The sequence below is a fragment of the Paraburkholderia rhynchosiae genome (genome assembly GCF_002879865.1).
GTDB lineage: Bacteria > Pseudomonadota > Gammaproteobacteria > Burkholderiales > Burkholderiaceae > Paraburkholderia > Paraburkholderia rhynchosiae.
Genome location: NZ_PNXY01000032.1, coordinates 1 through 57671, shown reverse-complemented (window position 1 = coordinate 57671; position 57671 = coordinate 1). Strand labels below are relative to the sequence as shown.

At 64.4% G+C, this 57671-nt stretch carries 49 protein-coding genes and 1 pseudogene (1 of these 50 running past the window's edge); 27 read left to right on the top strand and 23 right to left on the bottom strand.

Translation table 11 applies throughout. The features are described from left to right. Together C0Z16_RS30370 and C0Z16_RS30365 are read left to right on the top strand one after the other, a co-directional pair. On the top strand, positions 1–44 hold the 3' end of the coding sequence (locus C0Z16_RS30370) for a sugar ABC transporter ATP-binding protein (RefSeq protein ID WP_102635746.1). Its footprint begins 1504 nt before the window's first position; the window shows 44 of its 1548 coding nt (coding positions 1505–1548); its start codon lies beyond the left edge, outside the window; its stop codon occupies positions 42–44. A gap of 15 nt (positions 45–59) precedes the next feature. Then, positions 60–1130, top strand: a complete 1071-nt coding sequence (locus C0Z16_RS30365; protein WP_102635745.1) for an ABC transporter permease — start codon at positions 60–62, stop codon at positions 1128–1130. A gap of 59 nt (positions 1131–1189) precedes the next feature. On the opposite strand, the gene C0Z16_RS30360 is transcribed toward C0Z16_RS30365, so the two are convergent. Continuing rightward, positions 1190–1915, bottom strand: a complete 726-nt coding sequence (locus C0Z16_RS30360; protein WP_102635744.1) for a DeoR/GlpR family DNA-binding transcription regulator — start codon at positions 1913–1915, stop codon at positions 1190–1192. Between the two features lie 209 nt (positions 1916–2124). On the opposite strand from C0Z16_RS30360, the gene C0Z16_RS30355 reads away from it, so the two are divergent. The 5 genes from C0Z16_RS30355 (at position 2125) to C0Z16_RS30335 (ending at position 6884) form a co-directional block, all read left to right on the top strand. Further along, complete coding sequence (locus tag C0Z16_RS30355) at positions 2125–2427, top strand: DUF2934 domain-containing protein (protein ID WP_102635743.1); 303 nt, start codon at positions 2125–2127, stop codon at positions 2425–2427. A 65-nt stretch (positions 2428–2492) separates the two neighbouring features. Then, positions 2493–2759: a hypothetical protein gene (locus C0Z16_RS30350; RefSeq protein WP_102635742.1), complete on the top strand. Its 267-nt coding sequence runs from the start codon at positions 2493–2495 to the stop codon at positions 2757–2759. Positions 2760–2919: 160 nt separating this feature from the next. Beyond that, the gene (locus C0Z16_RS30345) at positions 2920–3975 is read left to right on the top strand and encodes a glycosyltransferase family 4 protein (protein WP_102635741.1); all 1056 of its coding nucleotides are present in this window, start codon (positions 2920–2922) and stop codon (positions 3973–3975) included. Between the two features lie 49 nt (positions 3976–4024). Next, positions 4025–5806, top strand: a complete 1782-nt coding sequence (locus tag C0Z16_RS30340; RefSeq protein WP_102635740.1) for an HAD family hydrolase — start codon at positions 4025–4027, stop codon at positions 5804–5806. A 286-nt stretch (positions 5807–6092) separates the two neighbouring features. Next, positions 6093–6884 carry a phytanoyl-CoA dioxygenase family protein gene (locus C0Z16_RS30335; RefSeq protein ID WP_102635739.1) on the top strand — a complete coding sequence of 264 codons (792 nt, stop codon included), beginning with the start codon at positions 6093–6095 and terminating at the stop codon, positions 6882–6884. 112 nt (positions 6885–6996) lie between these two features. Here the strand turns inward: C0Z16_RS30335 and C0Z16_RS30330 are convergent, their stop codons facing one another. Together C0Z16_RS30330 and C0Z16_RS30325 are read right to left on the bottom strand one after the other, a co-directional pair. Further along, on the bottom strand, positions 6997–7896 hold the full coding sequence (locus C0Z16_RS30330) for a LysR family transcriptional regulator (RefSeq protein WP_102635759.1): 900 nt from the start codon (positions 7894–7896) through the stop codon (positions 6997–6999). Between the two features lie 88 nt (positions 7897–7984). Further along, entirely contained in the window at positions 7985–8938 is a 954-nt protein-coding gene (locus C0Z16_RS30325; protein ID WP_102635738.1) for a 2-hydroxyacid dehydrogenase, read from the bottom strand. Between the two features lie 398 nt (positions 8939–9336). Here C0Z16_RS30325 and C0Z16_RS30320 point away from each other — a divergent pair, with 398 nt between their 5' ends. Next, entirely contained in the window at positions 9337–10734 is a 1398-nt protein-coding gene (locus tag C0Z16_RS30320) for an MFS transporter (RefSeq protein ID WP_102635737.1), read from the top strand. 9 nt (positions 10735–10743) lie between these two features. Here C0Z16_RS30320 and C0Z16_RS30315 read toward each other — a convergent pair whose 3' ends face one another. Beyond that, complete coding sequence (locus C0Z16_RS30315; protein ID WP_102635736.1) at positions 10744–12972, bottom strand: hypothetical protein; 2229 nt, start codon at positions 12970–12972, stop codon at positions 10744–10746. 467 nt (positions 12973–13439) lie between these two features. Between C0Z16_RS30315 and C0Z16_RS30310 the strand changes: the two genes are divergently transcribed. Then, positions 13440–15377 carry an NEL-type E3 ubiquitin ligase domain-containing protein gene (locus C0Z16_RS30310; protein WP_102635735.1) on the top strand — a complete coding sequence of 646 codons (1938 nt, stop codon included), beginning with the start codon at positions 13440–13442 and terminating at the stop codon, positions 15375–15377. 90 nt (positions 15378–15467) lie between these two features. Here the strand turns inward: C0Z16_RS30310 and C0Z16_RS37895 are convergent, their stop codons facing one another. Continuing rightward, positions 15468–15641 carry a hypothetical protein gene (locus C0Z16_RS37895; RefSeq protein ID WP_158244539.1) on the bottom strand — a complete coding sequence of 58 codons (174 nt, stop codon included), beginning with the start codon at positions 15639–15641 and terminating at the stop codon, positions 15468–15470. Positions 15642–16575: 934 nt separating this feature from the next. On the opposite strand from C0Z16_RS37895, the gene C0Z16_RS30295 reads away from it, so the two are divergent. The 5 genes from C0Z16_RS30295 (at position 16576) to C0Z16_RS30275 (ending at position 21597) form a co-directional block, all read left to right on the top strand. Then, complete coding sequence (locus C0Z16_RS30295) at positions 16576–17169, top strand: RNA polymerase sigma factor (protein WP_102635732.1); 594 nt, start codon at positions 16576–16578, stop codon at positions 17167–17169. Then, entirely contained in the window at positions 17166–17837 is a 672-nt protein-coding gene (locus tag C0Z16_RS30290) for a zf-HC2 domain-containing protein (RefSeq protein ID WP_102635731.1), read from the top strand. Before C0Z16_RS30295 ends, C0Z16_RS30290 begins: the two co-directional genes overlap by 4 nt. 185 nt (positions 17838–18022) lie before the next feature. After that, positions 18023–18787 carry a TorF family putative porin gene (locus tag C0Z16_RS30285; RefSeq protein WP_158244538.1) on the top strand — a complete coding sequence of 255 codons (765 nt, stop codon included), beginning with the start codon at positions 18023–18025 and terminating at the stop codon, positions 18785–18787. Between the two features lie 66 nt (positions 18788–18853). Beyond that, positions 18854–20287 carry a S8 family peptidase gene (locus C0Z16_RS30280; protein WP_102635729.1) on the top strand — a complete coding sequence of 478 codons (1434 nt, stop codon included), beginning with the start codon at positions 18854–18856 and terminating at the stop codon, positions 20285–20287. Between the two features lie 209 nt (positions 20288–20496). Beyond that, positions 20497–21597, top strand: coding sequence for a hypothetical protein (locus tag C0Z16_RS30275; RefSeq protein WP_102635728.1), 1101 nt, complete (start codon positions 20497–20499; stop codon positions 21595–21597). Between the two features lie 123 nt (positions 21598–21720). On the opposite strand, the gene C0Z16_RS30270 is transcribed toward C0Z16_RS30275, so the two are convergent. Together C0Z16_RS30270 and C0Z16_RS30265 are read right to left on the bottom strand one after the other, a co-directional pair. After that, on the bottom strand, positions 21721–23079 hold the full coding sequence (locus tag C0Z16_RS30270) for an RNA polymerase sigma factor (protein ID WP_102635727.1): 1359 nt from the start codon (positions 23077–23079) through the stop codon (positions 21721–21723). Positions 23080–23412: 333 nt separating this feature from the next. Continuing rightward, complete coding sequence (locus tag C0Z16_RS30265) at positions 23413–23838, bottom strand: lytic transglycosylase domain-containing protein (protein WP_407070710.1); 426 nt, start codon at positions 23836–23838, stop codon at positions 23413–23415. Positions 23839–24519: 681 nt separating this feature from the next. On the opposite strand from C0Z16_RS30265, the gene C0Z16_RS30260 reads away from it, so the two are divergent. Continuing rightward, entirely contained in the window at positions 24520–25389 is an 870-nt protein-coding gene (locus tag C0Z16_RS30260; protein ID WP_158244537.1) for a response regulator transcription factor, read from the top strand. Between the two features lie 169 nt (positions 25390–25558). Here C0Z16_RS30260 and C0Z16_RS30255 read toward each other — a convergent pair whose 3' ends face one another. The 12 genes from C0Z16_RS30255 to sctU form a co-directional block, all read right to left on the bottom strand. Continuing rightward, a complete protein-coding gene (locus tag C0Z16_RS30255; RefSeq protein ID WP_102635724.1) occupies positions 25559–25795 on the bottom strand; it encodes a hypothetical protein in 237 nt (78 codons plus the stop codon). A gap of 20 nt (positions 25796–25815) precedes the next feature. After that, a complete protein-coding gene (locus tag C0Z16_RS30250) occupies positions 25816–26271 on the bottom strand; it encodes a CesT family type III secretion system chaperone (protein WP_102635723.1) in 456 nt (151 codons plus the stop codon). A gap of 138 nt (positions 26272–26409) precedes the next feature. Continuing rightward, positions 26410–26568 carry a hypothetical protein gene (locus C0Z16_RS38280; protein WP_167403573.1) on the bottom strand — a complete coding sequence of 53 codons (159 nt, stop codon included), beginning with the start codon at positions 26566–26568 and terminating at the stop codon, positions 26410–26412. A 149-nt stretch (positions 26569–26717) separates the two neighbouring features. Beyond that, on the bottom strand, positions 26718–26951 hold the full coding sequence (locus C0Z16_RS30245) for a hypothetical protein (protein WP_102635722.1): 234 nt from the start codon (positions 26949–26951) through the stop codon (positions 26718–26720). Between the two features lie 11 nt (positions 26952–26962). After that, a complete protein-coding gene (gene hrpD5 / locus C0Z16_RS30240; RefSeq protein WP_146014375.1) occupies positions 26963–27976 on the bottom strand; it encodes an HrpD5 family protein in 1014 nt (337 codons plus the stop codon). Between the two features lie 45 nt (positions 27977–28021). Next, positions 28022–29020, bottom strand: a complete 999-nt coding sequence (locus C0Z16_RS30235) for a hypothetical protein (RefSeq protein ID WP_102635720.1) — start codon at positions 29018–29020, stop codon at positions 28022–28024. Continuing rightward, entirely contained in the window at positions 29017–29277 is a 261-nt protein-coding gene (sctS, locus tag C0Z16_RS30230; protein WP_102635719.1) for a type III secretion system export apparatus subunit SctS, read from the bottom strand. The genes C0Z16_RS30235 and sctS overlap by 4 nt, the downstream gene beginning before the upstream one ends. 4 nt (positions 29278–29281) lie before the next feature. Next, positions 29282–29929: a type III secretion system export apparatus subunit SctR gene (sctR, locus tag C0Z16_RS30225; RefSeq protein ID WP_102635718.1), complete on the bottom strand. Its 648-nt coding sequence runs from the start codon at positions 29927–29929 to the stop codon at positions 29282–29284. Continuing rightward, entirely contained in the window at positions 29913–31019 is a 1107-nt protein-coding gene (gene sctQ, locus C0Z16_RS30220) for a type III secretion system cytoplasmic ring protein SctQ (protein ID WP_102635717.1), read from the bottom strand. The genes sctR and sctQ overlap by 17 nt, the downstream gene beginning before the upstream one ends. Positions 31020–31032: 13 nt before the next feature. Then, positions 31033–31881, bottom strand: coding sequence for a type III secretion system protein SctP (gene sctP, locus C0Z16_RS30215; protein ID WP_102635716.1), 849 nt, complete (start codon positions 31879–31881; stop codon positions 31033–31035). Positions 31882–31906: 25 nt separating this feature from the next. Next, entirely contained in the window at positions 31907–33832 is a 1926-nt protein-coding gene (locus tag C0Z16_RS30210) for an FHIPEP family type III secretion protein (protein ID WP_102635715.1), read from the bottom strand. A 16-nt stretch (positions 33833–33848) separates the two neighbouring features. Further along, on the bottom strand, positions 33849–34916 hold the full coding sequence (gene sctU / locus C0Z16_RS30205) for a type III secretion system export apparatus subunit SctU (RefSeq protein ID WP_102635758.1): 1068 nt from the start codon (positions 34914–34916) through the stop codon (positions 33849–33851). Between the two features lie 298 nt (positions 34917–35214). Between sctU and C0Z16_RS30195 the strand changes: the two are divergent. The 10 genes and pseudogenes from C0Z16_RS30195 (at position 35215) to sctC (ending at position 44940) form a co-directional block, all read left to right on the top strand. Continuing rightward, a pseudogene (locus C0Z16_RS30195) lies at positions 35215–35679 on the top strand (HrpB1 family type III secretion system apparatus protein). A 16-nt stretch (positions 35680–35695) separates the two neighbouring features. After that, positions 35696–36133, top strand: coding sequence for a hypothetical protein (locus C0Z16_RS30190; protein WP_102635712.1), 438 nt, complete (start codon positions 35696–35698; stop codon positions 36131–36133). A gap of 27 nt (positions 36134–36160) precedes the next feature. Continuing rightward, positions 36161–36931 (top strand): type III secretion system inner membrane ring lipoprotein SctJ, encoded by a 771-nt coding sequence (sctJ, locus tag C0Z16_RS30185; RefSeq protein ID WP_102635711.1) that lies wholly within the window; start codon positions 36161–36163, stop codon positions 36929–36931. Next, on the top strand, positions 36928–37692 hold the full coding sequence (locus C0Z16_RS30180; RefSeq protein ID WP_102635710.1) for a type III secretion protein HrpB4: 765 nt from the start codon (positions 36928–36930) through the stop codon (positions 37690–37692). Before sctJ ends, C0Z16_RS30180 begins: the two co-directional genes overlap by 4 nt. Beyond that, positions 37677–38540 carry a type III secretion system stator protein SctL gene (gene sctL, locus C0Z16_RS30175; protein WP_102635709.1) on the top strand — a complete coding sequence of 288 codons (864 nt, stop codon included), beginning with the start codon at positions 37677–37679 and terminating at the stop codon, positions 38538–38540. Before C0Z16_RS30180 ends, sctL begins: the two co-directional genes overlap by 16 nt. A 17-nt stretch (positions 38541–38557) precedes the next feature. Then, positions 38558–39859 carry a type III secretion system ATPase SctN gene (gene sctN, locus C0Z16_RS30170; RefSeq protein ID WP_244201410.1) on the top strand — a complete coding sequence of 434 codons (1302 nt, stop codon included), beginning with the start codon at positions 38558–38560 and terminating at the stop codon, positions 39857–39859. Beyond that, on the top strand, positions 39856–40347 hold the full coding sequence (locus C0Z16_RS30165) for a hypothetical protein (RefSeq protein WP_102635707.1): 492 nt from the start codon (positions 39856–39858) through the stop codon (positions 40345–40347). The genes sctN and C0Z16_RS30165 overlap by 4 nt, the downstream gene beginning before the upstream one ends. A 17-nt stretch (positions 40348–40364) precedes the next feature. After that, positions 40365–41195, top strand: a complete 831-nt coding sequence (gene sctT, locus C0Z16_RS30160; RefSeq protein ID WP_102635706.1) for a type III secretion system export apparatus subunit SctT — start codon at positions 40365–40367, stop codon at positions 41193–41195. Between the two features lie 160 nt (positions 41196–41355). Continuing rightward, positions 41356–42804 carry a helix-turn-helix transcriptional regulator gene (locus tag C0Z16_RS30155; protein WP_102635705.1) on the top strand — a complete coding sequence of 483 codons (1449 nt, stop codon included), beginning with the start codon at positions 41356–41358 and terminating at the stop codon, positions 42802–42804. 9 nt (positions 42805–42813) lie between these two features. Further along, the gene (gene sctC / locus C0Z16_RS30150) at positions 42814–44940 is read left to right on the top strand and encodes a type III secretion system outer membrane ring subunit SctC (RefSeq protein ID WP_244201409.1); all 2127 of its coding nucleotides are present in this window, start codon (positions 42814–42816) and stop codon (positions 44938–44940) included. Positions 44941–45122: 182 nt separating this feature from the next. Here sctC and C0Z16_RS39025 read toward each other — a convergent pair whose 3' ends face one another. The 3 genes from C0Z16_RS39025 to C0Z16_RS30135 all read right to left on the bottom strand — a co-directional run bounded on the left by C0Z16_RS39025 (position 45123) and on the right by C0Z16_RS30135 (position 50903). Next, positions 45123–46229 carry a hypothetical protein gene (locus C0Z16_RS39025; protein ID WP_244201408.1) on the bottom strand — a complete coding sequence of 369 codons (1107 nt, stop codon included), beginning with the start codon at positions 46227–46229 and terminating at the stop codon, positions 45123–45125. Between the two features lie 88 nt (positions 46230–46317). Beyond that, on the bottom strand, positions 46318–47172 hold the full coding sequence (locus tag C0Z16_RS30140) for a hypothetical protein (RefSeq protein WP_146014374.1): 855 nt from the start codon (positions 47170–47172) through the stop codon (positions 46318–46320). Positions 47173–47615: 443 nt separating this feature from the next. Beyond that, positions 47616–50903 carry a hypothetical protein gene (locus C0Z16_RS30135; protein WP_146014373.1) on the bottom strand — a complete coding sequence of 1096 codons (3288 nt, stop codon included), beginning with the start codon at positions 50901–50903 and terminating at the stop codon, positions 47616–47618. Positions 50904–51184: 281 nt separating this feature from the next. Here C0Z16_RS30135 and C0Z16_RS30130 point away from each other — a divergent pair, with 281 nt between their 5' ends. Together C0Z16_RS30130 and C0Z16_RS30125 are read left to right on the top strand one after the other, a co-directional pair. Further along, positions 51185–54823, top strand: a complete 3639-nt coding sequence (locus C0Z16_RS30130; RefSeq protein WP_146014372.1) for a hypothetical protein — start codon at positions 51185–51187, stop codon at positions 54821–54823. A gap of 223 nt (positions 54824–55046) precedes the next feature. Then, on the top strand, positions 55047–56762 hold the full coding sequence (locus C0Z16_RS30125) for an amidohydrolase family protein (protein WP_102635701.1): 1716 nt from the start codon (positions 55047–55049) through the stop codon (positions 56760–56762). Positions 56763–56900: 138 nt separating this feature from the next. Here the strand turns inward: C0Z16_RS30125 and C0Z16_RS37890 are convergent. Further along, positions 56901–57671 (bottom strand): hypothetical protein (locus C0Z16_RS37890; RefSeq protein WP_208638651.1); only part of this gene is annotated, 771 nt, incomplete at its 5' end.

Here is a 57671-nt window from a genome sequence, read left to right as displayed (position 1 = left end):
GCGAGGCCGATCTGTATCACGCGCTGCTTTCCGAAGCGGCATAGAGGACATCCACCGCCATGAACTCGCGCATCCAACCGCGCATCGACTCGCCCATGAAGCAGACCATGACCACTCCCACTGTCGTCGAAGTCGCGCCGAGCGTCGAACCGCCAGGGTTGCGCACGAGGCTTGCGCGCAATCCCGAGTGGTTCACCGTTGCGTTGATCGCGGTGACGTGCCTGATCGTGGGGGCGATCAATCCACGCTTCTTCCAGTTGGCGACGCTGTTCGATCTGCTGCATTCGGCGACCACGATGTCGCTGTTCGCGCTCGGTACGCTTGTCGTGTTGGCGTCGGGCGGCATCGACGTGTCGTTCACCGCGATTGCCGCACTGACCATGTACGGCATCACGAAGGCGGTGTTCGCATGGTGGCCGGATGCGCCTTTCGCGCTGATCCTGATCACCGGCGCGCTCGGCGGCGTGGTACTCGGCGTGGTGAACGGGCTGCTCGTGCATCGGCTGAAAGCGCCTTCGCTGATCGTCACGATCGGCACGCAATATCTGTATCGCGGGCTGTTGCTGACTTTCATCGGCACGACGTTCTTCATGAACATTCCGCACAGCATGGATCACTTCGGCCGCATCCCGCTGTTTTTCTATCACACGGCGGATGGGCTGCGCGCGGTGCTGCCGGTCTCGGTTCTCGCGCTCGTCGCCGCGGCGCTTGTCACATGGTGGCTGCTGAACCGCACGATGATGGGCCGCGGCGTCTACGCGATGGGCGGCTCGCTCGCCATCGCAGAGCGGCTTGGCTACAACCTGCGCGCGATCCATCTGTTCGTGTTCGGCTATACGGGGATGCTGGCCGGCATCGCGGGCATTCTGCACGTGTCGAATAATCGCCTCGCGAATCCGTTCGATCTGGTCGGCTCGGAGCTCGACGTCATCGCCGCGGTGATCCTGGGCGGCGCACGCATTACGGGCGGCACGGGCACTGTGGTGGGAACGCTGCTGGGCGTCGTGCTGGTCACGCTGATCAAGAGCGTGCTGATTCTGGTCGGTGTGCCGAGCACGTGGCAGAAGGTGATTATCGGCGCGTTCATTCTGCTTGCCGGCACGCTCTTCGCACTGCAACGCAAACGCTGAACGCGCGCGGCGTCTATTGCATTCGCATGGGTATAAACCGCCGTGCCAGAGGTGCGCGGTTATTTGCGCCTGCGGTGCTCCTGGCCCAACTCGGTGATGATCGAATCGAAGTCGTCGACCTTTGAAAAGCGCACGGCCTTGACGACGCCGAACTTGCTCATGTCCACCACCAGGTGCCGTTCGACGGCGCTCGCCATCGCGGCCTGCTTCAAGGCGACTTCATGAAAATTCCAGCACGTGACGCCGCGCGCGGGGTCCACGCCGCCCGCTGAAATGAACGCCTTGTTGATGCCCATGCGGCGCAGCATCTCCAGGCTTTCCTCGCCAGCGAACGAGTCCGACGAAGGCACATAGACGCCGCCGAGCAGGATCATCCGCACATTCGGTTTACGCCGCAAAATCTCGGCGACGTTCAACGAATAGCACACCACCGTGACATGCCGCTCCGGCGGAATCAGCCGCGCGAGCGTGGTAAGCGTCGTGCCGCAATCGATAAAGAGCGTCTCGTTGTCGCCGATAAGCCCCGCCGCGATGGCCGACGCCTCGGCCTTCGCTTGTGCGAAGTGGTCCCTTTCCTGTTCGAGTGAATAGCCGGCGTTGTTCGGCACATCCGTCGCACTGACGATATAGCCGCCGAGGTACGTGAAGCGCTCGGCGTTGGCCGCGATGTCGCGGCGCACTGTCATTTCCGACACGCCCAATAACGCAGCGGCGTCGCGCAGGCGCATGACGTTTTGCCTCGTCAATGCATCGGCCAGGGTGCGGAGGCGATCGGGTTTCGGCATGAAGATCCTGTCGCGTGTGGGGACGTGTGTGGGCGTGAATGACGTTATATTTGAATCAATAATGCTGAAAGAATTATAACAACGGGTTCCCCCTGAGGCCATTTAAAGCGGCAACATGTCGAATGGGAACAGCGTTTGCTCAACACACGGGCGCGACCGCCGCGTTGCGTGCGTGCTTTTCGACTGACGATAGATGTTTGGAGATGGCAATGGACGGGCTACCGGGCGAACCCACCGTGGAAGATCGAATCCGCAAGCGCGCGTATGAACTGTGGGAAAGCGACGGCTCGCCCGAAGGACGTGCCGACGATTACTGGACGCGCGCGCAGGCGCAGATCGAAGCCGAAGGCGAGGCCGGCGACGCCGAGCCGCCAGCGCCTGTCGATCAGTCGAGCAAGGGACGACGCGCGGCCGACGCGCCCGACGAAGACAGCGTTCGAACCTCGGACGCCGGTCACACAGCGGGCGCTTCAGCCACGACAGGCGGCAACGGCGGCGCGAAGCGCAGCTAGCGCAGCGTAACGACGACAAGGCCACGACGGGCTACGACGAGGCCACGACAACGCGGGAGAACATCATGGACTTCGAGTATGGAGGGTGCATCGTTCATGTGACAGCAGGCGTCGACGACGGCGCCATCGTCGCGCATGCAAGGATAGAAGTGACGCCCGGCAGCGTGAGTTCCAGCGACGATATGCACGACCTGGAGTTTCATCGCGATTTCGTCGACGAACATGAGGCCATTGAATTCGCGCGCGAGCGAGCGACGGCCTGGATCGACGAGCACGTCGAGCGGGCGGAGCCCGAGGCGCCTGCCGACGGCTATGCCGGCCCGATTACGTAGCCGGACGCGGGGCGTGTCTCAGCGGCTCGGCGGAACGCGCAATTTTCATCGCCGACCTGTACATTTTTCCATCGACGGAAAGCCCCGTGGCTAACATGCGAAAGCGGCGGGCATGCACCATGCGTCGCGCTACGCATCAGTGTGTCGAATGGAGCAGCGCATGCGTATCGCGCAAGTTTCCCCGCTGTACGAACGGGTGCCACCTGTGGCTTATGGCGGCGTCGAACGAGTGGTGGCATGGCTGGTCGACGGTCTTGTCGCGCGAGGTCACGATGTGACGCTGTTCGCAAGCGGCGATTCCCGCACGCGCGCGCGGCTCGTCTCTGGCAGCGACTGCGCGATTCGCCTGATCGAAGATACAGCCGACCCGCAGGCGTTTCATTTCGCGATGCTCGAAGAAGTCGTGCGACGCGCGGACGAATTCGACATCGTGCATTTTCATACTGACTACACGAGCTTTCCCTTCGCGCGGCGGCTGCGATGCGCGTCGCTGACCACGTTGCATTGGCGTCTCGACGTGCCGGGCCTGAGCACGCTCTATCAGCAGTTCGCCGACATGCCCGTGGTGTCCATTTCGAATGCACAACGCACGCCGCTTCCGTGGCTCGACTGGCGCGCAACGATTCATCACGGCTTGCCAGCGGATTTGCTCCGCTTCCATGAACAGCCGGGCGATTACGTGGCGTTTCTCGGCCGTATCGCGCCCACCAAACGCCCAGACCGCGCGATCGACATTGCGCGGCGCGCGGGCCTGCCCATCCGCGTTGCCGCAAAAATCGACAACGGGGACCGCGATTATTTCGAGCGGCAAATCGCGGGACTGTTCGAGCTGCCGCATGTCGAGTACTGCGGCGAAGTCGACGATGCGTGCAAGAACGATTTCCTCGGAGAAGCACGCGCATTGCTGTTCCCCATCGACTGGCCCGAGCCGTTCGGCCTGGTGATGATCGAAGCGCTCGCGTGCGGCACGCCCGTGATCGCATTCGACAACGGCGCGGCGAGCGAAATTGTCGAACACGGCGTGACGGGTTTTCTCGTCGATTCCGTCGACGAAGCGGTGGCCGCGTTGGCGAAGATCGGCACGATCAGCCGCGCCGCGTGCCGCGCGGCCTTCGAGCGCCGTTTCACCGTCGAGCGGATGGTCGATCATTACGTGCGCATTTACGAAGCCACGTTGCGCGACGCCCGTCACGTGCAACCTGCACAGGCCGGCTGATACGAAACGGAACCGAGCGGAACCAAATCGAAACCCGGAGCGCTTTGCCATGCGATTTTTTGCCCTTGCAACCGACTACGACAACACCCTCGCATCTGACGGACGCGTTGCCGATGCGACGTGGGACGCGCTCGAACGCTTGCGGGCTTCGGGGCGGCAAGCGATCCTCGTGAGCGGACGGGAGATGGACGATCTGCTCGCCATCTGCCCGCGGCTCGATCTGTTTTCGCGGGTCGTCGCGGAAAATGGCGGCGTGCTCTATACGCCGTCGACGGGCACGCGGCAGCTTCTCGCTCCGCCGCCGCCGCCCGCTTTCGCCAATGAATTGCGCAGCCGCGGCCTGCATCACTTCAGCGTCAGCGAAACACTGGTCGCGATGATGAAGCCCGCCGAGCAGATCGCACTTGCTGCGATTCGCGATCTCGGCCTCGGCTTGCAGATCATCTTCAACGGCGACGCGGTGATGGTGGTGTCGCCGGGGGTGTCGAAAGCGAGCGGCCTGCAGCAAGCACTGTCCGAGCTTGCATTGTCGGCCTTCAACGTAGTGGGAATAGGCGACGCGGAGAACGATCATGCGCTTCTCGACGCATGCGGTTTTTCGGTCGCCGTCGCCAATGCGCTGCCGGCTTTGAAGGAACACGCCGATATGGTCACGAGCCGTGCCGCGGGAGCCGGTGTCGCCGAGCTTGTCGATGCGCTGCTGCACGACGACCTGCGCGAACGGGCGTGCGTGGCGCCGCGCAGCCGCGTGCTGATCGGTCATTCTCGTGACGGCAAGGAGCCAGCGGACCTTTACTGCGCGGCGCACGGCACGGTCGCGCTGCTGGTCGGCGAATCGGGATGCGGCAAGTCCACCGCGTGTGCGGGTCTGCTGGAGCGGTTGGCCGGCATGCATCAGCAGTTATGCATCATCGATCCGGAAGGTGACTATCAGAACGACGAGGATACGATCGTGATCGGCGATGCGCATACCGCGCCGTTGATCGATGAGGTCGTGCAGTTGCTGCTGCGTCCTCCGCGCCCGGCAGTGGCGGTGAATCTGCTGCGCGTGCCGTTGCCCGAGCGGCCCGCATTCTGCGCGTCGTTGCTGCTCGAAGTGCAGCAACTGCGCGTGCGCACCGGGCGGCCGCACTGGTTCGTATTCGATGAGGCGCACCATCTGTTTCCGGCCGGCTGGGCGGGTGCGAGTCAGACCATTCCCGAGACGCTCGAGACCGCGCTTGCGATCACGGTTTCTCCGCAGCAGCTGGACGGCGCGTTCCTGCGCCAGGTGAATCTGATACTTGCGATGGGCAGCAACGCCGGCAATGCCGTGCAGGAACTCGCGAAGGCCACCGGTCGCGAGCCGCCGCACATCGAAGAAATGCAATTGCAAACCGGAGAAGCGTTGTTATGGCGCCTTGTGCAAACAGCGCCCGAAGGTGTGATCCGACTCGAGCCGGGCAGCAAGCACCGGCTCAGACATCGGCGCAAGTATGCGGAAGGGCTGCTGATTCCCGAGCGCAGTTTCTATTTTCGCGGACCTGCAGGCGCGCTGAATCTGCGTGCACATAACCTCGTGCTGTTCGTCGAGATAGCGGAAGGCGTCGACGCCGGCACGTGGCAGTATCACCGCGAGCGGGGCGACTATTCGCGCTGGTTCGAAAGCGAGATTGGCGACCCGGATCTCGCGGCGGAAGCACGGCAAATCGAGCAGGACGCTTCGCTCGATGCCGCAGCGAGTCTCGCGAGGATCAAAGCCGCGGTGCAGGAGCGCTACACGCAGCCCGAGAATCCGTCGCTGCCGGCAGTGCTGACCGCAAAGACGGTCGATGTGACGCCGCGCGACTGACTGCCCGGCGGCGGGAGTTCTCCAGCACTTCTCGCGCAGTGCTTTTGCGTTGCCGTCCCCTCAATACCGCAAGTGTGTCGGACGGTGCGCGCATGTCGGACGCCTTCGACGACGCATCGAAATATCAGGCCATGGGTTCCAGCATGTACAACGCTGCTGTATCGCGTCTTTCCTGGCGACGCACGCAGTTCCCACATACTTGCCGCTTGCGTGCGGGCCATCTCGAGACAAGGGCGTCAAGGAAGCGGTACATTTAAAGTCCGCAGAAAAAATCAAGGAGACAAGTGTGGGACGCTATTCAGATGACCAGCTTGACGAGTTCGCCGCGGCGTTCGAGCGCGATGGAATGGTGGTATTGAGGAACCACTTTCCGGCGGACAAGCTTCGAGCGTGGAGCGAAGCTTTTGCGCCGCTGCTTGACGAGCGGCTTGCGTCGAATGCGACGGCCGTGCGCGGCGAAAACCGTCACTACATTACGCTGCCGTTCACGGGCATTTTCTCCGACGAGGCGATCTTCTGCGACCCGGACGTGCTCGCGATAGTGGAGCGCGTGGCCGGCGACGATCCGGTGATGTGCCAACTCGCCACCGACACGCCGCTGAACGGTTCCACCTATCAGGACATTCACCGCGACACGCCCGCACTGTTCGCGGGTGAGCCTGAAACACCGTCGTTCCAGCTCGCGGTGAACTTCCCGCTATGCGACGTCACGATGGAGAACGGGCCGTTCGAGACGACGTTCGGCACGCATCGCATGCGCTCGGAGGACGCCATGCAGGCGTGGCGCGAAGGGCGCGTGCAATTGCAGGCGATTCCGATGACACTCGGCGACGTGATGATCCGCGATGTGCGCGCGCTGCATCGCGGCACGCCGAACAAGACCGATGTGCCGCGTCCGATGGTGGTGATCGGGTATAGCAGGAGCTGGTATTTTCGGCCTGAGGTGCATGTGGATGTACCGGCTGGTGTTTATGATCGATTGAGTTCGCGGGCGAAGCGGTTGTTGCGGTATATGCCGCGGGTTGATGAAGTTGATACCGCGCCGGGTGGGGAGGATTATCGGAAGTTTGCTTATTGAGGGTGTGGTTTTGCTGCTGCTGTTGCTGTTGGTGGTGCCGCCCCGCATAGGGGCAACGCCAATAGACCACCGCGGCTCAAGCAAAGGCCAACAACAACGGCAAACCCAACCCTCAACCCCGCCCCTTGTTAAGAAAATACTCCCCCGCCATCAACCGAAAAGCGCCGACAGCCGGATTATCCTGATCTGCCCGCCACGCCATGCTCATTTCAGCCGGAACCGACCCACCCGCGATAAATCGAAACTCCACATCGTCGTAATGAAACCGCTGCGCGGACGCCGGCAAAATCGCCAACCCCAACCCCGCACGAACGAGCGACAGAATAGTCGGCGTCTGATCGATGTACTGCGCGATGTTCAGATTCACACCTTGCGCGGCAAGCATACCCATGATGCGATCATGAAAGTACTTCCCCTGCACGGGCGAATGCATGATGAACGGCTGATCATCGAGCTGCTTCAACTCAATCTGCTCAAATAGACACAACGTATGCCGCTTTGGCAGCGCCACAATCAACGGCTCTTCATCGACGAGAAGAAACTCCAGCTTCTGCCTCGACGGTAATGGCCGCAGAAAGCCAAGGTCGATTGCATTCGCCGCGAAGGCCTCGATCTGCGCGGCCGAGACCAGTTCGAGCAATACGACGTCGATGTCGGGCAACACGTCGGCGGCGGCTACCAGCAATTCGGGAATCAACTCGTAGCCGGCCGCGCCGGTGAAGCCGATGCGCACGCGTCCCGTCTTGCCCTTGCTCGCGCGCCGCACAGTGCTCTCGGCCTGCTCGGCAAGATTGAGCAGACGTGTAGCGTCCGCGAGAAAGACTCCGCCTTCCGCCGTCAACTTGACGGTGCGGCCAATGCGCTCGAAGAGCTTCACGCCCAGGTTGTCTTCGAGCAACTGGATCTGTCTGCTTAAAGGCGGCTGTGTCATGTTCAGCAGCGCGGCAGCGCGTCTGAAATTCAATTCTGTCGCCGCGGCGACGAAGCAACGCACTTGTCCGAGATCGAGCATTCTTGTATCGACATGGATGGGGAAGTCGACGGTCATTATAGGTGCGGACGTTGCCGCTCGATCTGGACACCCGGCGCCTCGCGAGGCATCAGGTAGTCAGGCTGCCTTCCGGACGTTGTCCGGCGAGCGCCTTCGCGAGGCTCCCGAGCACCATTTCACCCATCGCCGTGCGCGACTCAACCGTGGCGCTCGCACGATGCGCCTGCAAAACGACGCGGTCCATGTCGCAGAGTGCGGGCGGCACATTCGGTTCGTCGACGAACACATCGAGGCCCGCGCCCGCGATCACGCCTGCTGTCAACGCTTCCACGAGATCGCTTTCCACCACCAGCTTGCCGCGCGCCACATTGATCAGGTAGCCGTTCCTGCCCAACGCGTCGAGCACGGCCGCGTTCACGATGCCTTGCGCCTTATCGGCAGCAGCGGCCAGCACGAGAATGTCGCAACCGCGCGCAAGCGACAGCAGATCCGCGACAAATGGATGCGCAACATCGTCCATACGGCGCAAATCGATGTAAGTGATAGGGCAGTCGAATGCGCTGGCGCGCTGTGCAATCGCCCGGCCAACCTTTCCCATGCCGACGATGCCCACGCGCTTCCCACTCAAACGGTGGGACAGCGGCAATGCGCCCGGATGAGGGTTCTTTTGCCAGTTGCCCGATTTGACGAAGTCGTTGCCCGGACAGATTTCGCGGCACACGGCCAGCATCAATCCGATCGCGAGATCGGCGACATCTTCTGTCAATGCGCCGAACGTCGCCGTGACCGGAATGCCGCGCGACCGCGCGAATTGCAGATCGACCGCATCCGTGCCGACGCCGTTTACCGCAATCACTTCCAATGCGGGCAGCCGTTGAATCAGGTCGTTGGAAATGCCTGTGTGTCCGCCGGTAATCACGCCTCGGATCGACGCGCCGTGTTCGCGGATATAGGCGTCCTTATCGTTCTGCTCGAACAGGCGATGCACGGTATAGAGCGAGGCCAGCTTATCGTTGATGGCGGGAATCAGAATCGGGTTGAGTTGCAGAATGCTCGGTTTCAATTCGGGCGCTCCTTGTTGTCGTTGGCGAACTATCGTTAGCGAACTGTCGTTGATGATTGACGGCGCACCGTGCCCGGCACAGGCGCATCCAGTCGCAATGTCGGCGGATGATGGGCCCTTTCCCCCGCTGCGTCCAATCCCAAAACGCTATCAATTGATTCACGGATCGAACGCACCGCGGCACGCTGCGTATCGATTCAATCCAGGCATCAAGTAATAGCGAGAAAAGATTGGACGGCACATGGCGCCCCCGCCAGAATCAAACGCGTCGGAACAGGCATTCCTTCGCCACTTCTCATCAGAGAAGGGAACAATAAGATTCAACTACATCGGAGACAGAACGTGAGAACGTGCCGCGTGACACCTATATCCGTTCGGAACGTCCGGAGGGATTCACTATGAACAATGCTGAAGGTGTTGTCGCGGCGGCGAAAGCGGAGCCGATTGCAGAGAAGCGCACAGGCCACCGTTGGATCGTCATGGGGCTGATATTCTGCGTCTGGGCGATTGCCTGCGCGGACCGGGCCAATTTCGGCATTGCATTGCCATACCTGAAGAAGGAATACGGCATTACGAACACGCAGGCCGGACTGATCGTGAGCCTGTTCTCGTTCGCGTACGGCTTTGTGCAGATACCCGTCGGCCTGCTCTACAAGCGGCTCAGCGAAAAGACCACGGGCTTTCTCTTTTCGATCTTCATGATTCTCACGTCGATCTTCACGGGCCTGATGGGAACGACATCTTCCGTGTTTCTGTTGCAGGCCTATCGTGTCGGTCTCGGCTTATCAGAAGGACCGTTGGGGATCGGCTGCACGAACGTGATCAATCGCTGGTTTCCCGCGAAAGAGAAGGGCACTGCGACAGGATTGTGGATCGCCGCGTCGAAGCTTGGCCCCTTGATTGTGCCGTCGGTGTGTATCGTCGTGATCCAGTTGTGGGGATGGCGCGAGATCTTTTATGTGTTCGCGGTCCCCGGCATTCTGTTCGCGATCGTATGGATGTTTCTGGTGACTAACTCGCCGGGCGAGAACCGCTTCTGTTCCGCCGCTGAACAGCGCTATATCGCCGACGATACACCGGAGCAGGGCCACAGAGCGCAAACGTCGCGCCGCAACGAAGTGGCCCACATTCCGTATCTGGATGCGATCAATCGCACCAGACGTGTTCCGCAACTCGAGACAATTCGCCAGGTGTTCGGTTCGTGGAATATTCTGGGCATCGCGATCGGCTATGGCTGCATGATCGGTATCAGCAATATCTTCATGTCGTGGATGCCGACCTATCTGGTCACGGTGAAGGGTTTTGCGTCGGTAAAAATGGGCTTTCTCGCGTCGGCGCCATTCATCGGCGCGGTGGCGGGCAACATGCTCGGCGGCGTCATTTCGGATCGCCTGCTGGGCGGCCGCCGCAAGCCGATGATGATGCTGGGTGCGCTCGGCACCATGCTGATGATGCTGCTGCTCGTCGATGCGCCGGATAGCGTCGCGTATCTCGGCGTCGCGCTGATGCTCGCGGGCCTCATGCTCGGTATCGGCTTCGCGGGATATTCCGCGTACCCAATGGGCCTCGCGACGAAGTCGACCTATCCGACGGCGTTTGGCATCGTGAATTGCGTCGGGCAGATCGGCGGCGCATGCGCGCCGCTCGTCGTCGGTATTCTGCTCGATAAATACAGCTGGACCAGCGTGTTTCTCTATATGGTCGGCACCGCGCTGCTGTGTTTGCTACTGCTATTCAGCGTGGTCGAGCCGATTGCCGTGCGGCAGGGCGGCGAACCCGAAGCGAAGGCGAAATAGGCGCGCGCTTCAATACGGCGATATCCACGGATGCAAGTGGCTGATACGCGCACCCTGGCCATGTGTCCATTCGAGCGCGTACTGGCTCGTGCCCGTGCGCGAGTCCTCGACGCCGCGTGCACTGTTGCGCACGCCGTGGCCGATGGTGCGTCCATGATGGCAGAGTGCGTCGATGCGCCCGCCCGGATAGCCTTGCGCAACGCGCTCGAACGCGTCGCGATCTTGCGCCAGCAGCGCCGATCGAGGTTGCTCCACCTCATGACGCGCCACTTCGGCAATCACGCGCAACACAGCGGCACGCGAAACGAAGGTGCCTGTGCGCATCACCTTGCTCATCCGCGCTTGCATCTGCTCGGATGTCTGCCCGACATGCACCTTGACTACGCGGTCAAGCGCGGCAGGCGAGATCACTTGCAGGAGCGCCGGATCGCGCATGACTTTCTCCCATAGTTGACCGAGACGGTTTTCGAGCTGTTCACTCTGGTTGCCGCGCGCCGCACGCTCCCGCATCTGGGCTTTGCTGCCTTCGCGCAGATGCTTGAGCGTCTCGCGATGCGCCGACAGTTGTTGCCCGATGTCCTCGACTTCATCGGATACCGTCATATGACGCGCGCCGAGCTTCGCGTAGTGCTCGAACTCTTTCTTGTGCTCGTTCGCGTATTGAAGTATTTCTCCTTGCAGACGTCCAATTCGGATTTCCAGCTGGTCAATGTCGACACCGCTTTGACCGGGTCCGGCCGTCTCTGGCTCGCCGGTCTTCGCACCCGGCACGCCTTCGCGCGTGAGCCGGTTGCGCTCGGCGCTCAGTTCGGCGATCTTGCCCTTGTAATAAGCATCGAGTTTCGGCGCCACGCGCTGGCCCATCGCTTCGACATCGTCGATGTCCATGATCGTGGTGAACTGTTTTTCCATCGCCTCGAGCATGGCCTGAAACGCAGCGCGATGCTCGGTGAGCTGCGCGATCACCGTGTCGAGCTGAGCGACGGCGCGCGCGATTTCCGGACCCATGATCCGCACGTCGCCGAACATCACGCCGCGCGACTGCCGCTGCACGGCCGCTTGCAGATTCGCTCGCGCGTTCGTGAACACCTTGAGCACCGAACGTGTCGTGATTTGCGCAGGCGTCACGTTGAGCCAACGGCGCACCGAATTCATCTGGTCCATTGTTCGGCCCACGCGTCTGCCAACCGTCGACACGCGCAGGCTGCGGCCGAAATCCTCCACCAGCAAGCGCTCGACGACCGGGTACAGCGGTTTCAGCCGAGGATGCAGGACTAGCGCCATGAACGCTTGCAGTGCCTGCTGCGGATCGGCTTGCGGTTGCGTGCCGATTTGCGCGATGCGATCGAAGGCGGTGGTTATGGCCTCCTGCAGGTGGCGCTCGGTGTCCGCCGGGCGGCGTGAACTCCGACCCTGCGGTGGCTGCAGGCTCTGCAGCCACTCGGTGATCTTCACGATGAACTCTGGACTCACGTAGTCGATCGATTCGAAAGTGCCGACCGTTGCCGATGCGCGCAGCGTATCGCGGCTCGCGACGGCTTGCGCTTCGCGCGCCGCCTTGTTGCGGCTGCTCTTCAACATATCGACCTGGTGTCCCAATGCGGCGATACGTCGCGAGTGCGCGGCGCGCAATTCGGCGCGGCTCGTGCTGACCGGCGACGGACGAGACGTGGCGGGGGTGTCGGCGGTACGGGCTTCATGCAATTGTTCGAGGCGGTTCGACTTTTCTTCGAGCGACGCATTCAGTTTTTCGACGACCGCACGCGCCTGTTCGCACTGCTTGCCGAGCGTGGCGACGGCGCGCTGTGCGATATCGTTGCGTGCTTCGAGCCGCGCAATGGCCTGTTGGACTTCGGCTTGCGACATTGCCGGAGCATCGGGTGCATCGGGCTGGGCGGGCGTCTTTAGCGCGAGCAACTGAGTCTCGATCTCGCGGATTTCATCGGCGGATGCGAGTATTGCATCGATATCGCGTTGCCTCGCAGCGAGTACGGTGGCACGGGTCGCGGGCTCCGCGCGTTGTTGCGCGACCGGTGTCGCTTCGACCAATGACGATGACGACGCGCCTTCAGTCGCTGAAGGCCGCGTCGGCAATTGGCTGATTAGCGGATTCACGCCGGCGCGCAACCGGCGTCTGTGTTGCGCGGGCTGCTGAGCGCGGGTTTGTGCTCCCGTCTGTGCGGCATCCTGCTCGGGAACGTCGTGAGGCCGTTGTGTGGGCCGAATCGGCTGAAACATGAGCGTCCTTTGGTCGGGCGACGGCTCACCGAATGCGGGTAACACGCGACCCATGAGCCTGTGACGAGCCCATTGTGTTCACCGGCGATCCGCGAGCAAGGAGATGCGCCGAATAGATAGCGACGATGGCGAAACAGCATCGCTGTGCAGCCTCACGCTCACACTCGCTGCAAGAAGGGCTGCAAGAAGGGCTGCAAGGAGGGCTGCAAGGAGGGCTGCAAGAAGGGCCAGCCCTTCGAACGTCGCTGAACCGGTTCGCTGACGGAGCACGGATTTCGTTGGCTTTCGATTACGTGTCGTGCAGACATCGCGATACTTGACGCGTATTCAGAGGGGAATCTCCCAGGTGATCCGCCTGGGAGTCCAGGCCGTGTGCAGCATGGACTCGCGTTGTGCCTTTGTGCCTCGCTGCGTTGGTCACCCGATTGCATCGCTGACCGGCACGCCAAACCGATCTCAGGACAGCCATGAAACGTGTCGATAGCCCATCCGCGCCACTCACGCACGCCGCAGCCGACGCTGCGGAGCACAGCCAATCGGGATCGACGTCGTCCGGTACGCCGCTACGCAGGCGCTCACCGCTGCGCAGTCGGGCTGGGGCGCTGTTTGCGGCGCTGAGACCGCCGTCCACGCGTGCGCAGCAACAACCGCAGCAACAACCGCAGCCGCGCGGCACCTTGCCACCTTCGCCGCATCGAACGACTGGCGTAAGCACCGATGCCCGCATAGCCGCCGCGCAAACGACCGCACCACGGCTGCCGGCCGCAGCGAGTAGTTCGACGGCTCCCACGTTGCCGGCACCTGTCGACCTCGCTGCCGAGTACGGCTTATCGCGCCCGCCAATACCCGAGATCATATTCACGGCGAGTGGCGGTGGCCGCCCGGACTATCCCGCGCCGGTTCCAGGGCGCCCATTGACGACCGATGAACGGGATGTAATGTCGAGGTGGGCGAGCCGGATCGACAGGACCTTGCCGCGCAGCGCGAAAGCCGCATTTCACCGCGACGTGGCGGCGCTCGGCCACGAAATGTCCACCGATGGCTCGCTGCGTAAGACCTGCATCGATCACATGCGCGAGGGTCTGTCCGAATGCTCGGACCGCGCGCTCCTGATGTGGCAGCAGGTGCAGACGGCTCGCCAGGCGCACCATGCGAGCCGGGGCGCATACGATGCCAGCCAATTGTTCGCGCTCGGCCGCGGCATGTACCGGCTCGGCGAGGTGGACAAGTACGCGCTAAAGGCCGCTAGCGGTCGAGGCTATGGGCATGACGAAGGCGTCGAGGTCGTGTTGCGCGCCCGTGAGGCGTTACGCGAAGCGCTCCAATTGCCGATCCCGCACACGGACGGCGCATCGACGCACGATGCCGGCGAAGTCATCGAAGGGCTGTCGGACTACAAGTTGGAAGAGACGCGTGTGCGAATTGTCAGTGGCGAGCTACACGAAGGCGGCAAGGCGCTAGCCGGGTTCCTCGCCAGTTGGACTCCGCTCGTCACGCATCTCACTGCGACCACACCCGAACTGGCCGACCTGCATCAGTCGATCAATCTCTATCGCGATGGATTGATCGATAACATCGACGCACACGCTCAGGACCCGGCGTCGCCGGCGGCCGCCGGCAAGGCACCGCTCACGAGCGCGCAATACGAGGCGAGGCTTACGCGGGGTGGGGCGGAAGTCGTCGCGTTACGCGATGCCGCGAACCTGTCCGCTGTGCGTGGCGCGTATCTCCCGGTCGCGCCGGGACCGGTCGAGACGCAATGGTTGAAGGTCACCGCGATTCGCTCGCAGAAAGCGGCGTTGCCTTTTGTTGAAGGATTGCGCGACGCGATCACGCGAGGCACCTTGAAAGCCGGCTGGGTGCACCCGACCGGTCGCTGGAATCATCTGCATGTCGCGGCCGTTGCGGGCAACGCTGATTTGACTCGCGCACTGATCGAGTACGGTGTGCCGCCGGCTCAGCCGGATACCTCCGGGCTTTCACCGTTGCATCTGGCGGCCGCGAGTGCGAGCGCCGGTTCGGTTGCCGCCTTGATCGCCGCGCAAGCCGATGCGAATACCGCTGACAACACAGGCTATCGTCCGTTGCATTGGGCCGCGCGCTCGGGCGACCGGCGCACGCTGGAAGCATTGCTGCCTTCGGTGACTGAAATCGACGCCGTGCACCCGGACACCGGCACGACCGCGCTGCATCTTGCCGCGACGCTCGGTAAGCTCGACGCGGTTCGCGCGCTGCTCGCGCGCGGCGCGAATCCGTTGCTGAAAACAGCCGACGGATCGACCGTGCGCGATACGCTAAAGGAATCGCGAGCCGCGCGTCGCACGCCGGAATACAAGCTCACGTACGAAGCTCTGAAGGCCGCTGAACGTGTGGCGCTCGCCGTTGGGTCGAGCCGCGCGCAGTAGCTGTCGACAGGCGGCTCGCCGCGCATAACTGCCGCGCGTCGCGCGCCGCCATCACGTCACGCACGGCCCGTCACAGCGGCTTGCGTGCAATCACAGTCGGGACATACGCGCACGGTCGTCGAAGAATTCGATGTCCACGAAACCGGCGTCGCGCAGTCGGCTATCGGTTTGCGCATGAGTGCGGAACGCGCTCCATTGCGCCTCGACGATGCGCACGAACAGCAGATGCTGAAACGCAAGCAGTTCACGCTCGGTCTGCGCCATGTCCCATGGCGATTGCGGCGACAGCGTGGGCGGCGGCGTCAGAAAACTCGTGACCAGTTTTCCGCCCGGCTTCTTTATCGCAGTTCTCCTTGTCTCGCCTCGCTCTGCAACGCTCGCGCACGACCGACGCCGGCGCTTCGGCAACGGACACATAGCTTCGCTGGCGTGGGCCGCGCGTCTCGCATTTTCGGGTACGGTATGCGCCCACCGATCGAAGCTGAACAGGTCACCATGTCGAAAGTATTGGCGGGGAGCGGTGTTCAGGCGCTTACCGACCTCGCATTGTCAGGCACCGGCGATGCCAACATCACCCGAATGCCGGCGCAGTCCAGAGCGAAGTCGGGCCTCGGCTTCGCGGCATTGAAGTCGGCGGCCGCGCACAGCAGACAACTCCCGATGGATCGCCCGAAGCTGATGCGCACGCTGCAAACGCGCGAGCGGCTGCATCGGCTGCGTCACGAACTCGGCAGGATCAGTCCGCCGCCGTCGACTATCGAAGAAGCGCGCGCTGAAATCATCAACGCGATGGCGCGAGCGAATCTCAGCGCGTGGCGCGTGCCGGAACTCACCGACGACTCGGCGCTTCACCATGCGGGCGGCTCGGTGCAAGTCGGTCTCATCGCGCATGTGATCGTGTTCAATGTCAGCGGCGCCTTTCAGATTGTCGACATGCATTCGCCCAGTGCGCCGTACTTCGAAACTGGCGGGCGCGACGGTGCGGTTTCGTGCCGCCATGCGGCACGCCTGCGCAAGCTGACAGCAAGGCAGAGTCGTCACGCGAACAAACGAGCGGGCGCGCGAACCCTCGGCATCCGCGAAGCGGCTAACCGGTTACGATCTCTGTGTAATTATTTTCGCTTCGCTCGCAACTTTTCGCGCCGGCGACGACACTCACGGTCATCTACACAATCTGGCGGATGGCGAGCCCAGCGACATGTCACCGGAACCGATCGTTTCAAGCAACGTCTGTCTTGCCGCGCGCAGCGTCGACGCGGAAGATGCCGCGCTGCTGCAGCGCATCTCGGCGCCAGACAAGTCCGCGCTGGCCGCGCTCTATCGCGAGTATCACCGGCGGCTGGTCCGCTTTCTCGGCCGCTTTACGCGGCGCGACGATGTGATCGAAGAGGTCATCAACGACACCTTCATGATCGTCTGGCAGAAGGCCGGCGAATTTCGCGGCCAGTCGCGCGTGTCGACGTGGCTCATGGGCATTGCATACCGCGTCACGTTGAAAGCGCTGCGTCAGGGCGGCTTGCCTGCGGAACCGCAGCACGACTATGACGGGCTATCCACCGAGCCGTTCGCCGAACACGAAACGACCGACTGGGTGACGAAGGGGCTGACGAGACTCGCCCCGGAGCAGCGCATCGTGATGGAGCTGGCCTACGTAATGGGTCATTCGCTCGAAGAGATTGCGGAGATAACAGAAAGCCCTGTCAGTACTGTGAAGGCCAGGATGTTTCATGCGCGGGTCAAGCTGCGCAATCTGCTGCCGGCGCTTGCCGGCGTCGATGGGAGCGCTCGATGAGCAATCCAGCCGAGAGTGAACTCGCTCATCTGCACGTATGGGAACTGTTGCCGTGGATCGTCAACGGCCGGGCGTCGGACGCCGAACGCAAGCTCGTCGACGCCCACGTGCGCGATTGCGAACGATGCCGGGCGGAACTCGCGTCGCAGCGCAAGCTGTGCGCGGCGATGGGCTCGCGCGAGCAGGCGGGCCCCGATGTGGAGCGCGGTCTCGATCATCTGTGGGAGCGTTTCGACGAAGACGCGCAGCCGGTCCTTCACACGGGCACGTCGTCTTCGGCGGGGGCGCCGATGCGCAGCCGCATGACGGCGATCGCATGCGGTCTCGCGGCCATCGTGCTGCTGGAAACAGGCGCGCTCGCGACGCTCGGCTTCACTCGCGGCGCCGATAGCGCGCCGGCCAGCTATCGCACGCTGTCCCAGGCCGATGCGGGCACCACGCGCGCAACGATCCGGCTCGTCGCCGATCCCGCGATGCCGGTCGGACGGCTGCAGGCGCTGCTCGTGCCGCTGCGTCTGCAGATCGTCGGCGGGCCGAGCGAAAACGGCGTCTATTCGCTCGCGCCGGTCGCAACTCCCGGCGATGTCGCAAAGCAGCTCGCTGTGTTGCGCGCCGCCCCCGGCGTGCGCTTCGCGGAGCCGGTCGGCGAGGGCGCCGGCGGCCCCTGACGGCGGTTCCTGACCATTCCTTTCCGCTGTTTCTTGCGTTCGGTTTTATCGGGTAAGATCGGCCCAGCCTTGCTGTGCGGAGTCCGCCCAGGGCTTGCCGGATGGCTTGTATAACGCCATTGCTTTTCCATCCCACCCGGATTTCTGAACGACAAGATGGCGTCGAGGTTCCGTTCGATCGCGCTTTGCGCCGGCGTGACACGCCCGCCAGCCCGTCCAGTTCGAACGCATGCATCGTTCGGGCTGCTTGGCGCGTTGGTTGGCGCGTTGCTTCCCGCGCTGCTTCTGTCGGCGCCGCAACTCGCGCTGCGGCGAGCGAAGACTGGCAGTTCGAGGCCGGCATCGCCACCGACAAGGTCACGCGCGGCATGGACATCAGCTACCGTCAGCCGTCGGTCAACGTTGCGGCGAACTGGTATCCCGGCAATGGCTTCTTTGCAGGCGCGTCCGCGGCCTCCATCCGGTTCGACCAAACGCGGACCACGGGCGCGGAGTTCGTGGCCAACGTGGGCTACGGCTGGCGCCTTGCCAACGACTGGAGCGCGCAGGCCATGCTCGCGCACTACCAGTTCACGCGCGTGCCGTCCGCGGCGCGCTTCAATTACGACGAACTCGTGTTGACGGCCGGCTGGCGCGACTCGGTGTTCGCATCGATCGCGCTGTCGCCGAATACGGGCTTTGGCCCGTCGCCGAGCTCGCGCGCCGTCTCCTACGATCTGGTCGGCCGCCTGCCGCTCGTCCACGGCTGGACGGCCACGGCGGGCATCGGCTATTACGATCTGCATTCGGTGATCGGCATCGGCTATGTGTACGGCAATGTCGGGCTGACCTGGCAGTTCCGTTCGTGGCAATTCGATGTCGCCTACATCGCGACGAACAGCGAGGCGAAGACGACCCTGGGTCCAGGCGCATCTAACCGGTGGATTGCCGATGCGATCTGGCATTTCTGAGTCGCACGGCAACTTTTCGGGCACTGACACGCACCTACGGCTGTCCACATTTTGAGTCAGATCGCCATGAAGCCCACGCAGCGCCGCCATTTCAACGAGTTCGCCAGTGCCGCCTGGCGGGCGCATCGTGACGATCGCGGCAATCCGCGTGCGGCGGGCACTGGTCGGCTTGTGTGTGGGATGGTGCGCGAGATGGCGCGTTGGATAGGGCACGGGCTCTTCATAGGCGCGGCGCTGGCGATGGCCGGCTGCGCGCTCGTTCCCGCGACGCCCGATCCCGTTGTCGCCACCCAGCAGATGAAAGCGCGCCCCGAGCGCATGATCGTGCTGGCGGTCAGGAATCCGCCGGAAACGCTGATGTTGCGCGCCGGCACGACGGCGGGCGGCTACGGCGCGGCCGGCGGCTATTCGCCGGGCGGCAGCGCCCGCGCGCAGGTCGCCGCGCTTGCCGCGCAATATGGCCTGCGAGAGGTGTCGGCGTGGCCGATCCCGTCGCTGCAAGTGCATTGCGCGATGCTCGAAATCGCCGACGGCGCGCAGCGCGACGAGGTGCTTGCGCGGCTCGTCGCCGATCCGCGCGTGCGCCTCGTACAGCCGCTGCAAACTTTCGATCTGCTCGCGGACGCGCCGCATAGCAGCGGCTACGCCGACCTGCAGCAAGGCTTTCGCGAGATCGGCGCGGACGCCGCGCAAAAGGTCGGGCGAGGCGATTCGGTACGCGTCGCGGTGATCGATACGGGCGTCGATACGACCCATCCGGATCTGCACGGCCGGGTCGTCGCGACCCGCAATTTCGTCGATGAAGACTGGAAGCAGTTCAATCGCGATCTGCACGGCACGGCGGTCGCGGGCGTGATCGCGGCGGACCGCGCGGGTCCGGCTGACGGCAAGCAGGGCGGCATCGAAGGCGTCGCGCCCCATGCGAAGCTGATTGCGGTCAAGGCTTGCTGGCAGCGTGACAATCACAGCGGACCTTCGGTCTGCAATTCATTCACGCTGGCTGAGGCGATCCAGGCGGCGCTCGAAGCGCATGCGCAGATCATCAACCTGAGCCTTGGCGGGCCCGCCGATCCGTTGTTGAAGGAACTGATCGAGCTGTCGGTGAGAAAAGGCGTGATCGTGGTCGGGGCGGTCTTGCCGGACGGCGACCTGAAGGCGTTTCCGGTCGGCGTGCCGGGCGTGATCGCGGTCGATTCGGCTCGCGCGGCGGGCAGCGCGCCAGCCGATGCCGGCTCGAACGTGCTGTATGCGCCAGGCCACGACATTCTCACGCTGACACCGGGTGGGCACTACGACTTCGTCTCGGGTTCATCGTTCGCCGCCGCGAATGTGACCGGCACCATCGCCTTGCTGCTCGGATTGCAGCCGGGGCTCGACGCGCATTCGATCGAGGCGCTGCTCGACCAGACCAGCGGTCCGAGCCGGCAGCACGGACGCGTGATCAATGCTTGCCGCGCGATGACCGCGCTTCACCGCCCGTGCGTTGACGCGGCGTTCTGACCGGCGATGCTGCCGCATGGTTTTTCGTTGTGAGACCAGGCGGTTCGGCGGGGCGGCCCGCCTGAGCGTCAGTCCGCACGCATACTGTGGACAGTCAAGCCAGTGGCCTTCTGTCAAATTCCGTTCGTTCCGATCCGTTCCGATCCGTTTGACGGCGGCGACAGGCGACGGCTCATCTTGCTCGCCGAACGTTCCAGTGGAGCCACTTCATGCGTACACAGCGCACAGCCAGCACTTTCGCCACCGATCATGCCGATCCTCACGCGCCTCGACAGGCCGGCGGCAACGCGAGCCGGTCACGGGCGAAGTCGCGCTTCTCCGGGGCGGCCAACGCTGTCCTGTCGCAGTTGAGGTCGATCGGCGGCGGCTCGCGTCCGGGGACGGGTTCGAAAGTGCGGCCGCCGGTCGCGAATGGCGCGCCTGCGCCAGCGACGCTCATCGCGAAGGAAGATCCTGTCAGCGACCTCGTCAAGTGGATCAATCATCAGCGCCGAGCAGTCGATGCGCCGCCCGCGGTCGCGAATGGCGGCGTGGCGAAGCTGACTCGCGAGCAGGCCCTCGCGATGAATAAGGCCGTGCCGAAACGCGCCCCGCCTGCGCCGCCAGGCGCAAACAGCGCCGCTGCAACCACGCGGAGCAGCACGACCGAACCCGCTGCGGCTGCGGACGACCCGGCAATCGAATCCGACGACGATCTGTTCGAACTGCCTCTGCCGGCCGCACCGCGCGCACCGCATAAGAGCTTGCAGCAGTTGCTCGACGAAACGCGCGACTTTCACAGCGCCCCTGAATGGCCCATTCAAACGCGGCCTCACAGCACCGCGGCCACTCCCGCGCATGACGACGATCTGATCGAAGTGGATCCGCACAGCGGCCGCGTCAATGCCGGCGCCAACGCAGCGGCGCCATCTGTCACAGCGGCGACAGGGAGGCTGAAGAGCGCATTGCGCAAACCCGACGCGGCCCGTGGGGAGATCAGGCGGCATGTGAGTTGGCATCCGGATGTCCGCGACACGAAGTTGGCATCGGCCGAGGCAACGGGAGGCTCACCGCAACGCACGACGACTGAGCCGAAGGCGCCTGAAAAAGCCAAACACATTCACGCTAATCCAGGCAGTGGACGCATGAGCGGCGCGCCGACGCTCGCACGGTCGCCGGCACGCCGTGAGCAGCCGGGCGACGGCGCACCGTCCGCGTCTTCCGTCACCGCCCCGCCAACGGCGACGCCGCCAGCTGCCCGCGCGCGTCGCAGCGGTATCACGGGTATGCTCGGCCGTATGGTCAGGTTGCCCCAAAAATTGTGGCGATGAGCGACGAGGGCGCGCGGCAACATGGCGGACAAGGGCGACGTTGACGCGCTCCAGCCCATGCCCGCGAGCAACCGCCAACACACGTCATACGTCGATGCATGCCTGCATACGTCACGCGCAGCTTTACACGCACTTAACCTGTCCGAGCATGTCGAGCGTCTCGCGCAGTTTGCAGCGCGCCCGATGCATCCGCGCCTTGACTGTCGTCACCGGGCAGCCGGTAATGTCCGCGATCTCTCCGACCGAATGTCCTAGCACATACGCGAGCGCCATCACGAGACGCTGTTCGACGGGCAACAGATCGAGCGCCTTCGCCAGCAGGTCGGATAGTTCATGGTCATGCCAGTACTCAGCCCTTGTATCGGCGTGGTCGACGTCGAGCGGCTCGAATTCCGAACGGCGCTGGTCGCGCAACGCGCGCAGCGCCGAACGATACGCAATGCCGATGATCCACGTCGAGACGCTGGCCTCGCCCCGGAAGTCGCCGGCCCGTTTCCAGACGACCAGAAAAGTGTCGTTGATGATTTCGTCGATCACCTCGCTCTTCCACGTGAGCCGGGTCAGGAAGCGTGCGAGGCGCCGATGATAAACGCGGTACAGGTGGGCGAGGGCGGAGGCGTCGCCAGCCGCCACGCGTTCGAGGAATGGCCGGTCGTGATCGACGCCGGCGAAGCCCTCGCGCGCGACGACATTGGCGGACACGTGCGACGTCACTGCGTCGATTTCCTGACGTGCAGTCTCGTGGCCACGCAGGTCGTCGATGTCGTGCATCGCGCCGACAATGCCGGTAATGCGTCCGTCCTCGCCATAAACGACGCCCTTATAGAAGCGAACCATGCGTACGATGCCCGCTCCGTTGCGCACGCCGGCCACATAAGTTTGCACTCCGCCGTGGGCCGCGAGGCCGAGGTCGGCCTTGTGATAGGTGAGCGCGAGGTCCGAGGGCGCCACATCGTAGACCGACTTGCCGAGAATGCCGGCCCGCTCGATGCCGAGAAAACGTTCGAAGACCTGGTTGCAGCCGGTGTACAGGCCATTCGTGTCCTTGAAGAACACCGGCGACACCATGCCGTCCGTGTGATTCTGCAGCAGCGAGAAATCGGCGACGCCGTCGCGCGCGAACGAAAGCAGCTTCGTGTGGTCGCGCGCGCGCCCGATGATGGCTTCGGGGTTCTCCAGATGTTCGTCGTTGATCGCGTCGTTCGCGCCGCGCGCGATCAGCGAGACGACACGTTCGGGCGACAACTCGCGCAGCACCGGGATCAGATAGTGTTCGTCGCCGTTCTCTATCCGCAGTTTTTCTATTTCAGCGCTCGCGTCGGTATCCGCGCAGTCGATGAATACGACCGCCGGCGACGGGTCTTCGATCAGATGCGGCAGCCGTAGCGCTTGCGCGCCGTGGCGCCTGATCGCCGCGGGCGTCGGACGCTCCGCTGAACTCGACCAGAAAATGCGCGTCTCGTCGACAAGATTTGCCACCATTCGCTTTCCTCACTGTCTTCCTCAATGACGGGCACACCGAACCAAAAGAACGGTGGCACGTCAAGGCCATGCGGGCAAGCGAGGCACGAAACAGATTGCCATGCGGCTGAAGAAAGCTGCGTGGCCCGTGCCTCAAAACGGGTTTGCCCGGCTATGAGCATACCTGCTTGGAGACACGAAAATTATTGAATCGCGTGGACGAGACAACCGTGGGCCGCATCTTGCCCCATGTATCGGGAGCGATGTGACTCAGCGATGAATGATTCGCTTAACTGACGGCTCAACCGCTGATAATCGAGGCTTCGTCGCGTAAATCGAGGATTCATCCGGGATTCATTTTTTTGCCATGCGGGCGGGATCCGGCGAAGGCTGCGGCAGGTCGCGCCATTGCCTGACAATGGCCGCGATATGCCGCGAGTAAAGATCGCGTTCAGCCGGCGTCTCCGAATGATAGGCGCCCACCGCGGCCCATGTATTGCCGTACTTCTCCATCTTTCCCCGCAGATGCCATGCGGCGATGTACACGTTCTTGCACGGCTCCATCAGCGCATCGCGATCGATGTGATAGCGCGCCAGTTCGCGCAGATGAATCGAGTTGATCTGCATGACGCCATAGTCGAGAGAGCCGTTTGCATTGAGGTGCGTCGCATTCGGCCGGTTGTGCGATTCCTGCCACGCGATGGCCCGCAGCACCATGGGATTGACGTGCTGATACGCGGCGGCATCGTCGAAGCAATCGCCCCGCGCGGATTGCGCCATCAGCGCGACGGCCACGCCGACGGCAATGGCGAGCGGCGAACAATGAATGACATGATGCATGAAGACTCCTTCCGAGTGCTGCTTGACGGCGCGATTGTGAGCGCTGCACGGAGGGACAACGGCGTGAGGCCCCGAAAGAATGAAGGCGCGAACGAAGCCTTTCGCGCGACAACATCTGGCTTAGCGGATGGACTCGTGCACGCGCTCAATTTTTATCTGCGCTTTACCGGGCATTGGTCCGATATCCGTAAGCCGATAGTTAGAAAGCCCACACGAATCTTTCATATACGCGCGCCTCGCGATGTATCGTAAGCACGGTGCGACATCGCATCGTTCATTGCTGTTCGCCAGGCGATGGAGCGCAATAGACAAAAATTGAAAGAAGATGCGGTGCCTCGCGCAAGCGCGTTTGGGCGCCGCACAACAAAATAAATACGCTTCACGCATCCGTCGCGTCCTCCCGATGCACTAACGGACAGAGAGATCTCACTCGATAACGTCAACGACGATCGCGCAACGAAGCGGGCCTTTCAGTGCAACGTTGACGCGCTCACGAGAACACGACGAACAACAAAACGCGAGTGAGAGAACAACAAGCTGTCTCGGGGATAGCCGCCGGCATCGCAGGAGGGGTGCCGGCTAGTAACTAGAAGAAGTGTCACTTACTGGATGCGAACCGCCGTGGATAATGACCTGCTCTTTGCCATCGCCACTGACGACCGGATGCTTCGACGCAATCTTGCTGAGTCCCTTGCCGGAGACGGCATCGTTGTCGAGTCGTTCTCGTGTGAACTCGACTTGTTGCGCGCGATGCGTGTTAACCGTTATGACCTGGTGCTGATCGACTCAAAGACGGAGCCGACAGCGACAAGCGCATTGCTGTCATGGCGCAGTTGCAATGCCGACGTCTGCACGCCGCTGATCGTGCTGACGAACCAGTCCAGCTGGACGAGCCTGTTACGCTGGATCGACACGGGCGCAACCGATGTCGTCAATCGCTACGACATGGAGCAGATCCGCTTCCGGGCGCATCTTGCGTTGCAACGAAGGGTCTGCAACACGATGACCCACGAGATCCAGATCGGCCGTTATCGGCTGCAAAAGGACACGAGCCGCGCGACGATCGATGGTGTCGACATTCCGTTGACGGCGCGTGAGTTCGCGATCGCGTGGTTGTTCTTCTCGAACCCGGGGAAGTTCTTCAGCCGCGCACAGATTGCGGCGAGCATCTGGGGCGCCACCGAGCAGATTGCCGCGCGCACGCTCGAGCAGCACATCTACAAGCTGCGCAAGAAGCTTGACCTGTCGCGTACCGCGGAACTGAGTCTGAAGACCGTGTATGCGCTCGGCTACAAGCTCCATGTCGCTCAGGCGGCGCAATCGGAGCTCGACGCGAGCGTCGAGCCGGGCTTCGCCGCGCTGGAAGGTTGTCTCGACAGGCGCGGTGTACGGGAAGCGGATTATCTGCGTGGCGCCGAGCGGATGCTGCTTGCTCCGGCGCTCTCGCGCGGGCGGCTGCGCGGGGACGAACTCGTGGCCGACGGTGTGTAGCAAAACGTGCAAGGAAGCATGCGAGCCCGGGCATAGTCACGCACATAAGCTCGCAAATAGCGCACCCAATTCGTGCTGCGGCGCCTGTCCGGACCCTAGTTGCCCGGTGGGCCGCATGTGTCGCCAACCTGTCGGACACATGCGGCCCTGGGGACGCTTTTCGCGGCGCTCAAGCGCTGTCCGGATCTTCCTCCCGTTCTTCCGCACGGCGTTCCTGCTGATCCTGGAAGATCTGCATCATGACCTGCGTACTGAACGCCTGGACGGCCGCATCCAGATCCGCTGAGCTGCCTCCCTGGCCGTCGTTCTTGTCTTTATCCTTGCTCTTGTCCTTGCTCTTCGTGTCGGTCTTGTGAGTGGACGGATGGTTCGTCGTGCTGCCGTGATTGCTGACGGATGATGTCATCTGATTCTCCAAATAAGGGTTCAGGCGCGAATCCACACATAGTCGCCGCGCGCGAGGTTCTCGAACAGATCGTCGCGTGCAACGAAGATGTTGTCGCGCCAGTAGCGGCCGTGCTCGACATAGTGCTCGATCAACTCCAGCATCCATTGGCCCGTGATCTCGTCGCTCAGTGCCACGCGCGCGATCAGCACGATGCCTCCGGTGTCCGTCTCGAGGCCGAGTTGCGCCTGGTCCTGCGCGTAGACGGCGAGGTTCGCTTCCAGCAGGAGCCGGAACACGCGCAACGTGCGCCCCGCGGTGACGATGCCGAACTGGAACGTGACATACAGCGCATCGTGGTCTTCCTCGAAGTGATCGATCGCCGCGTCGAAGCCGTCGATCTCCAGCACGCCGCGTTCGAGTACGGCGTCCGGTGCGGGCATGTCGCGCAGCTCGCAGATTTCACGGATCAGTTCATCACGTCGTTCGATACTCATTGTTATGGCCGGATCGTTTCACGAGCGCCTGTCCGCCACACGGTGGTCCACGCAGGCTTAAAAAAAAGAAACCGGTTGGAAACCGCGAAGGGCTTCCAACCGGCGCACCATGCGCGGCCGGATGGCGCGCCGGAGCGCTTAGCCGACGATGTCCTTCGCGGCCTTCATGCCCATCGTCGCAATCTTCGCGAGCGTGTTGGCCTTGTTGATTTCGTTTTCTTCAGCCATTGCCTGATAGATATCGGCAACCGAGCTGGTGGTTGCTGCTGCGCCAGAGACGGGAGCGGTGACTGCCATTTTGAATCTCCTCAAGAAGTAGAACAATGGAACTGCGTTGAAGTGTTCCGCATCATGCGGAACGCTGGAAAATGTGCGGCCCTTGCGGGTTGCGCACGGTTCGCCTGCATCGCCGTGCACCTGCTGCGTGCGCCGCGATGCAGGCGCTACTACACCATTGCGCTGCGACACAACTGGGCCGCGGCGCGAAATCCGTCGACAACGACACGTCCTGCCTGAGCTTGCGTGCTTGCCGTATCCATGGAGTGCGACGCCACGGTGTTGGCCACCGTGTCGAGCGCATCCGCCAGTTCGCGCACTTCGCCCTGACGATGGCGCTGCGTCACCGCTTGCGGCAGATCGGCAAGTACGTCGATCAGGTTGTCGGTCATCGCTTCGTACATGTTCGCTCTCCTTAATGAAGGGTGGTGTTGCCGGGCATTTCAGCGACGAAGTTCTTGGTGCCGTCGCTCGATTCCACGTATTTCACGCCGTCGGTCGACAACGCCGAGTCCACGTCGCCTGCCACGCCGAGATCGTCGGTGCGGGCCACGTCGACGTCGATGCCCGCGATGAGCGGTCCGATGTCGCCGCGAAAACGTTCGACCACTTCGTGCACCGTGCCGGGCCGGCGCGCGGAGCCGCTGACTTCCAGGCGCCGCGCGCCGACGTAACGCACGTGCACGTTCGGCTCGTGCAGCGATTCCGCGAGTGCACCCGCAATCTCGTCGCCGGGCTTCACGTTCCAGTTCAGGCGCTTGCCGGCGAGCGCCTGAAGCGCTGCTCGAGCGGCGCGCGCGTCCGCCGTATTCGATGCGATGCCCGTCACGACGAAGCCGTCAGCCAGCTGCGCCACCGCGAGATCCGGCTGGTGCAATTGCGCGAGCGCCTGCTGCACATCGGCGAGCGTGGCCAGGGCAGGTGGCCGGTCTGCCGCCTGCGAAGTCTTGCCGGCGGGCAGCACCACCGCCGCCGCACCCATCGAGCCGACCAGCAGCGCCGCGAGACCCGCGTGGACCCACGGCGCACGACGGCGGCGCATCATCGTGACAGGCGAGGGCGCATTGGCGGGCGAAACGCCGTCGCTCTCTTCGCCGTCGTACTTACGGCCTTCGTGATGCGGCGCCAGCATCCGCTCCATCAGCTGCAGGTCGGACGGCCAGGGCGTGTCGAGCGGACCGGCGCACAGCACCACGTCGCCGAAACGTTGTGGCACGAAGTCTTCCATGACGATGGCGGCGGACAGATCGCCGGGCATGCCGATCATCAAGTTATCCTCAGCATCGATTGCTATCTGCATGGTGCCTTCGCTCCAGTCGTTGATCAGGATGTCCGCATCGGCTTGTGCTCCGATCGACATCTTTGTTGTACTCAACTCTATCTGAGCGCCGGCATGGAAACCGGTGAGTACGCGAATTTCTTTGGACATGAACGAAACCTCTTATCTGTGAGATTGACGGGATGGCGCCCGCCGTCACCATCCGCGTCCGCGGCGGATCAGCGCAGCAAGCGCGGACACGCCCATCGCGCGGCCGGCGCGCGTGCGGCCTCGTCCGAGGTTGAGCAGCGCGAGGGGCAACAGCAGATTCATCGATTCCTCCGCGGGCGACAGCGGGCGCCGCGACACGCCGCGCGCATCGCCCGCCTGGGTGTCGTGTGGGTTTCGCGTGGCCGCCGCCACGAGGCGCTCGCGCACCTGGGCGAGCGTCGCGCGCGACGTGCGCGAGTCGTCCGGCATCCGCAGAAACTCGCGGATGATCGCGAGCACCTGATAGGTCGGGCTGCCCTGCATGGCTTCGTCGATCGCACGGTCCGGCGAGTTCGGAAGCGCTGCGCTCCTGCGCGTCGACACGACTCTCAGAATCGGCGTGGTCGCGCTCGTTGCGGCGTTTTCCGTCGGTCCAGCCGTTCGCCGCGCTCGCGCCGCATGCATGCCGACAAGCGCCGCTTCGGCGCGCGCGCCCGGCGCAAGCGTTGCATCGTCGCCGCCGTCGTTGCCGCCGCCGTCGCCGTTGCCGTTCGTTGCTGCGCGCCAGTACCTGGACAGTGCGGATTCATCGCGTGGGTCGCGCGTCGCGAGCCGCATTGGCAGCTCGCGCACGGGCAGGTTCCGCTGATCGTCGCGCGCCGCATGTTTGCCGTTCGTTTGGGCGCCGGCGGAATGATCGTCCTGCCCGAAACCCTGCTGGCCGCCGCGCGAATCGCGCGCATCGACCTTGAACACGCCCGTCTGATCGCGCCGCAGATGCTGGTCGAGCATCATCAGCAATTCTTCGCTCTCGGCGGCCGGGTCGTTCGCATCCGGACTCTCGGCGCTGCGGCGTTTTCTGAGCGACGACCGCTTCTGACGCGTGAGCGCATGGTGGCGATGATGCTGCGGCGCCGCCTGTGCAGTCTGTTGCTGCTGCGCGGCGTCGGCCTCGGACGTGAGATCGGGCGGCGTATAGCCGCTGCCAATGCGTTGAATGCTCATGGGAACATCACCTGCATGAGCGTGCGCGCGAAGTTCTGGATCGCGGCTGCGCCCCAGGGCGCCGCGATCACGATGACGATCGTCACGACGACGAGCTTCACGCTCTGCGAGATGCTGGAGTCCTGCAGCGACGTCACCGCCTGCACGAACGCAATCAGCAGACCGGTCACCGCGGCCACCGCCACTGGCGGCAACGACACCATCAGACACAGCGTGAGCGCCTGCGTGGTGAGATGGGTTATCGCGTCGTATTCCATGGCGTCACCGGTAAGTGGAGATGAGTCCGTGGATGAGCGTCGACCATCCGTCCATTGAAACGAACAGCAGCAGCTTGAACGGAATCGCGACGTTGGTCGGATTGACCTGCGATAGCCCGAGCGCCATCAGCACGTTGGCAATCACGAGATCGATCACGATGAAGGCGAGGTACAGCAGGAAGCCCATCTTGAACGCGGCAGTCAGCTCGCTCAGCGTGAAGGCGGGCGCGAGCACGATGAGGTCGTCGGGCTTGAGTTCGGCGGCACGCTCCGGCGGCCAGATTTCGCGCGCCGAGCGCAGGAAAAAGGCCTTTTCGCGCTCCGACGCATGGCGTTTCAGGAACACGCGAAACGGCTCGCGTGCGGCGTCGAGAAGCGGCATCACCTGCATGCCGGAGCCCGCTTCGCTGGATAGCTGCGCGCGGTGCATCGACTCCATGCCGACGGGCGCCATGATGAAGCACGACACCATGATCGCCACGCCGTTGAGCACGGAGGTGGGTGGCACCTGTTGCAGGCCGAGTGCGTTGCGCAACAGCCCGAGCACCACCACGATCTTCGTATAGGACGTGACGACCATCGCGGCGAACGGCAGGACGGCGAGCGCGAGCGCGGCGACGAGCAGGGACGCGATTTCAGGTGTGCCGTTCATCGGAGTTCGCAATGTGCTGGATCTGCAAGCCGAGGTTGTCCCCGACCGCGACGAGTTCGCCGAGCGCGAGCGTCTGGCCATGTGCGACGAGGCGAATCTCGGCATCGGCAAGCGCGAGCGGCAAGGTCAGGATGTAACCCGGCTGCAACGCGGCGATTTGCGCGAGCGTGAGATTGACGCTCACCACTTCGATATGAACCGGCAATTCGACGTCGCTCAGATCGACGGGGCGGCCGGAGGCGTTGGCGTCGGCGGAAAGCTCGGAAGGGCTCGCGAGGGAAAGGTCGGGGTCGTGGCTCATCGTCTCTGGAATCGTTTCAAGAATGATGTTGCGTCCGTCGATGCGCGCCTGCGCGTACGCGGCGCGGCCAGCCGCCGCGCCCCATAGCAGGCTCGCGTGATCGAGCGGTGCGCCATGCGCATAGCCGCTTGCGCGCGGCCAGCCGAGCAGCACGTCGCCCACGCGCAGCGAAGCCAGCAGCGCGGCGCTGCAACGGCGGCTGCGCAGCCGGATGCGGGTGGGCAGGGCGAGGTCGGCAAGCGCGTCTGGCAGGGCGGCGCCGCGCGTGTGTCCGGAGGCGGGCGTCAGTCGGCGCTCGAGTGCGACAGCGAGCGCGTCGGACGCTTCGAGCAACGTGGCCACGTGAGCGAAACCCGCATGCTCGTATTCGACCTGCAGTGCGCCGACGTTGCGCGCGTTGCCGTGGAGTTTTGCGTCGAACGAAATGTCGTGCACGGAGGGCTGCGCGACACCGTGCGCGGACAGCATGCCGAGCGGACCGGCGAGCCACAGGTTGGCTAGCGCGACGCGGCGCTGTGCATCCGGTTCCACAGCAATTGCTTGCAGCGCGGCGTAACGGCTCACGTCGACGTTCACGCAGAACTCGCCCTGTGCGCTGCCAATGCGCAGATGCGCGGCATGAGCGGCACCGGCCGCGCCGCGCGTCTGCACGCCTAGGGCAGGCGCCGCCGTGAAGCGGACGGCAGTCCGGCTGCGCGCATCGAACAGCGCGCGCGACACGCCGGCGAGCGCCGGCGTATAGTGGCGCAGCCGGTCTGCGATGCGATTGCAGCCTTGGGGCAATGACATGATTCGGGCTCCTTCAGAGAACCGTGACGTCCACCGCGATCTGACCGCCGAGACGCGCTTCGAGGCGGGTTTTCAACTCGTTGCTGTTGTCACAGATTAGCTGTCGGCCGCGCGGGTCGCGGCTATCGAAACGAAGCGTTAGAGCCGAGCCCGAAAGGCTCAGATGCAGCTCCGTGCGCGGCAGGATGGACGGATCCAGTTCGACAGCGATCTCCCACTGGCCCGTGCGCTTGACCGCTGGACTCGTGCAAAAGCCGGCCACATGTTCGGCAAGATGCTGGGTGAGAAGATCGCCTTCGGCAGCTTGCGCGCAGCGGCGGATCATCCGGATGCCTAACTGATCGTCCGGGCTGGCGTCATGTGGGTCGTCCTGATCGCCCATGGCGTTCGGCGTTTTTTGCCGGGTGGATGAGCCCCCGGTCTCGCGTGCCATGCCGTGCGAATCCGCCGCAGATGTGCGGCGATTCTTGCGCAGCGCTGCAAGCGCGCCGGAGAGCGGATGTAACGGGGGCAGCGGCGGCAGCATCGGCAATGGCGTGCTGACGACAGCGGGTGCATCCGGACATGCGGTGTCGGCGCAAGCGTCGTCATGAAGACGTTTGTCGCGCGCTTGTGTGTCCTGGTCGCGCGCGTGGTCGTCCGGTGAATCATCTTGCGACGTCTGCTCGCCTGCGTCGTTACCGGCTCGCTGACGCGCGGCGTCGTAGAGTGCGCCGAAACGTTGCGCGTCGGGATGGGCATCGTCCGAAGTCGCAAACGTACCGGACGTACCCGACATAGCGGATGTATGCGCCGCGGCGCCGGTGCGCGGCACGACGGGCGGCGTGATGCGTATTTCGCGCGTGGATCGGATGCGTGTCATCGGGTGCTGTTCCGTCAGGGCATTATCAGAACGCGACGCGGCCGACCGGCTGCAAATCGACCTCTTCGCCCAGCTCCTGGAATGAATACACCTGAAGCCACTTCATCCGTTGCTCGATCATGCGCCGGAAATAGCGGCGGATATCCATCGACGTGACCACCGCGAGACGCTCCGGCGGCTGCATGCCCGCGAGTTCCTCGACCGCTTCGAGCAACTGTTCGACCTGTTGCGGTTCCAGCGTGAGGAAGTTGCCGGCCGGCGTCTGCTTGATCGACTGGCGGATCGTCTGTTCCACTTCGACGTCGAGCACGATTGCGGGCAACTGTCCGGTGCCGCCCGTCGCCCGGTGTGCGATGTAGCGGCCGAGATCACCGCGCACATATTCGGTGAGCAGCAGCAGATCTTTTTCCTTGGCGCCCCAGTTCACAAGGCTCTCAAAGATCGCGCGCAAATTGCGGATGGGCACGTGTTCCTCCAGCAGCCGCTTGAGCACTTCGGCGATGCGCAGCACGGGCACGACTTTCTGCACTTCCGCGACGAGCCCCGGGTACTCGGTGCCCACGCGCTCGAGTATCCATTGCGTTTCCTGCAAGCCGAGAAAGAGATGCGCATGCTGGCGCACCGCGTCGCCGACCGCATCGGCGAGCGCCTGTTCGCGGCCGGTCTTGGTGGTCGACAGTTCGACGGGCGGTTGCGGCACATCGTGCAGCAGGACCTGGTACGATGCGTTCGGCACGGCCGCGTCGGTCCATACGGCGGTGCGCGGAAACGGCAACCCGAGATCGTTGACGAGCACTCTGCGCGCCGAATCGAATGCGCGATTCAATGCGGCGGCGTCGAGTTGCGTGGCGATCTGCGGCGCGAGACGCACCGAAAGCGGGGCGGCGAAGGCGGGCGGATGCGCGGCGATGGTCGGCGGCTGTCCTTTGTAGCCGTCGGTGCGCAGCGACGACAATTCCGGGCCTGCATTCGGCTCCTTGCTCTTAAACTGCTTGCGCAGCACGTGGCCACCCGCGAACAGCGCGGCGGCCAGCAGCACGAACAGCGTCGACGGAAAGCCGGGCACCAGCGCGAAGCCGCCCAGCAGCACGGCGGCGCTATAGAGCGCGCGCGAACTGGTCGAAAGCTGGCGCACGATCTCCGTGCCGAGCGAACTCGGCTTGGCGTGTTCGTCCGCGACGCGCGTGATGAGAATGCCCGCCGCGACCGAAATCAGCAGCGACGGAATCTGCGAGACCATCGCGTCGCCGATCGACAGCACGGAAAAGCGGTTCGCCGCTTCCCCCGCCGTCATGCCGTGATAGCTCACGCCGATCACGATGCCCGCGAGAATGTTCACGAGCGTGATCACGAGTCCCGCGATCGCGTCGCCCTTGACGAACTTCATCGCGCCGTCCATGCCGCCATGCAACTGGCTTTCGATTGCGAGCATGCCGCGGCGGCGCTGCGCGTCTTCGGCCGTCATGTTGCCGGCGCGCACGTCGGCGTCGATACTCATCTGCTTGCCCGGCATCGCGTCGAGCGTGAAGCGCGCGCCGACTTCCGCAACACGTTCCGAGCCTTTCGCGATCACGATGAACTGCACGGTCGCGATGATCAGGAACACCACGAGCCCGACCACGAGGTTGCCGCCCACCACGAGTTCGCCGAAGCTCTCGATGATGTGACCCGCATCCGCATGCAGCAGGATCGACTTGGTCGACGCGATATTCAGCGACAGGCGGAACAGCGTGGTGAACAGGAGCAGCGACGGAAACGAATAGAGCGACGCCGCATTCGGTATGTACATCGTGACCGTCAGCAGCACTACGCTGATCGTGATGTTCAGGCCCAGCAGCGCGTCGATCAGGAAGGGCGGCAGCGGCAGGATCATCAGCGAGATGACGGCAACGATCAGCGATGCGATCGCGACCTCGCCGCCGAACTCGTTGAGGCGGGCTGTCTTGAACATGAGCTTCTCCGTGATATCAGATGATGGCGTCGGCGTCGCTGCGCCGTCCGCCGATGTTTTCGACCCACGCGAGCACCGCGGCCACCGCATCGAACAGCGGTTCGGGAATCGAGTCGTCCAGCGTGACGCGATAGAGCGCCCGTGCGAGCGGGGGATTGCCGATGATTGGAATGCCGCGCCGCGCCGCCTCTTCGCGAATCACACGCGCATCAGCGTCGACGCCCTTGGCGATCACGCGCGGCAGACCGCATTCGGAGGGCACATAGCGCAGCGCGACCGCGTAGTGAGTCGGGTTCACCACGACCACGTTCGCATTCTTCACCGGCTGCTGCCGGTCGGACGACGCGAACTCGCGCGCGATCTTGCGGCGCTCGTTCTTGATGTGCGGGTCGCCTTCGGAGTTCTTGTGCTCGCGCTTGACTTCGTCCTTGCTCATGCGGTGATCGCGGATGAAGAGCCACCGCTGCACGCCGTAGTCGACGGCGCCGATCACCAGATACAGCGCGCCCGCGATGCCGAACACCTTGCACAGCGTGGCCCATCCGATACCGTCGATGCTGCCGATCGGCTCGTACACGATGCCGATCATCAGCGGCATCAGCAGCACGATCATCTTCCACAGCACCGCGGAAATCACGACGGCCTTGATTACGGTCTTCGCGAGATCGATCAGCGAGCGCACCGAGAAAATGCGCTTGAGGCCCGACGCGGGATTGATCGCATCGAACTTCGGTTCGAGCGGCTTCGTGGAGATCTGCAAGCCCACTTGCGCGGCGAGGGCGGCAAGGCCCGTGATCGCCGCGCCGAGCGCGATGGGCAGTATCAGCATCAACGCGACCGTACCGGCTTCAACGAGCAGGTCGTGCAACTGCACGCCGGGCGATTCCATCCGTGCGACGTCGAGACTGCGGTGCATCAGCAACCGTAACTGTTCGGCCATGCGCGGCCCGGCAACGGTGAAGCCGATCGACGCAACCAGCAGGATCGCGGCGAACGGCAGGTCCGTGCTTTTCACGGTCTCGCCGTCGCGGCGCGCATCGCGCAGCTTCTTGTCGGTTGGCTGTTCGGTCTTCTCGTCGGCCATCGTGAAGTCTTCTTCAAGGGATTGCGGCCGATTGTCTGCGGCATCCGTCGCGGCGATTCGCGGGTGCAGCGAATCGGTGGGTCCCGCACCGAACCCGGCCGCGAGCGCGAGGCGGCTCTCAGGCGAACGGGGCGCGGCCGAACCCTGCCTTTCGTTCGGCGCGCTCGCGCTTCGCCGCAACGCACTGCCGCGGCGGACCGTGCGCGTTACGGTTCACCCCAGCGTCGGCCACCGCGCAGCCGTTTGCCACGTCGGCAGACACGCAGGCACAGGCGTTTGATCTCAAGAGGAGTGCTCCATGTCCCTGACGAAATGCAGCAACCGGCTCGTATCCGCGTTGATCGAGGCGCTGATGTTCGGCGCGAAGCACGGTCATATCGAACAGTCGGAGCGGCTGCTGGCCGCTCTGCACGTATTGCGTCCCGACTTCGTCGAACTGCACGCGTAGGACGCATGGCTGATGATCCGCCGGCGCGACTTCGCGGATGCCGTGCGCCTTCTGCGCACGCTCGAACAGCGCACGCTGCGCGGCTCGTTCGGCCCTTACGTGGCCGCGTTGCTCGCGGTATCGCTGTGCGGCCTCGACGATCCGGCTTGGCGCGTCTACGCGAACGACGTGGCGAACCGCAATGAGGACCCGGATTCGGTCGAACTCGTGATGACGCTGATGGGCAAGCAGAAAGCCGCGCCCGCGGCGGCCGAGGCCCAGATCGATCAGGGCGCGTTGCAGCAGTTGATGCAGCGCCGCCATCTGCGCGCATAGCCTGGGAGGACACGCGATGAACCCCATGATTCCACCGTTGCCGCCGCTCGAGCCCACCTCCGCGATCACGCGCGAGGAGAGCATGACCCGGCCTTTGCCCGGCGGCGAAGTGGGCGGCGCAGCGGGCACGATGCCCGAACCAGGCTCTGAACTCGTCGATCTGTTTCGCAGCAAGCTCGATGCGGCGCGTCTTGCGCCGCCGAGCGCTTCCCACTCGCATGGTCCTTCGGCGTTGACGGAAGTCGTCACCCAGGAAGACCACGCGGTTGCGACCTTGCGCGGCGATGTGGACCGCTTTGCCGGCGATGCCCCGCTGATGTCGCCGCAAGAGGCCGCCGCGCAGTCCATCAAGGTGCAGATGCAGGTGTCGGAGATGGTCGGCAAGCTGTATGTCGGCGAGGCGGTCGCGCAGGGCACCAAGGGCTCCGTGCAGACGTTGATGAAGAACCAGTAGCCGAGTACGAACGACAGGACGGACAAGATGGCTTCCTACCTCAAGCTGGCGCGCACGGCCGTGCTGCTGTGTTTCGTCGCGGTGTTGATGACCGGTTGCAGCAAGCAGCTTTTCGCGCAGCTGTCGGAGAGCGACGCGAACGACATGCTGGCCGTGCTGCTCGATGCGCGCGTCGACGCGAACAAGCTGAGCGACGACGGCGGCAAGACGTGGAGCGTCGCGGTGGAAAGCGACCAGTTCGCCCGCGCAATGGACGTGCTGCGCGCGCACGGCCTGCCGCATCAGCGCTTCCAGAATCTGGGCGACATGTTCAAGAAGGACGGACTGATTTCGACCCCGACCGAGGAGCGTGTGCGCTTCATCTACGGCGTATCGCAGCAACTGTCCGAGGTGCTGTCGCGAATCGACGGAGTGGCGTATGCAAACGTACAGATCGTGCTGCCGAACAACGATCCGCTTGCAGCGACGGTCAAGCCGTCGTCGGCCGCGGTGTTCATCAAGTACTTGCCGGGCACGGACGTATCGACGCTCACACCGAACCTGAAGAACCTCGTCGTGCATGCAGTCGAGGGTCTGACCTACGACAACGTCAGCGTGACGATGGTGCCGGGCACGGCGGCGCCCGAGCCGCCGGCGCCCGTTGCGCCGCGCGTGCCGCCGGAGTGGTTATGGGCGGGCGGAATCGTTGCGGCGGGTTTGCTCGCTGCTTTGCTCGCGTGGCTCGCGCGCCGTTTCGGTTCGGGCTTGAAGAGCGTGGGCATGCGTTTTCGCAGACAGGCTGACGGAGCCGCTACATGAACGAGGCTCGCGTCGAAGCATTCGGGACTGAAGGGCACGCGGAAGTCGTGGCGGAAGTGCAGTCAGAAGCGGAGCACGAAGCGGGGCAACAAGCGCAAGCGGAAGAAGAAGCGCAAGCGGAAGAAAGCGCGCTCGCCGATGTCGAGATACCTGCCGCGTCGCGCCTGCTTCAGTGGCTTACCGCATACGAAGCGCGCATCGCGGAGGCTGCAGCGCGCTCCGGCGAAGAGCAGTGCAGGCTGTGGGGCGTGCCGTTCACGAGCGATGCAAGCCGCGCATGGTACGTCGCGCGCGAGGTCTGGCTCGGTCCGGCCGTGCCCGTCAGTGCGTTCGCGCCGCGTGCGAACCGCCTTGCGCTGCTCGACGGCGCGTGGTTGCGCCGGGTGCTCGCGGCGCGGGCGATCTATCCGTCGCGTGGGATGTTGCGCCGGATCGTTTCGGGCGCCACGCGGCGCGCGTTGAGCGATGCATTGGGTGAACACGCGTTGGCCGTGCTTGCGCAACTCGGCGTGAATGCACCTTCGGTTAGCGCCGCGCTTTCCACTGATCTTGCTGTCGATGCATTGGCGCGCGCCGGACATTTGCTGTTCGAACGCGACGACGCGTGGACGCTCGCGCCTGCCCGGACCTTGATCGCCATTGCGCTGGACCGCGATGCCGATGCGAAAGGTGCATCCGCGTCGCCCGATCCCGACGAATCGGCGGACTTTCTGCTCATCTGCGGCACGCTGTTTCCGGAGTTGACATGGTTATTTGGCTAAGAGCGCCGCAAGGCGGCATCGGCATCAATCGTGATGTGCTGCGCGCGCCGGAACTCGCGCAACTGATCGAACTCGATCGCGCGTCCGATCACTTCGAGCGTCGCGCGGATGAAATGCTCGCGGCCGCGCAGCGCGACGCCGACGCGATACGGCAGGCGGCCACCGAAGAGGGTGAGCGCGTGCTGCAAGCGGCGCAAACGAAATACGACAATGCCGCGCGGCTCGGTTACGAGGCGGGGCGGCGCCGCGCATTGCGCGAGGCACATGAGTCGATGCTGCGCGGCGCGGCCACCGAGCGGGATCTGCTGACGGCGTTGCGCGAGCGCATCGCGGACATCGTGATGCGCACGGTCACGCGAGTGCTCGGCGAAGCGGATCGCGAAGCGCTGTTCGCGCAGATTGCGGCGGGCATTTCGCGCAGCCTCGAAGGCGTGTCGTTCCTGACGGTGCGTGTCGCCGCCTGTGATGTCGAGGACGCGACGCGCGCGTTTCGACGCACCTGCGACGAGCACCGCTGGCCGGTCAACCCGGAAGTGGTGAGCGATGCCGCGGCGGAACCCGGCAGCTGCGTGTGCGAGTGGGATCATGGGCTGATCGAAGCGGGCCTGCCTGCGCAACTGCGCGCGATTGCCTGCGCAATAAGGTGCGTTGCGCAGACGGACGGCGAGGGCGGTGCTTCTGCTGCGAATGCTGCGGAAATCGCGACACACGCGACGCCCGACCCCGGCAGCGATACACAAGCCGATTTCCTCGCCGACGCACGCGCCGACTTTTCATACGACGCACAAGCCGACCAACAAGCCGACCCACGAGGCGACCCATCCGACTCCACCGGAGCCCCTCGATGAACGAGGTCACCGCTTTCATGGACGCATTGGGCGACGAGCTCCTGATCGCGGACGGCACCGCGCGGCACGGCAAAGTCGTCGAGGCTGTCGGGACCTTGCTGAAGGTGGGCGGGCTCGACGCGACGCTCGGCGAACAGTGCGAACTGCGCGACGCGCGCGGCGTACTGCTACAACGCGCGGAAGTGGTCGGCTTCACGCGTCAGTTCGCGTTGCTTGCGCCGTTCGGCAGCGTGGCCGGACTGTCGCGCACCACGCGCGTGACGGGGCTCGGGCGTCCGCTCTCGGTGCCGGTCGGCGAGGCGCTGCTAGGGCGCGTGCTCGACGGACTCGGCGAGCCGATGGACGGCGCCGGTCCCATCCAGTGCGACGCGCCGCGCCCCGTGATGTCCGCCGCCCCCGACCCGCTGACGAGGCGCATGGTCGACACGCCGCTGAACACCGGCGTGCGCGTGATCGACGGCCTCATGACCGTGGGCGAAGGTCAGCGCGTCGGCATCTTCGCGCCTGCGGGCGTCGGCAAGAGCACCTTGCTTGGCATGCTCGCGCGCGGCGCCGAGTGCGACGTCAACGTGATCGTGCTGATCGGCGAGCGCGGCCGCGAGGTGCGCGAGTTTATCGAGCTGATACTTGGCGAGGACGGCATGGCGCGCAGCGTGGTGGTGTGCGCGACCTCCGACCGTTCGTCGATCGAGCGCGCGAAAGCGGCTTATGTGGGCACTGCGATTGCCGAGTACTTCCGCGATTGCGGCCTGCGCGTGCTGCTGATGATGGACTCGTTGACGCGTTTTGCGCGCGCACAGCGGGAGATCGGCTTGTCGGCCGGCGAGCCCCCGACACGACGTGGTTTTCCGCCGTCGATCTTCGCGGAGTTGCCGCGCCTGCTCGAGCGTGCCGGCATGGGCCAGCAAGGCTCGATCACGGCGTTTTATACGGTGCTTGCCGAAGACGAAGAGGGCAATGATCCGATTAGCGAGGAAGTGCGCGGCATTCTCGACGGGCATCTGGTGCTCTCGCGTGCCATCGCGGCGCGCAACCGCTATCCCGCGATCGACGTGCTGCACAGCCTGAGCCGAGTGATGACGCTGGTCGCGAGGCCCGAGCATTGCGACGGCGCCGCGCGCATGCGCAAGCTCATCGCGAAGTACGACGATGTCGAACTGCTGCTGCAAATGGGCGAATATCAGCAGGGCGCGGACCCGCTTGCCGACGATGCCGTCGCGCAGCATGAGACGATCGATTCGTTCCTCGGCCAGCGTACCGACGAATTGACGGACGGCAACGCGAGCCACGCGTTTGTCGCCGGCTTCGCGGACTCATGAGCGCGCCCGCGATCCGCAAGTGGCGCATCATCGTTGCGGCGAAGGCACGGCGATGCGAGCGCATCGAGGCGGATCTCGCGCGTGAGCGGCAAGCGCTCGCCGAGCGTCAGACCGCGCTCGACGAAGCCGTGCAGGCGCGCACCGAAGCGCAGACGAGGCAGGCGGAGCACGAAGCCGGCATCGTGTCCCTGCTCGACGGAGCAGGGCGGCTCGCCACGTCCCTCTATCTGCTTCACGACGCCTGGCGCGGCCCGCTCAAGGAAGCGCTCGACGAGGCGCGCGCGGCGGAACGCAAGCAGCGCACGGCCCTCGAGCGCCAGCAGGCGAAGGTGGCTGAATTGCAGGCCGCGCTGTCGCGCGCCAAAGGCTCGCTCGATGAATGCCGCCGCAAGCTCGACACGTTGCTGCGCGCCGCGGCCGTGGCCGCCGAACTCGCCGCCGACGAAGAAGCCGCCGAAAACCTGCTGGCCCGCCGCCACGCGCGGTAGCCGATGAGAGGTAGCCCATGACGCATGACCTTCACACGTGGGCCGAGGCATTGCTCGGCTGGTTCGAGGCGTATCACAACCTCATCGTCATGATGCTGCTCACGGGCATTCGCATCATGGTGACCTTCCTGCTGTTGCCCGCCACCAGCGACACCGTGTTACCGGGCACCGCGCGCAACGGCGTCGTGTACGTGCTGACGATGTTCGTCGCCGCGGGACAGGCCCCGCAGGCATTCGAGTCGCTCAATAGCGCAATGCTGCTGGTGCTCGCATGCAAGGAAGCGTTTCTCGGCCTCGCGTTCGGCTATAGCGCGGCGCCGGTGTTCTGGATCGCGCAGTCGCTCGGCACGCTGATCGACGACCTCGCAGGCTTTAACAACGTGCAGATGACCAATCCGCTGCGCGGCGATCAGAGCACGCCGGTATCGACGTTGCTGTTGCAACTCGTCGTGACGCTGTTCTATGTCGGCGGGGGCATGTTGTTCGTGCTCGGCGCGCTCTTTCAGTCGTTCAAATGGTGGCCGCCGTATGTACTCTATCCGTCGCTCGCCGATACCGCGCTGACGTTTCTTATTCAACGTACCGATTCCGTATGGACCGCGCTCGCGAAACTCGGCACGCCCGTCATGCTCGTGCTCGTATTGGTCGATCTCGGCCTTGGTATTGTCGCGCGCGCGGCGGACCGGCTCGAACCCACTTCGCTTAGTCAGCCGCTGCGTGGCGTGATCGGCGTGCTGATGTTGATCGCGCTCGTGGCGGTGTTCGCTTCCCAGGTCGTCACCGACGTGCAGCTCGGCGATCTCTCTGCTGCATTGACGAAAGGAATGCTCGCGAATCCCACACACTGAGGCAGTGAATATTGTTGTGAAGTGTCATGCCGATTGTTGAGTTTTCGTGAGCATGATCTCTCTACCATGGTTTCCGTGCCCGGCGATCCGCCGGGACCACAGGTCTTGCAGGGCGGATCGCAGGTTCGCCACATCGGACACATCCTGAGGTGGAACCATCATGTTCTCAACAATCTATTTTGCTTTGCTGTCGGGCCTCGCACAAAAGAACCGCCTACCCACGTATGCGACGGCCATGCTCGACGGCGCCTCGGAACGCGCTTACTGTCTTGTCGACGACGTGCTCGAACGGCCGGCGCACAAACTGGTTGAAGCAGACGACGCGCGGCTGGTTGCGGTGGCCGACGCCTCGCTGCTGCTCGGCTATGAGCAGGACGCCGAAGAAATGTATCGCCGCGCGCAGAAGATGAACGTGGGCGACGACAACCGCCTGCGCGTCCTGTCGTGCCGCAATGCAGGCTGGCAACTGATGATGCGCGACCGCTACGGAGCGACCGCAAAATGCTTTGCGCGCATCGTGCACGACGACGCGGCGTCGCCGGCCGACGTCCTCGAAGCGCTGATCGCGTCGGCGCTCGTGCATCATCAGGTGGGACGTCAGCGCGATGCGGACGACTCGCTGCTGCAAGCCGCGGAACTCGCCGACATGCATGAGGAACCGGGCTGGCGTCTCGTGATCGCGCTGCTCGCACACGAGTTCGACGTGCAGTTACGCATTCGTACGGCAACTACCTTGAGCGACCACGCATTCTGGAGTTCCGCGCATCTGGCGCGCGCGCAAAGCGCTGGAGACCGCGCCGATATCACACGCAAGCTCACTGAAACCACGATGCTGATGTCGCCGATGCCCGCACTCCTTGCGCAGCGGCACGAATATCTGGAACGCCTTGCAATGCTCGCTCGCGGCGAACGCATTGCGGTCGCGCCGCTCGTCGAACTCGTCAGCCATCCGAAGCATTTTCGCGGCGCGGGCCAGGCGTTTCTCGCCAAGATCGACATTGTGCTCGCCAGTATTGCCGGCGGACTCGACGATGTAGCCGACACCGTGCTCGCGAAGATCAGCCGCGCCGAAGCCGATACCGGTACGCGCCGCTGCAACTTCGACTACCTGTACAGCGTATCGAAGCTCGCGGTGTGGCGGGGCAATCCGACCGAAGCGCTCAAGCTCTACGCGAATTATGCGTCGGAAGCGCTGCGTTGCCTGCGCTGCGAGACGCAAGGACTCGGCGCGACCCAATCGGCCGCGAGCCGCGCGCTGCCGGCGGACGATATCTCGGCGCGCCTCACGGTGAAGTACCGCCGCGCGTATCGCTACATTGTCGAGAATCTCGATCGCGCCGATCTGAACACGCGCGAGATCGCCTCGCAGATCGACGTCACCGAGCGCGCGCTGCAACTCGCGTTCAAGCGTTCTATCGGCATGTCGCCGCACGCGCTCATCCGCAAGCTGCGGCTCGAAAGTATCCGCAACGATCTGTTGAACGACGAGCGCATGCAGGGTTCGATCTTCGATACCGCGAGCCGCTGGGGCCTGAAGAGCCGCTCCGCACTGGCCAAGGGCTATCGCCGGGAATTCAACGAGTCGCCGTCCGAGACGATTCAACGCTGAGGGACCGCCATGAAAGCAATCGTTTGCGGCCGCCGCGGCGCGGCTTTCCGGGTGCGCACGCTGTGTGCGGCCCTCGTGGCAGCCGGCGCGCTCGCGGCGTCGCCCGTCCATGCCGAAGCCGTCACGTGGCAGGGCACGCGCTTTGAATACGTCGCGGATCATAAGGATCTGAAGGACGTGTTGCGTGATTTCGGCGCAAGCCAGCATGTGATGACGTGGATTTCGCCGCATGTCGAAGGCACGGTGACGGGGCGTTTCGACGCCGCGCCGCAACGCTTTCTCGATCAGATGGCGGGATCGTTCGGGGTGCTATGGTATTTCGACGGGTCGGTGCTGCGCATCTATGGGTCGAACGAAGCCCGCAGTGCGACGCTCGGCCTGACTCACGCGAGCACCGACGACTTGCGTCGCGCGCTCGGCCGCCTGCAGATCGAGGACCCGCGCTTTCCCGTGCGCTATGACAGCGTCTCGCGCACGGCAGTGGTCTCTGGTCCGCCGCGCTTTGTCGAACTCGTCACCGACGTCGCGCATCTGATCGATCACGATTCGATCCCTGGCGCGAAGGTGGTCGTGCAACGCTTTCCGTTGCACTATGCATGGGCGACGGACCGCAGCATTACGGTCAACGGCCGCAACGTCACTGTGCGCGGTGTCGCCGCGCTGTTGCGCACGCTGTACGGCCAGGGCGTGCCGGCTGCCGGCGGCGACGCATCGGGCGATGCGCCGCCGGCGCGCCGCGACGCCTACCGCGTGCCGAGCGTGCGCGAGATGCAGGACGACGGCATGACGACGGGCGCAACCCGCGCAGGCGGCGCACATCCGCCGCCGTTGCCGACGCTGCCGGGCCTCGGCGCGGGTTCGTCCGCGGGTTCCTCGTATGGGGCTGCGGGCGACGGCATGGCGCCGCCTCCCTCTGGCGGCATCGCGGACGCGAGCACGAACTCGAATCAGGCCCGCGACGGCGGCGGCGCCGCGCCCACGGCGGGACACGTCAGACAGTCGGCGCATGGCGCACCGACCATCGAGGCCGATTCGCGCAGTAATTCGATTCTCGTGCGCGACCGCGCCGAGAACATGGCGGCGTTCGGCTCGCTGATCGAATCGCTGGATACGCGTCCGGGCATTCTCGAGATCGACGCCAGCATCATCGAGATCACGGATAACGCGTTGCAGGAACTCGGCGTCGACTGGCGGCTGCATTCCGGTCACGTCGATTTTCAGACCGGCAACGGCCAGCAGTCGCAGACCAGCAATCCGGGCTCGCTCAATCCGCAGGGCTTCAGCAATCCGTTCGATGCCGCGAGCGCCGGTGTGCTCGCCACACCCGCGGGCGGCGTGCTGACGGCGGTGATCGGCGGAGCGGGGCGCTATCTGCTCACGCGCATCAGCGCGATGCAGCAGACCGATCAGGCACGCATCACGGCCAGCCCGAAGGTCGAGACGCTGGATAACGTTGAAGCGCTGATGGACAACAAGCAGACGTTCTATGTGCAGGTAGCGGGGTATCAATCGGCGGATCTGTACAGTGTGTCGGCGGGCGTGTCGCTGCGCGTGCTGCCGTCCATCGTGAGCTCGGCGAGCGGCGAGCAGATTCGCATGGACGTGCATATCGAGGACGGCAAGCTGACGGATCAACAGGTCGGGCAGTTGCCTGTCGTCAGCAACAGCACGATCGACACCCAGGCGCTGATCAACGAAGGCGACAGTCTGCTTATCGCGGGCTATTCGGTGGATCAGGACGATCATACGCAAACGGCCGTGCCCTTGCTGTCCAAGATTCCGCTGATCGGCGAGCTGTTTAAATACCGGAAGCATCAGGGGCAGCGTTTTCAGCGGCTCTTTCTGCTGACGCCGCGCGTGTTGTCGGCAGCCGCGGGAGGCAGCGCGAGTAGTGGGGCGAATGGTGACATGAGCGGTGGTGTGAATGGTGGCATGAACGGTCGCATGAACGGTCGCATGAACGGGACGAGGACCGCGCCAGGCACAGGCCCAGACACCGGCGATGGCGCGAACTTCGCGCCGCTGCCGCCCGAGGCAATGAACGTTCCGCGTCAGCCGCCGATGCCTCGCGTCGCGCAGACTGCCGCATTGCCGGCAGCGCAGCCGATCAACATGGCCATCGACGAGAAGCCGTGAAAGCAGGCAGGCATATTTCATAGGCCTGCATTCGCCACTAGCTGCACGATGAAATACGGCCCGCACACTTGCGGGCCGTATTTTCATGAGCCGGAGGAAAACAACGACAAGACAAGAACCGCAACAGCAACGACAAGACAACAAAGCAAGGAGACGGTTATAACGCCGCCTCCGCCGATGCTTCAGGCCATGCGCCGGCGATTGTCGGCGAGATAGCTGAGAAGCAGCGTATCGAGCACGCCGGGAGGCGGCCCTGCCTGCTGGGTCTTCTCGTCCTTCTCGTTTTTGTCTTTGGACTTGTCCTGCTTCTTGTCGGCCGCTTCTTCGGTTTTGCCGTCGGTCTTGCTGTCGGTCTTGCCGTCGGCTTTCTCGTCGGCTTTCTCGTCGGTCTTCCCGTTACCCTGCTTATGCCCGTCGGGCCCGGAGTTCTTCGGCGTTTCAGTTTCCAGCGAACGCGTTTCGTGCGGTCCCCCAGCGCCGCCGTGGCCGCCGCGGCGTGCGCTGCGGGCGTCGTTCATCGACGACAGCATCATGGCGGCGTCGCCCGCGCTCGTCATCGTGTCGGCACCGGCACCGCTACTGCCGGCCAACACCTTGTCGGCCAATTTCTGCGCCTGCTGCCCGACTTCCAGTTCGGCGACCGATTTGACGACCTTGCCGATGCCGCCATGCATGGCGCCCGCGATTGCGTTGTCGAGCGCCTCGCTGCCGATGTGCGCGGCCGCCAGCGTCGACGCCGCGACGGTCGCGGTGAGCCCCTCAGGCGTGAGATCGGCGGCGACTTCAAGCGCGTCCTCGCCGACCTTGGCGACGTCGTTCATCATCGCGCCGAAGTTGCCGTGCGCGAGATCCTTGATTGCGTCGACCGAGCCCGAGACCACGCCTTCAACCGACGACACAAGGTCTTCGGCGGCCGCGTCGATACCCTTGTTGACGTCGTTCTTGACGGTCTCGACGCCTTTTTCGACCTTGCTCAATACCTTGTCGAAACCCTTGCCCAGATGCAGGTCCTGCAAGCCTTCGAGCGTCGCCTCGGTGGCCGATGTCGCGGCATCCGACGCGGTCTTGGCGACGTCCTCGCCGGTCTTTAACAGATCCTGCATGGCCAGTTTCAGGTTGCCTTGCATCAGCGCTTCCGTCATGGCGAGCGCGTCCTGCAAGACCTTCTTGAGGTCGTTCTCGATCGCATGGGCCACGTGCTCGACGCCATGCACGACGGCTTTCGCGGCCTTCTCGATATCGTGACCGAGATGCTGGAACGCATGCTTGATCTTCGAAAATATACTCATGATGTGCTCCTCAGTGCGCGCAGCTGCCGCGAGCCATGCCTTTCGGCGCGATTCGGGGCGGACCGTGCGGCGATGTTGATGGCGGGCCTCAAGCCTTGGTCGTCTGCTCGCTCGACGCCTTGTTGAGCATCGTGAGCAATTGCGAAAGCAGCTTGAGCAGTTCGTTCGTGAACGTGTTCGGATCGGCCGAACCGTTCGTGTTGTTGTTCGATCCGTCCACGCCCTTGGTGCTATCCGTGCTGTCCGTGCTGTCCGTGCTGCTCGGGTCGCTGGCGTCGCTCGTGTTGCCCGGGTCGCTGCCCGTGCCGTTCGAACTGCCGGTCTGCGAGCCCTGGAGCTGCTGCAAGAGCTGGATCACTTCGGAGATCAGTTCCTGAATCTGCGATGCCTGGCCGCCGCCGTTGGCGTCGCCCGCACCGTTGGCACCGCCTGCGCCACCTGCGCAACCCGCGCCACCCGCGCCATTGTTGCCGCCGGCCTGGCCGCTGCCTTGCGCGCCTTCGATCTGCTGAAGCAACTGAAGCAGATCGTCGATGAGTTGCCCCGTCTGCTTGTCGAGACCCTGGCCGCTTTGCGACGATTGCTGCAGCATCTGCAGAATCTGTTGCAACAGCGAGGCGATCTGGCTTTGCACATCGTTCGAATCGCTGGACGGATCGGTGGTGTTGTCCGTCGACGGGCCTTGCGTCGAGTCCGGACTTTGCGTCGAGTTCGCGCCCGAGGTCGAGCCGCCGCCACCGCCGCCACCGCCACCGTTGTCGCCGGACGCGCCGCCGCTTTGTGAGCTGCCGCTCAGTTTTTGTTCGATGATCGCGAGAATCAGTTCGAGCAGTTTTTCGATGTCGTTGTTGCCGAGCTTGCCGCCGCCCTTGAGATCCGATTCCAGTTGTTGGATGTCGGCCTGGATGTCGGTATTGCTAATGTCGTTGCTGATCTTGCTCATGAATAGCCTCTTAACGTACGCGATGAGATATGCGCAGCGGCGCCGGGCTCGCTGCGTGTCGATGTCCATCCTGTTGGCCGCGCGACGTGACGCCTCGTGGCGAACGTCCCGTAATCAAGCGTAAGAGAGCCGGTCAATCGCCCTGTGTCCAGAAACGAAACATCTGGTGTGACGGCGAATGAGCCTGAAAGAGCGGGAAAAGTGCGGAAAAAACCGTCGAGGAAGGGCGGGGAGAAGAACCGCTGAAGAGCAGGAGAACGGCGGCAAAAAACGCGGAATAAGCCGCGAAATAAGCCGCGGAATCAACCGCGGGACAGCGGCAAATAAAGTGCTAAAAAACGGCAAAAAAGAGCGGCAGAATAGGACCAGCAGAAAAGGACCAGCCAAGAGGCCACGCGAGCGCGGCCATTTGCGCGCCGCGCTTTCGCGCGGCGCGTCGTCGATCACGAGCGATTGGCGCTATCCGTATCGACCGCGCGCTCCACACGCAGCACGCTAAGCTGGCGCGGGTGGGACACTTCGGTCACGCGCTGCGCCGTTGCGAGGAAGCTCGGTCCTAGCGCGCGCGACGCACCGTTGACCTCCAGCGAATAGAGGAAGCGGTTGTCCCAACTGTCGTCCGCCTCGAGGAGGCCGCCGATCTGCGCATTGCGCTTGTCGATCTGCGCGAGTTCGCGCTCGCTCGGCTTCACGCCGGGCGGCACCACCGCGTCGCGCAGCTCCCGCAGGATGTTGATCTTGCGCGCCGCGTCGGGCTTCAACCACACACGTTCCGCGTAGAGCTGGTTGCCGCGCGTCGCGTCCTGTTCGACGCGCGCCAGATATTCATCCATTGGCTCGGGTTGCGCGGCGCCCGCCGGCTGCCTGGCGTAGGTGTCGTCCCACGATGCGCGGCGGCTGTCCACGTAACGCTTGAACTCCTTCATGCTGGTGAAGGTGGTATCGCGGTAGCTGAGCGAAGGGTCGATGTGGCCGTCTTCCTCGGCAATGCGCCATGTCGAACCGGTCTCCGACTGAAGCACGGTCGTGCCGAAACCGACGATCGCGACGTTGGGCAGCACGACTGATTTGACGTGGCCCGTCTCGTCGGAGAAATTTCCTTGCGGCGCGAGGCCGGCGACGAGCGTCGCCGATACCCCCGCGGCACGCGCGCTGCTGCTGCCCACAAACTCGGCCTTCAACGGACCGTTCTCCTGCCGGCGCGTGCGCGTGAACCAGGTCTTCGTGCCGCCTGCTTGCAGCGAGGGGCCGATCTTGTAGCCGTCGTGTTCATAGCGGGCGCCGGCCGACGCGCTCACCGTCGTCGAAAGCGATTGCCCCTTCGAGTCCAGCCAGTTCACGGACACATCGGGGTCCTTGAAGAACGCGTGAGCGATGGCGTTCCACATCGAAGCTTCGTCGCGCGGCAGACTGCGGTTCGGTCCGCTTGCGGTCGCCGCGTCGATCACGCCGAGCATCTTCGCGCGCCAGGGGTCGGGCTCGCCCGCCGGCTGCTGGCCGGCCGGCAGCGTGCCGGTCGGCTGAAGCCGCGCGCGCACCATGACGCCCTTCGGCTGCGACATGTCGAAGACGGCGGGCAGAACCTGCGCCGAGCCTATCGCCTGGAAGCGCTTGTTGAACAGATTCACGCCGCCGGCGGCGCTCACGCCACCATGCGCCGCCCAGCGCCGATCGCTGCCAATGAACAGTTGCCCGTGATTCGCCGACGAGCCGCCGTTGATCATCGCGTGGCGGCCGTGGACCAACTTGACGTCTGGGCCGGCCAGCACGAACGGCAGCTTGCTCGCGCCGGGCAGGTTGAGCAGCTCGGCCACACCCGTGTTCACGCCGAACTGTCCGCCGTCCGACAGACGCACGTCGTAGGTCATGCGCGGTTCGGTGATGACGCGCCTGAAGTCGTCGAGCACGGTCTGCGGCGTGGTTCGGTCAAGCGACACCTCGCCATTGCGGTTGAGCGTACTCAGGTTTTTCAGCGCTGCTTTGAACTGCGCGGCTTGCGATGGTGCAGGCGCGGTCTCCGGATCGGGCGCTGTGATCTCGTCAGTTGCCGGGTGCGGATTGGTTGGGTGTTCCACCGCATTGCCCTGTGTGTCGCCCTGCGTCTGCGGCGTCTCCTGCGTCTCGGTTGCTTCGAAACGGTCGATCCAGCTTTCCAGCGTCGCGGTCGTGAGCTTCGAGCCGGCGCGCGATTTCAGCGCGGCATATTCCGGACTGCACTTCACTTCGGCTTCGCCGACGCCGGCCAATACCGCGGCGCGCGCGGCGATCACGTGCCGCATGTTGGTCGGCACGCTCGTCCTGTCGCGCCAGCCCTTGTGCGCGACGCGCTGATACCACGCTTCGAGCGTCGCGGCCTGCACCGCGTCGGCGACGCGCGAAGCAAGCGGGCGGTCGTCGTCGCGCGCCCCGGCGCGCTGTGCGAGTGCGCCGCCCAGTTGCCAGATCACATCGGCCTTGAGCAGATCGTCCTCGGGATGACGAAGGCTTGCGCCGCCCGTGCCCAGTCCGAGCGCGGACATCGGCGACTTGTTGAAGCCGAATGCGCGCCTCAGATTCGCCAGCATGCCCGGTTGGCTCGCCCGCCGCGCGTAGCGCGACAGCTTGAAGAGCCGGTGCTGCGCGTGGGCGAGCGGCGTGCCGGGGCCTTCGTGCGTGAAGCCGCAGCGCCACGCGAGATAGGCGGATTTCAGGTGCAACGCCGGTTCCGCCTGTGGCTCTGTCTGCGGGTCCGGCATGGGATTGCGAGCAAGCATGCGTGCCGCCATCAGCGCCTTCGCCGGCAAGCTGATATCGCCGTTCATGTCTAGCGTTGGCGGGGCGTCCGTGGCGCCGGCCGGACGCTCATGCCGGGCGAGGGCGTCGTGAACCAGTGCCTCGAGTTCGTCCAGGCCCGGCGGCAGCGCGTGCCCTTCGGGCAGGGCCGCGATCAACGTGTTGGCCGCCCGTAGCGCGAGCTTCGTCGCATCTTCGCGGATCGCGTGGTGGACTGGGTCGGCGTCGACGCGGGCGTCGCCGCGCAACGCGTGCAGCGTGCCATACCCCAGCGACGACGCCGCGAGCCGGCGCGCCAGCTCGAATGCGTCGCCCTTCACATCGAGCAGCGAGTTCGCGCCGCGCAGATCGTCGAGCGCTTTGCCTGCGCGCGCGGCGTCGGTGCCGAACGCCTGGTGCATGCGGCGCAGCACGAGTTCCTGACGGGCGGCGGCCTCGATCTGGGTCGCCATCTCGCTGCCCTCGGGTGCGCCGAGGTGCGCTCCCACTTCGCTCGCGAGTTGCTGCGGCAAGCGTTTGTTTGCATCGAGTCCCGACGGATTGAAAAGCCGCGCCGCGACCGCCTCGGCGCCGCCTCTGTCGACGACCTGTTCGGCAGGCGCGGTCTTGTCCGCGCCCGCGAGCGTCAGCGCGACGTTGCGCTTGTGCCTGGCGACCGCCGAGGGCGGCGTCGCATTCGGATCGGGCTTGTGACGCTGATTGTCGGCCACGCCGATTTTCGCGCGCGCGGTCGTGGGGCGTGCAGTGGTGACCGAGCCGAGCAGCGAGCTCGAGACCGTCACCGGCCGTGGTGCGAGCGTGCGCCTGATGCTCGACCAGATACTGTCGCGGCGGCGGCTTGCCGTGGGCCGCGTCGTTTGAGGTCCGGCTGCCGCAGCGGATGGGCTGCCGGCGGTGACGTCGCCGGTCGTCACGGGCTCGTGAGCGTGGCCCGAGCTGGAAACTTTAGGAGGAGTCATGGGCGTGGGGTGCGTTGGACGATGGGGCGCAGGCCGCTGCGGCTTGCGCGGATAGAGACGTGGCGCGCGAAAGCGGGCCTGCCAGGGTATCGACAGGGTAGCCGCGAGTCGCGGCGGCAAAACTGCTGTTGCAGCGAAACTGCGTGCGCGCCGGCGAACTCATCGGGCCTCCGGCGCGCCGCCGGAAGAGCCGAAGGTTTCGCTGCGGTCGATACGGTTTCGCTGCCTGGCCAGTCATGTCATACGCAGTCCCGATAATCGGCGGCATCGGAGGAAGAACCATGCGGCTCACTACCTTGTTCAGGAATACCGCGTCGATGCTGCGCGGAACGCCGCGGACGTCGACGACCGTTGCGCCGGCCGCCAGTCCCGCTGCATCGACGGGAGCGGGTGTGCCGCCAGCATCGCCAGGCACGCGTGCGAGCGTCAAGGCGAGCTTCACGGCGACCCGCGAGCGCTTCAGGAACCTGCTCGGATTCAGCCGCCCGCCGTATGCGACACGCGAGGCGCGCTCGGACCGCCGGGCGCTGGTGGAAACCGAATGGCGCCTGCCGTTCACTCGCGCGAACAAGTTCGGCCGGCCGTTTCCGGCGCACGCCGTGCGGATCGAGGTGCAGAAGCCGGCTCGTCCTCTGGACCCGCCCGGCGACTGGAGCGAAGCGGGCAAGGCCGCGCCGGCGCCGGGCTCAAGCGCATCCGCGCAGCGACGCGCAGCCAAGGCGAGTCGCATGCTCGCCAAGACGATCGGAAAGTTCACGGCGAAGCGCGCGGATACGTCGACGAATGCTGCTGTGACCGGCGCCACGGGGCGTCCGCGTGACGAGGCCGAGCTTCAGCATTGGCTGGACCATCGCGAAGGGCTGGATAGTTGGGTGCGGGAGTATTTCAGTGCGGCCGGCCGGGGCGGCGAGGGCAGTGGCGGGACCGCTAACGTCGGGCATCACGCACAAGGCTCGAATGAAGGGGACGATGCGAATGACGTGAACAATACAAGCCGTACCGGTCGCGCGAGCGACGCGAACGGCGGAAGCTATACAAGCGATGCAAGCGATGTGGACGACGCGCACAACGGCAATGGCACCAACGACGCCAACGACTCCAATGAAACGATCCCTCTCAACGGCGGTATCGCGCCTGCAGATCCACTAGCCACCCTATCCGCTTTGCTCGCGCAAGCGGCGCAGGGCGCCGATGCGGTGCACGGCGTCGCTGGCGGGGTCGCTCCGCAGGCCGATCCGTCCGCGGCGGATAGCACGCTCCGATTCGCGCCTTCGCTGATGCTCGGCTATGCCGTGCTCTCCGCACTCGGCTCGAACGAACCGGCGCGCGCAGCGGCGGCATTGCAGGCGTTGCCGGAAGTGGCGCGCATCGAAGGAATCGTGCAGCGGGTCGCGACGTTCGACGCGAACGCTGCGCGTCCCACTGCCACAACGGAGACAGAGGAGCCACAACGCAATGACGATGCTCTCCACGTCAGCAATGCGAGCGAGCCGCGCAGCGAAGAAATCACGCACGAGGATGTTGAAGGAATCACGCATGAAGGCGACAGCAACGTTCGCACGCCCCCTGCCGCCAATCACACTTCACCTCAGGCGCTCGTCAACCCGGCGCATGAAGACGCGTGGCGCATCGCTCGCGCGCTCGCGAACACGCATCTGGGTTTCGACGTGCTGAAGAAGCTCACGGGCAGCGCTGCGTCGACGGCCGACAATGCGACCGCGCTCGCGGTGCTGCAAGCGTGGAATGCGTTGCCCGAGCCGCGTGCCGATCTCGATGCGGCGCTCATTGCCGCGCACGCCGCCGCTGACGACAAAGGCAATCTCGCTCCGCGTGTGCTGCGCGCGGTGTCGGGCTCGACGCAGCCGCGCGATGCCGCCGCGCTCTTCGCATGGCGCCAGGGTTTTCGCAGCGATGCGCCCGGCAGTCCGCTGAAGCAGACGCAAACGCGCCTGCATCGTTTCGTGACACGCGGGATGCTGCGGCTCGACAAAGGCAACTGGTTCTTTCAGCGCATGTTCGGCAAGAAGAAGTCGGCGTTGCGCGGCATGATGCTCGGCACGTCGAGCGCGGCGCTCGCGTCGTACACCAAGGAGGCGGCCCGTTATGCCGGCGCGCTCAAAACGGCCAGCGCGACGTTGGCCTCCTCGCTGCGCAGCCCGCGTCTCGCGACAGGAGCGCCGGACGGTCCTGAAGCGCGCGCGCGCGAAGCCGCGGCCGCGGCGCTGGAGGCGCTTGCCGCGAGACCCGCGGCGCACATCGGCGATCTCGAGCTGGATGAAACCACCATTGCCGCGCTCGAAAATCGCGAGCCGGTAGTGAGCGTCGCGCAACGCGACGACGCGCCTCTACTACTCGACGCAGGCGCATTGCGCGATTGCGCGAAGCGCTTTCAGGTGCATCGCTGGGAAGCGGTGAAAACCGCGCTCGATCATGTCGACAAGGTCGGCGAGGCCAAGGCGCTCAAGCCCGAGCGCTTGAGCCGCGAAGCAATCAGAAGCGTGATGCGCCAGGTCATCATCGACCTCCAGCAATCGACGCAAGTGTCCTTCGCGGACGGTGGGCGCTTCGGCTTCAGCACGCGCGGCCTCTCGCTGTCGGTCAACAAAGGACCGCATCACCACTTGCCCGTGGGCGGCGAACTCACGCTCGCGCATTACCACAGCCGCCGGGCCGTGGTGACTCTGCAGCGCAATAACGTGGGCTTCGATATCTTCATCGGCACTGAACACGGCAAGCGCTCGCAGGCGAGAGTCGGCGGCCGCCTCGGCTATAGCAAGCATATGAGCTGGCTCGGCGGCTTGCGGCTCGGCGGATCGCTGCGCCTCACGCCGTTCGATCGCGAGTTGCGCGAGCCGCGTGGCGTGATGATCCGCGTCGCTCGCGAGCGTCTCACCGACGAAAACCTCGACTGGGTCCCGATGAAGTACGACGATGCGCGCACCACCGAAACGGTGCTCGACATGGTCGAGTTTCTGTTCGAGGAAGCGCGCGAGCCGGTGCGCGAAAAGGGCGCCGAAACGCCGCTGTTCGAGCGGCTTGCCGCGCGCATCGGCGAGCGCACGGATATCTCGATCGGCTGGCAGGAAGGCGGCACGAGAGCAACGCGCCAGGGCATAGCCGCGTCGGCGGGCGCGTCGGTGTCGGCGCCGAGTTCGTCGGTGCGCGGCTCGTATGGCCTCGACGGCAATGTGACGGTGGACCTGAACAGCAGCAGCGAGACGTACTCCAACGAAGCGACCGGCTCGATCCGCTACGACCGCCGCTCCACGACGTCGAGCATGCGGGTGTCCGCGCAGGGGACGGCGGGCGCCAGTCCCGGCTGGCACAAGGGCGAACTGACGGGCGGCTTGCCGGGCGCGTCGCCGCTCGGCGTGGGCGGCGCACGGCCGGAGCGGCTCGTTGCCGCGCGTGTGATGCTGCCTGAGCGCGAAGGTCGGCTCCTGAACCGCGGCTGCTATGCGGACCAGCAGTTCGCGTCGTTCAACGCGTTTGCCGCGGCAGTGCAGGGGTCGCGCGAGGAATGGATCGAGATGTACCGGCATAACCACGGCTGCGACTATCCCGAGGCAGCCGCGAAGCTCAAGCATGACCTCGCGATGCTGCAGAGTCATCAGCGCATCAATCACACGTTCCTCGTGCGCCGCCGCCTGAAGCCGGCACAGGCGCTGCGCGGCGACGTCTACCGCGCGCTGGAACGCATGCATGAGGCCGCCGCGCACGCCGTGGGCGGCAAGGGCGTGGACTGGTCGCGTCCACTCGACACACTGTTGCGCGAGCGTGCGTCGTGGCTGCCGGAGCGTATTGCCGTGAGCGAAGTGACGGGACGTGTGCGCAGCACGCCGGGCTTGCGCCTGCCGATCGGCGGCGTCGCGTCCGAAAGCGTGCTCGCGCAGCGCGAGTTGCTGCGCTCGAAAGCGTGAGACGGTTGGCAATCATGTGTCGATGACATGGCACGCATGTTTCTCCGTGGCTGCATTGACGTTGCCTTGCGGTTCCTTTGATTGCTTTGGTTGCTTTGATTGCTTCGGGTTCTTGTCGCGCTTCGTTGACGGATGCCGTGTTTCGCTGCATCTGCGAACGCGTTTGCTGGGCGGCGCATAGCATGCATTCGCGCGCCACCCTGCAATTCTCACGGAGAAAGATATGACTCGCATCAATTCGACCCATGCGTCGACGACCGATCACACATCCGAGGCCGGTCCGTCCGGCACCAACGCATCCGCAGCACGTCCTGGCGGAAGCTCGCGCAAACGGGGCGCAAGCGCGTTGAGCGGCGCGGGTGCGCCGCAGGCGTCGGCGCCGAAGCATGCCGCGACGGGCGGCAGCAACGCGAACCGGCCGGTGCGCGCCGACGCGGAAACGCTGATGCGCGCGCACACCCGCTTCTTCGACGATGACAGCGCCTCAGTGCGAGGCTTCGAAGTACAGCCGGTGCGGCGCGGCACAGCGGATGAATCGCGCGCGGTCACGCGCGCTCTGCGCGAGACGCCCGAGCTTGCCGCGATGCTGACGACCACCGTCGACAAACTCGGCGAGAGCTCGTTGCAGGACGCGCATGCGAGCCGCACCGCGACCGGCGCCTGGATGTCCGATTCGCACTTCCATCCGACCAACTATGCGCAGCAGGGCATGGTCCCGGAAGAGATGCTGAAGATGATGGACGAGGTCGGCATTCATCGCAGCGTGATGTCGCCGATTCCAACCAACGTGATGCCGTGCGGCGACCACGATGGACACAACCATATTCCGCCCGAGTCGTACTACGTAAAGAGCCAGTACGCCAACATCGCGCCGCACGAGCTGACCGCCGAGGTCGAAGACGAAATCGCGAAGAGCGCGCACCTGATGCTGAATACGCAGGTCGATGCAGATACGGCGTTGTTCATCAACATCGCAAAACTGCCCGATGCGCAGCGGGATCGCCTGGACCCCATGGTGACCGGCCTGCACCTGGGCGATCCGTTGAGCCCGCAGACGTTGCTGCTCAAACTCGCAGGGCATCCCGGCATGTTCACGGGCGTCGGCGAAGTGACGATTCACAAGGAGCTGGTTGAGCGCCAGTATGAAGGCGTGCGCCAGGCTAACCTGACGGACAATGTGCAGGTGTTCAAGAACATCGTCGCGACGGCTGGCGTGGTCGGCATGCCGGTGGTGCTTCACTGTGACGTCGATTCGACCGCGAACCAGCGGGCCAACGGAAAAGGCCAGCCGCAGCATCTGGAGAATCTCAAGAAGCTGTTCGGTTCGCCCGAGGCAAGCGGCGCGACGGTGATCTGGGCGCACTGCGGCGGCATCGGCCGTTTCGTGCAGAAGCCGACCGATCATGCGAACAATCTGCGCACGATTCTCGCGGACCCGAAGATGAGCCACGTGCACATCGACATTTCATGGTCGCGCGTGGCCCGGCAGATCGTCATGAAGACGCAGCCCGACGGCACCGAAGTGCCGGATCACGAGTCCGTGCATGCATGGGCGTCGCTCATCAACGAGTTTCCAGATCGCTTCCTGTTCGGTTCCGATGCATTGAATCCTCAAGTCAAGGACACGTGGGCCGAAACGGGCAACATGTACAAGCCGTTGCTCGAGAAGCTGACGCCCAAAGCGCGCATCGCGGTGAAGACCGGCAATTACGAGCGCGTGATTGTCGGCGCGCGTCCGAAGGTGCGTGCTTTTGAAGAACACGTGCTGACGCCGGAGTTCGTGAAGACGGGCTTGCGTTCGTCGAAGGAGGATGAACGGGTCAACGGTCGTGCAGGTCCACATATCAATCCGGAAGCGCTGCGCAAGGTACGCGACGAAGCGTATGCAAAGGCCGGCGTGGATGTATTCGGACGTCCGAAGGACGCGGCTACGCACTGAGCGTTGCCATCGAAGGCCGGCGCTTGTGCGCCGGTCCCGGCCGTGTGGATCGTGCGATTGTGTTAAGCGGAACGCGCCCTCGAGGCGCGTTTTTTATTGCCCGGAAGGTGGCCTGGATTGCCACGCTGCAACCACGTCTTAGGCGCGGTTCGCAGCGGCACCCGGCTCATGCGAGGCGCGCGCGGCAAGCTCTTGCAGCGCGTTCTCATAGGCCGCTTGCAGTTCGAGAAGCGCCGGCCGGTTGCCGGCGCCGTTCGCGTCGAGGCGGTGCTTCTTGAGCCTGTAACGCAGCGTTACCAGTTCGACCGTCGCGCCGTGCTGCTCCATTCCGAGTACGACGTGCCACGGACGGAGCGCTGCTGTTGCGCCGGCTTGCCTGTTGAGCGCGCCTGCGTGGTGAACCGCGGGCGCTGCTTGCCACGGCACAGCGGGCGGCCATGCCGGAGCCGGCGCAGCGTGCAGGTAGCCGCTATGCGTCTGCACGAAGAACGGCCGCGTCGCGCTTGGATAGAGACCGAAGCGCAAGGTGCGAAAACGTCCGTTGAAATGAAAGCCCACGTGCATCTGCTTGCCGGTAGGGCCATCGCCGAAACCGTAGGTGAAGCCGATCCGCTTGTTCGCGCCGACAACCCGGCTTTCGTAGGACGGCGCCAGCCAGCTCGGCAAGGGTGTGTGCCACGACAGGGGCTGGGTGTACGACGCATAGCCATGAGGCGAGAACGCCGGGCCGCCGGCGGGGTACGTATGCTGCGCGCTCCAGTGATAAGGCGAGTGATAGGGGGAGTGATACGGCGCTGCCACCGACGGAGCCCAATGCTGCGGCTGCGGCTGCGGCGCATAGTAATAGGACGGGTAGGCGGGCGCCAGATGCGGGCCGAGATAGGGCACCGGATACGGATACGCGATACC

Bases quoted from the DNA above. Each gene is read 5' to 3' on its own strand.
- C0Z16_RS30365 (WP_102635745.1), top strand. From the start codon at position 60: ATGAACTCGCGCATCCAACCGCGCATCGACTCGCCCATGAAGCAGACC.
- C0Z16_RS30360 (WP_102635744.1), bottom strand. From the start codon at position 1,915: ATGCCGAAACCCGATCGCCTCCGCACCCTGGCCGATGCATTGACGAGG.
- C0Z16_RS30355 (WP_102635743.1), top strand. From the start codon at position 2,125: ATGGACGGGCTACCGGGCGAACCCACCGTGGAAGATCGAATCCGCAAG.
- C0Z16_RS30350 (WP_102635742.1), top strand. From the start codon at position 2,493: ATGGACTTCGAGTATGGAGGGTGCATCGTTCATGTGACAGCAGGCGTC.
- C0Z16_RS30345 (WP_102635741.1), top strand. From the start codon at position 2,920: ATGCGTATCGCGCAAGTTTCCCCGCTGTACGAACGGGTGCCACCTGTG.
- C0Z16_RS30340 (WP_102635740.1), top strand. From the start codon at position 4,025: ATGCGATTTTTTGCCCTTGCAACCGACTACGACAACACCCTCGCATCT.
- C0Z16_RS30330 (WP_102635759.1), bottom strand. From the start codon at position 7,896: ATGCTCGATCTCGGACAAGTGCGTTGCTTCGTCGCCGCGGCGACAGAA.
- C0Z16_RS30320 (WP_102635737.1), top strand. From the start codon at position 9,337: ATGAACAATGCTGAAGGTGTTGTCGCGGCGGCGAAAGCGGAGCCGATT.
- C0Z16_RS30315 (WP_102635736.1), bottom strand. From the start codon at position 12,972: ATGTTTCAGCCGATTCGGCCCACACAACGGCCTCACGACGTTCCCGAG.
- C0Z16_RS30310 (WP_102635735.1), top strand. From the start codon at position 13,440: ATGAAACGTGTCGATAGCCCATCCGCGCCACTCACGCACGCCGCAGCC.
- C0Z16_RS37895 (WP_158244539.1), bottom strand. From the start codon at position 15,641: ATGGCGCAGACCGAGCGTGAACTGCTTGCGTTTCAGCATCTGCTGTTC.
- C0Z16_RS30295 (WP_102635732.1), top strand. From the start codon at position 16,576: ATGTCACCGGAACCGATCGTTTCAAGCAACGTCTGTCTTGCCGCGCGC.
- C0Z16_RS30290 (WP_102635731.1), top strand. From the start codon at position 17,166: ATGAGCAATCCAGCCGAGAGTGAACTCGCTCATCTGCACGTATGGGAA.
- C0Z16_RS30280 (WP_102635729.1), top strand. From the start codon at position 18,854: ATGAAGCCCACGCAGCGCCGCCATTTCAACGAGTTCGCCAGTGCCGCC.
- C0Z16_RS30275 (WP_102635728.1), top strand. From the start codon at position 20,497: ATGCGTACACAGCGCACAGCCAGCACTTTCGCCACCGATCATGCCGAT.
- C0Z16_RS30270 (WP_102635727.1), bottom strand. From the start codon at position 23,079: ATGGTGGCAAATCTTGTCGACGAGACGCGCATTTTCTGGTCGAGTTCA.
- C0Z16_RS30265 (WP_407070710.1), bottom strand. From the start codon at position 23,838: ATGGCGCAATCCGCGCGGGGCGATTGCTTCGACGATGCCGCCGCGTAT.
- C0Z16_RS30255 (WP_102635724.1), bottom strand. From the start codon at position 25,795: ATGACATCATCCGTCAGCAATCACGGCAGCACGACGAACCATCCGTCC.
- C0Z16_RS30250 (WP_102635723.1), bottom strand. From the start codon at position 26,271: ATGAGTATCGAACGACGTGATGAACTGATCCGTGAAATCTGCGAGCTG.
- C0Z16_RS38280 (WP_167403573.1), bottom strand. From the start codon at position 26,568: ATGGCAGTCACCGCTCCCGTCTCTGGCGCAGCAGCAACCACCAGCTCG.
- C0Z16_RS30245 (WP_102635722.1), bottom strand. From the start codon at position 26,951: ATGTACGAAGCGATGACCGACAACCTGATCGACGTACTTGCCGATCTG.
- hrpD5 (WP_146014375.1), bottom strand. From the start codon at position 27,976: ATGTCCAAAGAAATTCGCGTACTCACCGGTTTCCATGCCGGCGCTCAG.
- C0Z16_RS30235 (WP_102635720.1), bottom strand. From the start codon at position 29,020: ATGAGCATTCAACGCATTGGCAGCGGCTATACGCCGCCCGATCTCACG.
- sctS (WP_102635719.1), bottom strand. From the start codon at position 29,277: ATGGAATACGACGCGATAACCCATCTCACCACGCAGGCGCTCACGCTG.
- sctR (WP_102635718.1), bottom strand. From the start codon at position 29,929: ATGAACGGCACACCTGAAATCGCGTCCCTGCTCGTCGCCGCGCTCGCG.
- sctQ (WP_102635717.1), bottom strand. From the start codon at position 31,019: ATGTCATTGCCCCAAGGCTGCAATCGCATCGCAGACCGGCTGCGCCAC.
- sctP (WP_102635716.1), bottom strand. From the start codon at position 31,881: ATGACACGCATCCGATCCACGCGCGAAATACGCATCACGCCGCCCGTC.
- C0Z16_RS30210 (WP_102635715.1), bottom strand. From the start codon at position 33,832: ATGTTCAAGACAGCCCGCCTCAACGAGTTCGGCGGCGAGGTCGCGATC.
- sctU (WP_102635758.1), bottom strand. From the start codon at position 34,916: ATGGCCGACGAGAAGACCGAACAGCCAACCGACAAGAAGCTGCGCGAT.
- C0Z16_RS30190 (WP_102635712.1), top strand. From the start codon at position 35,696: ATGAACCCCATGATTCCACCGTTGCCGCCGCTCGAGCCCACCTCCGCG.
- sctJ (WP_102635711.1), top strand. From the start codon at position 36,161: ATGGCTTCCTACCTCAAGCTGGCGCGCACGGCCGTGCTGCTGTGTTTC.
- C0Z16_RS30180 (WP_102635710.1), top strand. From the start codon at position 36,928: ATGAACGAGGCTCGCGTCGAAGCATTCGGGACTGAAGGGCACGCGGAA.
- sctL (WP_102635709.1), top strand. From the start codon at position 37,677: ATGGTTATTTGGCTAAGAGCGCCGCAAGGCGGCATCGGCATCAATCGT.
- sctN (WP_244201410.1), top strand. From the start codon at position 38,558: ATGGACGCATTGGGCGACGAGCTCCTGATCGCGGACGGCACCGCGCGG.
- C0Z16_RS30165 (WP_102635707.1), top strand. From the start codon at position 39,856: ATGAGCGCGCCCGCGATCCGCAAGTGGCGCATCATCGTTGCGGCGAAG.
- sctT (WP_102635706.1), top strand. From the start codon at position 40,365: ATGACGCATGACCTTCACACGTGGGCCGAGGCATTGCTCGGCTGGTTC.
- C0Z16_RS30155 (WP_102635705.1), top strand. From the start codon at position 41,356: ATGTTCTCAACAATCTATTTTGCTTTGCTGTCGGGCCTCGCACAAAAG.
- sctC (WP_244201409.1), top strand. From the start codon at position 42,814: ATGAAAGCAATCGTTTGCGGCCGCCGCGGCGCGGCTTTCCGGGTGCGC.
- C0Z16_RS39025 (WP_244201408.1), bottom strand. From the start codon at position 46,229: ATGAGTATATTTTCGAAGATCAAGCATGCGTTCCAGCATCTCGGTCAC.
- C0Z16_RS30140 (WP_146014374.1), bottom strand. From the start codon at position 47,172: ATGAGCAAGATCAGCAACGACATTAGCAATACCGACATCCAGGCCGAC.
- C0Z16_RS30135 (WP_146014373.1), bottom strand. From the start codon at position 50,903: ATGACTCCTCCTAAAGTTTCCAGCTCGGGCCACGCTCACGAGCCCGTG.
- C0Z16_RS30130 (WP_146014372.1), top strand. From the start codon at position 51,185: ATGCGGCTCACTACCTTGTTCAGGAATACCGCGTCGATGCTGCGCGGA.
- C0Z16_RS30125 (WP_102635701.1), top strand. From the start codon at position 55,047: ATGACTCGCATCAATTCGACCCATGCGTCGACGACCGATCACACATCC.